The 56247-nt window shown below is 65.0% G+C and carries 54 protein-coding genes, 1 tRNA gene, 1 other RNA gene and 1 pseudogene (1 of these 57 running past the window's edge); 28 read left to right on the top strand and 29 right to left on the bottom strand.

Translation table 11 applies throughout. The features are described 5' to 3' along the window. The 3 genes from I6F24_RS15395 to I6F24_RS15385 form a co-directional block, all read right to left on the bottom strand. Positions 1-902, bottom strand: the 5' portion of a protein-coding gene (locus I6F24_RS15395) for a zinc-binding dehydrogenase (protein WP_036014035.1). Its footprint begins 142 nt before the window's first position; only the first 902 of its 1044 coding nucleotides appear in the window; the start codon lies at positions 900-902; its stop codon lies beyond the left edge, outside the window. Positions 903-917: 15 nt separating this feature from the next. Next, positions 918-1583 carry a class I SAM-dependent methyltransferase gene (locus tag I6F24_RS15390; RefSeq protein ID WP_036014038.1) on the bottom strand — a complete coding sequence of 222 codons (666 nt, stop codon included), beginning with the start codon at positions 1581-1583 and terminating at the stop codon, positions 918-920. A gap of 112 nt (positions 1584-1695) precedes the next feature. Continuing rightward, positions 1696-1860, bottom strand: a complete 165-nt coding sequence (locus I6F24_RS15385) for a hypothetical protein (protein WP_225144979.1) — start codon at positions 1858-1860, stop codon at positions 1696-1698. Here I6F24_RS15385 and I6F24_RS15380 point away from each other — a divergent pair. Continuing rightward, positions 1859-2185 carry a hypothetical protein gene (locus tag I6F24_RS15380; RefSeq protein ID WP_036014049.1) on the top strand — a complete coding sequence of 109 codons (327 nt, stop codon included), beginning with the start codon at positions 1859-1861 and terminating at the stop codon, positions 2183-2185. The two genes, I6F24_RS15385 and I6F24_RS15380, sit on opposite strands and share 2 nt — an antisense overlap. A gap of 184 nt (positions 2186-2369) precedes the next feature. Continuing rightward, entirely contained in the window at positions 2370-3161 is a 792-nt protein-coding gene (locus I6F24_RS15375; RefSeq protein WP_036026521.1) for a phytanoyl-CoA dioxygenase family protein, read from the top strand. Between the two features lie 90 nt (positions 3162-3251). Here the strand turns inward: I6F24_RS15375 and I6F24_RS15370 are convergent, their stop codons facing one another. From I6F24_RS15370 to I6F24_RS15345, 6 genes are all read right to left on the bottom strand, one after another. Next, entirely contained in the window at positions 3252-3893 is a 642-nt protein-coding gene (locus I6F24_RS15370) for a hypothetical protein (protein WP_036041747.1), read from the bottom strand. A 101-nt stretch (positions 3894-3994) separates the two neighbouring features. Continuing rightward, a complete protein-coding gene (locus I6F24_RS15365) occupies positions 3995-4897 on the bottom strand; it encodes a hypothetical protein (protein ID WP_057027534.1) in 903 nt (300 codons plus the stop codon). Positions 4898-4956: 59 nt separating this feature from the next. Then, on the bottom strand, positions 4957-6822 hold the full coding sequence (locus I6F24_RS15360) for an adenylate/guanylate cyclase domain-containing protein (protein WP_225150862.1): 1866 nt from the start codon (positions 6820-6822) through the stop codon (positions 4957-4959). Between the two features lie 237 nt (positions 6823-7059). Then, positions 7060-7416: a 6-carboxytetrahydropterin synthase QueD gene (gene queD, locus I6F24_RS15355; protein ID WP_036014055.1), complete on the bottom strand. Its 357-nt coding sequence runs from the start codon at positions 7414-7416 to the stop codon at positions 7060-7062. 84 nt (positions 7417-7500) lie between these two features. Continuing rightward, a tRNA-Arg gene (locus I6F24_RS15350) sits at positions 7501-7577 on the bottom strand. A gap of 296 nt (positions 7578-7873) precedes the next feature. Then, positions 7874-9373: a HAMP domain-containing sensor histidine kinase gene (locus I6F24_RS15345; RefSeq protein WP_036014057.1), complete on the bottom strand. Its 1500-nt coding sequence runs from the start codon at positions 9371-9373 to the stop codon at positions 7874-7876. Positions 9374-9723: 350 nt separating this feature from the next. Here I6F24_RS15345 and rpmH point away from each other — a divergent pair, with 350 nt between their 5' ends. The 11 genes from rpmH (at position 9724) to dapE (ending at position 19392) form a co-directional block, all read left to right on the top strand. Further along, entirely contained in the window at positions 9724-9858 is a 135-nt protein-coding gene (gene rpmH / locus I6F24_RS15340; RefSeq protein ID WP_008542748.1) for a 50S ribosomal protein L34, read from the top strand. 27 nt (positions 9859-9885) lie between these two features. Then, positions 9886-10272, top strand: coding sequence for a ribonuclease P protein component (gene rnpA / locus I6F24_RS15335; RefSeq protein ID WP_036026514.1), 387 nt, complete (start codon positions 9886-9888; stop codon positions 10270-10272). A 16-nt stretch (positions 10273-10288) separates the two neighbouring features. Next, entirely contained in the window at positions 10289-12151 is a 1863-nt protein-coding gene (gene yidC, locus I6F24_RS15330) for a membrane protein insertase YidC (protein ID WP_225150860.1), read from the top strand. A gap of 138 nt (positions 12152-12289) precedes the next feature. Continuing rightward, positions 12290-12943, top strand: coding sequence for a ribosome biogenesis GTP-binding protein YihA/YsxC (gene yihA, locus I6F24_RS15325; RefSeq protein ID WP_225150858.1), 654 nt, complete (start codon positions 12290-12292; stop codon positions 12941-12943). Then, positions 12943-13308: a DUF423 domain-containing protein gene (locus I6F24_RS15320; RefSeq protein WP_225151140.1), complete on the top strand. Its 366-nt coding sequence runs from the start codon at positions 12943-12945 to the stop codon at positions 13306-13308. The genes yihA and I6F24_RS15320 overlap by 1 nt, the downstream gene beginning before the upstream one ends. 165 nt (positions 13309-13473) lie before the next feature. Next, a complete protein-coding gene (gene argB / locus I6F24_RS15315; protein ID WP_036014067.1) occupies positions 13474-14361 on the top strand; it encodes an acetylglutamate kinase in 888 nt (295 codons plus the stop codon). 161 nt (positions 14362-14522) lie between these two features. Further along, a complete protein-coding gene (locus tag I6F24_RS15310; protein ID WP_036026517.1) occupies positions 14523-15509 on the top strand; it encodes a DUF1036 domain-containing protein in 987 nt (328 codons plus the stop codon). Between the two features lie 194 nt (positions 15510-15703). Further along, the gene (locus I6F24_RS15305; RefSeq protein WP_036014081.1) at positions 15704-16393 is read left to right on the top strand and encodes a pyrimidine 5'-nucleotidase; all 690 of its coding nucleotides are present in this window, start codon (positions 15704-15706) and stop codon (positions 16391-16393) included. Positions 16394-16592: 199 nt separating this feature from the next. Further along, a complete protein-coding gene (gene dapD, locus I6F24_RS15300; RefSeq protein WP_225150856.1) occupies positions 16593-17438 on the top strand; it encodes a 2,3,4,5-tetrahydropyridine-2,6-dicarboxylate N-succinyltransferase in 846 nt (281 codons plus the stop codon). Positions 17439-17584: 146 nt separating this feature from the next. Then, complete coding sequence (locus I6F24_RS15295) at positions 17585-18229, top strand: DUF805 domain-containing protein (RefSeq protein ID WP_225150854.1); 645 nt, start codon at positions 17585-17587, stop codon at positions 18227-18229. Next, positions 18226-19392, top strand: a complete 1167-nt coding sequence (dapE, locus tag I6F24_RS15290; RefSeq protein WP_225150852.1) for a succinyl-diaminopimelate desuccinylase — start codon at positions 18226-18228, stop codon at positions 19390-19392. The genes I6F24_RS15295 and dapE overlap by 4 nt, the downstream gene beginning before the upstream one ends. A 173-nt stretch (positions 19393-19565) precedes the next feature. Here the strand turns inward: dapE and truA are convergent, their stop codons facing one another. The 3 genes from truA to def form a co-directional block, all read right to left on the bottom strand. Continuing rightward, complete coding sequence (gene truA / locus I6F24_RS15285) at positions 19566-20303, bottom strand: tRNA pseudouridine(38-40) synthase TruA (protein ID WP_057027809.1); 738 nt, start codon at positions 20301-20303, stop codon at positions 19566-19568. A 138-nt stretch (positions 20304-20441) separates the two neighbouring features. Next, positions 20442-21365 (bottom strand): methionyl-tRNA formyltransferase, encoded by a 924-nt coding sequence (gene fmt / locus I6F24_RS15280; protein ID WP_225150850.1) that lies wholly within the window; start codon positions 21363-21365, stop codon positions 20442-20444. A gap of 136 nt (positions 21366-21501) precedes the next feature. Then, complete coding sequence (gene def / locus I6F24_RS15275) at positions 21502-22029, bottom strand: peptide deformylase (protein ID WP_036026503.1); 528 nt, start codon at positions 22027-22029, stop codon at positions 21502-21504. Positions 22030-22198: 169 nt separating this feature from the next. On the opposite strand from def, the gene rmuC reads away from it, so the two are divergent. From rmuC to I6F24_RS15260, 3 genes and pseudogenes are all read left to right on the top strand, one after another. Further along, on the top strand, positions 22199-23398 hold the full coding sequence (gene rmuC / locus I6F24_RS15270; RefSeq protein WP_225150847.1) for a DNA recombination protein RmuC: 1200 nt from the start codon (positions 22199-22201) through the stop codon (positions 23396-23398). Between the two features lie 133 nt (positions 23399-23531). Beyond that, a pseudogene (locus I6F24_RS15265) lies at positions 23532-23833 on the top strand (GIY-YIG nuclease family protein). A gap of 195 nt (positions 23834-24028) precedes the next feature. Beyond that, positions 24029-25390 (top strand): MFS transporter, encoded by a 1362-nt coding sequence (locus tag I6F24_RS15260; protein WP_225150845.1) that lies wholly within the window; start codon positions 24029-24031, stop codon positions 25388-25390. 134 nt (positions 25391-25524) lie between these two features. On the opposite strand, the gene I6F24_RS15255 is transcribed toward I6F24_RS15260, so the two are convergent. From I6F24_RS15255 to ffs, 5 genes are all read right to left on the bottom strand, one after another. Then, positions 25525-25959: a hypothetical protein gene (locus I6F24_RS15255; protein ID WP_036041781.1), complete on the bottom strand. Its 435-nt coding sequence runs from the start codon at positions 25957-25959 to the stop codon at positions 25525-25527. An 88-nt stretch (positions 25960-26047) separates the two neighbouring features. Continuing rightward, the gene (gene recR / locus I6F24_RS15250) at positions 26048-26650 is read right to left on the bottom strand and encodes a recombination mediator RecR (RefSeq protein ID WP_225150842.1); all 603 of its coding nucleotides are present in this window, start codon (positions 26648-26650) and stop codon (positions 26048-26050) included. A 1-nt stretch (position 26651) separates the two neighbouring features. After that, complete coding sequence (locus I6F24_RS15245; RefSeq protein WP_225150840.1) at positions 26652-26972, bottom strand: YbaB/EbfC family nucleoid-associated protein; 321 nt, start codon at positions 26970-26972, stop codon at positions 26652-26654. A gap of 26 nt (positions 26973-26998) precedes the next feature. Beyond that, positions 26999-28834 (bottom strand): DNA polymerase III subunit gamma/tau, encoded by a 1836-nt coding sequence (locus I6F24_RS15240; RefSeq protein ID WP_225150838.1) that lies wholly within the window; start codon positions 28832-28834, stop codon positions 26999-27001. 95 nt (positions 28835-28929) lie between these two features. Further along, positions 28930-29026, bottom strand: an RNA gene (gene ffs / locus I6F24_RS15235) — signal recognition particle sRNA small type. A 200-nt stretch (positions 29027-29226) separates the two neighbouring features. On the opposite strand from ffs, the gene I6F24_RS15230 reads away from it, so the two are divergent. From I6F24_RS15230 to I6F24_RS15215, 4 genes are all read left to right on the top strand, one after another. Continuing rightward, positions 29227-29646: an HIT family protein gene (locus I6F24_RS15230; protein ID WP_036041788.1), complete on the top strand. Its 420-nt coding sequence runs from the start codon at positions 29227-29229 to the stop codon at positions 29644-29646. A gap of 10 nt (positions 29647-29656) precedes the next feature. Further along, on the top strand, positions 29657-30598 hold the full coding sequence (gene nudC / locus I6F24_RS15225; RefSeq protein ID WP_225150836.1) for an NAD(+) diphosphatase: 942 nt from the start codon (positions 29657-29659) through the stop codon (positions 30596-30598). Positions 30599-30609: 11 nt separating this feature from the next. Next, a complete protein-coding gene (locus tag I6F24_RS15220; protein ID WP_225150834.1) occupies positions 30610-31527 on the top strand; it encodes a sugar kinase in 918 nt (305 codons plus the stop codon). 97 nt (positions 31528-31624) lie between these two features. Next, the gene (locus tag I6F24_RS15215; RefSeq protein WP_025032510.1) at positions 31625-32134 is read left to right on the top strand and encodes an Lrp/AsnC family transcriptional regulator; all 510 of its coding nucleotides are present in this window, start codon (positions 31625-31627) and stop codon (positions 32132-32134) included. Between the two features lie 162 nt (positions 32135-32296). Here I6F24_RS15215 and I6F24_RS15210 read toward each other — a convergent pair whose 3' ends face one another. The 4 genes from I6F24_RS15210 to I6F24_RS15195 all read right to left on the bottom strand — a co-directional run bounded on the left by I6F24_RS15210 (position 32297) and on the right by I6F24_RS15195 (position 38546). Beyond that, the gene (locus I6F24_RS15210; protein ID WP_036026482.1) at positions 32297-33796 is read right to left on the bottom strand and encodes a phosphomannomutase/phosphoglucomutase; all 1500 of its coding nucleotides are present in this window, start codon (positions 33794-33796) and stop codon (positions 32297-32299) included. Positions 33797-33996: 200 nt separating this feature from the next. Further along, positions 33997-34509 carry a TIGR02281 family clan AA aspartic protease gene (locus tag I6F24_RS15205; RefSeq protein WP_036026480.1) on the bottom strand — a complete coding sequence of 171 codons (513 nt, stop codon included), beginning with the start codon at positions 34507-34509 and terminating at the stop codon, positions 33997-33999. Positions 34510-34636: 127 nt separating this feature from the next. After that, the gene (gene hrpB / locus I6F24_RS15200) at positions 34637-37111 is read right to left on the bottom strand and encodes an ATP-dependent helicase HrpB (protein ID WP_225150832.1); all 2475 of its coding nucleotides are present in this window, start codon (positions 37109-37111) and stop codon (positions 34637-34639) included. A 118-nt stretch (positions 37112-37229) separates the two neighbouring features. Then, complete coding sequence (locus I6F24_RS15195; RefSeq protein ID WP_036026478.1) at positions 37230-38546, bottom strand: UDP-glucose/GDP-mannose dehydrogenase family protein; 1317 nt, start codon at positions 38544-38546, stop codon at positions 37230-37232. Positions 38547-38749: 203 nt separating this feature from the next. Here I6F24_RS15195 and I6F24_RS15190 point away from each other — a divergent pair, with 203 nt between their 5' ends. The 3 genes from I6F24_RS15190 to I6F24_RS15180 all read left to right on the top strand — a co-directional run bounded on the left by I6F24_RS15190 (position 38750) and on the right by I6F24_RS15180 (position 44070). Further along, on the top strand, positions 38750-39817 hold the full coding sequence (locus I6F24_RS15190; protein ID WP_225150829.1) for an acyltransferase family protein: 1068 nt from the start codon (positions 38750-38752) through the stop codon (positions 39815-39817). A 248-nt stretch (positions 39818-40065) separates the two neighbouring features. Beyond that, positions 40066-43164, top strand: a complete 3099-nt coding sequence (polA, locus tag I6F24_RS15185) for a DNA polymerase I (protein ID WP_036026476.1) — start codon at positions 40066-40068, stop codon at positions 43162-43164. A gap of 270 nt (positions 43165-43434) precedes the next feature. Beyond that, on the top strand, positions 43435-44070 hold the full coding sequence (locus I6F24_RS15180) for a LysE family translocator (protein ID WP_036026474.1): 636 nt from the start codon (positions 43435-43437) through the stop codon (positions 44068-44070). Between the two features lie 159 nt (positions 44071-44229). Here the strand turns inward: I6F24_RS15180 and I6F24_RS15175 are convergent, their stop codons facing one another. Continuing rightward, positions 44230-44856 carry a glutathione S-transferase family protein gene (locus I6F24_RS15175; RefSeq protein ID WP_036026473.1) on the bottom strand — a complete coding sequence of 209 codons (627 nt, stop codon included), beginning with the start codon at positions 44854-44856 and terminating at the stop codon, positions 44230-44232. 184 nt (positions 44857-45040) lie between these two features. Here I6F24_RS15175 and pyrE point away from each other — a divergent pair, with 184 nt between their 5' ends. Then, a complete protein-coding gene (pyrE, locus tag I6F24_RS15170; RefSeq protein ID WP_036014130.1) occupies positions 45041-45604 on the top strand; it encodes an orotate phosphoribosyltransferase in 564 nt (187 codons plus the stop codon). 217 nt (positions 45605-45821) lie between these two features. Then, positions 45822-46625, top strand: coding sequence for a DUF2865 domain-containing protein (locus I6F24_RS15165; protein WP_036026471.1), 804 nt, complete (start codon positions 45822-45824; stop codon positions 46623-46625). Between the two features lie 61 nt (positions 46626-46686). Here I6F24_RS15165 and I6F24_RS15160 read toward each other — a convergent pair whose 3' ends face one another. From I6F24_RS15160 to I6F24_RS15130, 7 genes are all read right to left on the bottom strand, one after another. Then, a complete protein-coding gene (locus tag I6F24_RS15160) occupies positions 46687-47118 on the bottom strand; it encodes a hypothetical protein (protein WP_036026470.1) in 432 nt (143 codons plus the stop codon). A gap of 270 nt (positions 47119-47388) precedes the next feature. After that, entirely contained in the window at positions 47389-48060 is a 672-nt protein-coding gene (gene pdeM / locus I6F24_RS15155) for a ligase-associated DNA damage response endonuclease PdeM (RefSeq protein WP_050995974.1), read from the bottom strand. 42 nt (positions 48061-48102) lie between these two features. Then, entirely contained in the window at positions 48103-50688 is a 2586-nt protein-coding gene (locus tag I6F24_RS15150) for a ligase-associated DNA damage response DEXH box helicase (protein WP_074448057.1), read from the bottom strand. Between the two features lie 250 nt (positions 50689-50938). Continuing rightward, positions 50939-51304, bottom strand: coding sequence for a nuclear transport factor 2 family protein (locus I6F24_RS15145; protein ID WP_036026464.1), 366 nt, complete (start codon positions 51302-51304; stop codon positions 50939-50941). 113 nt (positions 51305-51417) lie between these two features. Beyond that, on the bottom strand, positions 51418-51768 hold the full coding sequence (locus I6F24_RS15140; RefSeq protein WP_025032572.1) for a RidA family protein: 351 nt from the start codon (positions 51766-51768) through the stop codon (positions 51418-51420). Positions 51769-51896: 128 nt separating this feature from the next. After that, on the bottom strand, positions 51897-52814 hold the full coding sequence (locus tag I6F24_RS15135) for a PHB depolymerase family esterase (RefSeq protein WP_036014144.1): 918 nt from the start codon (positions 52812-52814) through the stop codon (positions 51897-51899). A 3-nt stretch (positions 52815-52817) separates the two neighbouring features. Further along, positions 52818-54476: an FAD-binding dehydrogenase gene (locus I6F24_RS15130; RefSeq protein ID WP_036026461.1), complete on the bottom strand. Its 1659-nt coding sequence runs from the start codon at positions 54474-54476 to the stop codon at positions 52818-52820. A 281-nt stretch (positions 54477-54757) separates the two neighbouring features. Here I6F24_RS15130 and I6F24_RS15125 point away from each other — a divergent pair, with 281 nt between their 5' ends. The 3 genes from I6F24_RS15125 (at position 54758) to I6F24_RS15115 (ending at position 56234) form a co-directional block, all read left to right on the top strand. Beyond that, on the top strand, positions 54758-55279 hold the full coding sequence (locus I6F24_RS15125; RefSeq protein ID WP_036014153.1) for a hypothetical protein: 522 nt from the start codon (positions 54758-54760) through the stop codon (positions 55277-55279). Positions 55280-55424: 145 nt separating this feature from the next. Next, complete coding sequence (locus I6F24_RS15120) at positions 55425-55619, top strand: hypothetical protein (protein ID WP_036014155.1); 195 nt, start codon at positions 55425-55427, stop codon at positions 55617-55619. 24 nt (positions 55620-55643) lie between these two features. Further along, on the top strand, positions 55644-56234 hold the full coding sequence (locus I6F24_RS15115; protein WP_225134023.1) for an SCO family protein: 591 nt from the start codon (positions 55644-55646) through the stop codon (positions 56232-56234). Positions 56235-56247 lie beyond the last annotated feature (13 nt).

The following is a 56247-nucleotide window of genomic DNA, read 5'->3' as shown; positions in this document are numbered from 1 at the left end:
GGGATATCGCGCGCGGGCTGGCATTGCCCGCCTTCCGAGCCCTTCAGCACCTTCTCGAAGTGCAACGGCAGGGTATAGATCTCGGCCTTCTCGCGGGGCACGCCGACGAGGATGCAGCGGCCTTTCTTGGCGGTGATCTCGTAGGCGAGCTCGATCAGGTTCTTGACGCCGGTGGTCTCGACGACCTTGTCGGGTCCGTCGGACCCCGTGATGCACCGGACCTCGGCGGCCACATCCTTCACCGTCTCGGAATTGATGATGTGGGTGGCGCCGAAATCCTTCGCCATGGCCAGCTTGTTGTCGAGGCGATCGATCGCAATGACCGGCCAGGCGCCGACCATCGCGGCGAATTGCACGATGTTCAATCCGACGCCGCCGACACCGAATACGACGACGGCTTCGCCGATGGCGATCTGCGCATCGTTGTTGACGACGCCGAGCGCGGTCGTCACCGCGCAGCCGAGCAGCGGCGCACTGGTGCGGTCGATCGTATCAGGAACGGGCGTGACGCGATTTTCCGACACCACGGCATATTCGTTGAAGGTGGTGACCCAGCCCGCATTGAGGCGCTTGCCGCGCCAGGAATAGACCGGCGTGTTGGACTGGATGCCCTTGCCCGGCCGCCAATGCATGACGACGGTGTCGCCCTGCTTGCAGGAGACGACGCCGGGTCCGGTTTCGACGATGGTCGCCAGCGCCTCGTGCCCCAACAGGTGCGGCAGGAACTTGTCGACGCCCTTGACGGCGTCGATCTCGTTGATCTGCGCGCCGCAAATGCTCGACGTGTGCACATGGGCGAGCACCTGACCGTGCTCGAGCCTGTCGGGCAGATTGAACTCGTCGACGATCAGCGGCTTGCCGGATTCGACGAGGATCGCGGCCTTTGCAGTCTTGATGTCCATGGGTCGCGCGCCCGGTCACTCGAAATAGATGAATTCGTAATCGCCGGTGTAGCCGAGCTTGCCGTAGAGCCAGATCCATTCCGAGGTGTGCAGGATGGATTCTGCCGTTAGCGCCCAGCATTCGAGGTTGTGCAGCTCGGTGACGTTCCGGTAGCCCTCGACCATGACGTATTTGTTCTTGCCGACCCGCTCGATCTCCTTGAGCGCGGCCTCGAGCTCGTAGAGCCTGAGATTGTGCAGGGTGCCGAGCGAGATGACGAGGTCGAAGCTGTCGTCGCCATAGGGATAGACGTCCTGGGCGCGATAGTTGAACAGATACGGCTTCACCTGCTCGTGCGCATTGGCAAGACCATGCTTGGAGATGTCGAAGCCGGTGACCTTCAGGCCCGGCAGGATCTTCTGCATCTCGTACAACAGAAAACCCTTGCCGCAGCCGACGTCGAGCACGCTCGACCCGTCCTTCAGGCCATAGGTCTCGATCAGCGCCTTGGCGACCGGGGCCCAGCGCCCCTCGATGAAGCGGTAGCCGCCATAACCGAAACGGCGATCGCCGTCCCAGTAATCGGCCTCGTACTCCCGCGCCTTCAGCGAGCAGCCGATCTTGTCGTCGTTCATGCGGCCCATGTAGTCGCGCTTGGTCGCAGTGTGCAGCGGCGTTACGATATTCAGCAGTCGTCCCATTGAGCCCTCGGATTTCATCACGCGCGGAGATTGTCTTGACCGGCCTGGGGAGCCTCGCACGTGACCTGCGACTGGCCCTAGCATTTGTGGCGAAGACCATCATTGTTTCAGATCAATGATGTGGAAATGCTGCCGCGGCGCCGGTCAAGATCCGGCCGATGATTCGCCAGTGCCGACCAAGCGCCAGGTTCCAGCCGCGGCTGCCGGCGGCCGTGACATGGCGACGCTGGAACGAGATGCGCCGCACGGCGTTCGGCAGCGAGGAGAATCCTGCCATGCCGACCAAGCCGACCATCGCCCGCGTCTGGCGCGGCCGTACCCGCCGCGACCTCGCCGACGCCTACCAGGCCTATCTGCAAGCCGAGGGCATCCCGCCGCTGCGAAAGACCGCGCTCGGTGTGCAGCAATTGCGGGAGGACCGCGACGAGGAGACGTGGTTCACCACCATTTCCTATTGGGCGGACATCGCAGCCATGACGGCTTTCACCAAGGGCGAGCCGACCAAGGTCCATCATCTCGCGCGCGACGCGGAGTTCCTGATCGAGCTGCCGGAGCGTATCGAGATCCACCGCATCCTGATCGACGAGCAGGGCCTGCGGTGAAGGCCTCGCCCATCCGCTTGTCCGTGTCTTGATTCCGCGCTCCGCCGCGCTATACGTTCCCGCCATGATGTTCATCTCCACATTCTTCCCGCTGATCTGAACGGCCGAACGTCGTTCCGGCGCTCCTGCGCCACTCAGATCAAACGGCTACGCGCGCTGCGGTAGCCGAACGGAGAGATGTGCAATGCCCAAGACCGAACAGGTTGGCCTGACGCCCCGTCAGGTCCAGACCTTCATCGACGACGGTTTCGTCAAACTCGAGAATGCCTTCAGCACCGACCTTGCCAAGCAATGCAGGGACGAGCTGTGGGCGGATATCGGCCTGTCGCCGGACGAGCCCGAACATTGGACCCAGCCCGTTGTCCGGGTCGGCGCCAAAGCGACGCCCCGCTTCATTGAAGCCGCGAACACGCCGCGTCTGCACAAGGCCTATGATCAGCTCGCCGGCGAAGGACGCTGGCTTGCGCCCAGGGGTCTCGGAACCTTTCCGATCCGCTTCCCGTCATCGCAATCGCCAGGCGACGATGGCTGGCATGTGGACATGAGCTTTGGCACAGCCCATGCCGACTTCATGGAATGGCGTGCCAATGTGAAGAGCAGCGGCCGTGCGCTGCTGATGCTCTTCCTGTTCTCAGACGTCGGAAACGATGATGCGCCCACGCGAATCCGGAAAGGCTCGCATGCGGCCATCGCGCGGGAGCTACTGCCCCATGGCGAGGCGGGCGCAACGCTCCGGCAACTTGCTGCCGGCGACTGGGCGTCGACAAGGGATCGCGAGGTTGAACTTGCGACCGGCAAGCCAGGCACCGTCTATCTGTGCCACCCGTTCCTGGTTCATGCCGCGCAACCCCACCGCGGGAAAGAGCCGCGCTTCATGGCACAGCCTCCGCTGCTGCCGAAGCGCGAATTCGATCCGGCGCTGCCACCTTCGCCGATTCAGATCGCGATCCGGCGGGCTTGCGGGCTGACGGTGTAGGCGGATGGCATCCGGGGCCGCTGGGCGGTCCCGGATGTTGCTGTCGCCTTGTGTCGTTTGCGAAACCGCATCACGCCGGCAGCGGCACGCTCAAAGGCACGGATTTTTCACCGGTGGTCGCTTGACGGACAAGAGCGTGTTCAAAGTTGAAACTCGCAAGTCGTGCGAAGCGGACCGCAATGCAATGCTCATGGGACGAATAGGGTTGGCTTCGCACAGCTTGCGGCGATCGTCGTCGGATTGCCCGCGCACCACGTCCCCGACGTGCTGCTTACGTTGCCGAATGGCATCCTGAAGCTCCGATTTGGTCACGGGAACGATGCTGTTCTCAACGATGAACTCGTTCATGCGAGCTATCGCATCGTCCAGATCGGCTTCAAAGGCTTGATCTTCGCTCGGCTGGCAAACTTCGGTGTAGGCTCGAACCCCGACATAAATCTCCCAACTGCATTGCACGGCTCCGCGTCCGCTATTGTCGAACCCGGTACTCATGATCCGGTCGCCATCGCGCTCCAAAAAGAAGGACACCCCCGAGGAGAGATCTATACGTCGCGTCGCCTTGCCCTTGTCATTGACGCCATCAACCACCTTTGCGTCGGACCGCTTCGTCAAGGCATCCCACAACGGAGACCACTGTGCCTCCTGGGCATCGGCGGTGAGGGCTGATAGCAGCAGCGCGGCAGCGACACAGATCAAGTCACTGGCTGCGGACCATGTGCGACGCTTAGACATCAAGGGCTTTCCAGCAGACCGTGCGGTGTGGGACGATAGCTGCGCCCGCGGCAAACGCAATCCAGAATTGCGCGACGCAAGTGTGACTCCGACCACCGTCGTCACAGTTTCCCATACACCCGCGCGGCAACCGCCTTCAGGCGCTCGACCGAGCCGGACTGCGGATGCGGCTTGACCGGGGCGAACAGGATCGAAGCCTGGCGGCCGTTCTTCCAGACATGGATGTGGACGGCGTTGCCGTTGCCCTTGGTGCAGGAATGCTCGCCGAAGGCTTCGCGGCCGAGCTCGGGGATCGCCACGTGCGTGCATGGCCCTGCACGCTTCATCATGCCGATGGCGGTATCGCGCGAGGTCGTGATCACCGCGACGGTCATGGTGTTGGCCTCACGATCGAACATCATGCAGCTGCCTGCCCCGGTCCGCTGCACCGTCAGCGTGCCGTTGTCGAGAAAGCCGTCGGCATCGGCGGCCGTGAGCCACTCGCAATTGCCGAACCGCTCGCTGCTCCTGCTCACATTGCCGACGGCAACGCGCGCGGCCTCAGTGATCGGCGCGAGCAGCGCATCATCGGCACGCCGGCCGATCGGATAGACGCTGATCTGCAGGATGTAATCGCCGGACAGGGCGACGACCGAGGCCTCCTGGCGTTCCGCGCCCGCCGCGCTCGTTCCACCCTGGCCCTCGTCGCCGATTCCGGACACTGCGCTCAGCGGCATGCGTTCGCCAAGCGTCTTGACGAAGGTCGCGTACAATTCCCTGGCGCGGTCCTTGTCGGGATTGCGGAACACGGAGAGCATCATCGTGTCGCCGCGCCCGGCCTGGTAGATGCAGCCGCGGCCGTCCTGGTTCGAAATCAGCGACCATTTCAGCGCCGGCATCGCCCGGGCGAGCTCCTGGGCGCTGATGAACGGGCAGGTTTCGGCCGCGCGCGCGGGAAGCACCGGGGCGGCTGCGATGGCAAGGAATAAAACGAAGCGGGAGAATAGATGATCGATCGTGCGCATCGGACGAACTTACTATCGAAACGGTGCGCCCGACGAGATGAAACTGAACAAAAATCCTATTACGCAGCCCCCGGTGCCTTCGCCACCGTCAGGTCCTTCAGGAACTGCTCCATGAGCGGCTTGTTGCCAAACCGGCGATAAGAGCGCTCTGCCTCCAACGAAAATGTCGGTTGGGCCCCTACCAAGCTTGCCATCGTCAGCTGCGCCGCTTCTATATCACCGCGCCGCCCTTGCAGCGCAGCCTGGATGAGCAGGCAGTTGGCATCGCGCGGCGCCCTTACAAGGCATTCGGAGATCACGGTAGCCGACTCATCGCGACGATCAGCGGCGTAAAGAGCCTGGCCATGCACATAGGCGTAATATTCCGGTGCCATGGGATGAAGGCGACGTGCCCGTTCGGCATTGGCAACGGCGTCCGCGTAGTCCCCGAAACGGACTTGTGCTTTTGCCAATGCCATCATGCTATCCGGGTCATTGGGATTCAGTTCGACGGCGCGCTTGGCGGCCTGCAAGCCGCCCGCATAATCGCCCTGCACCGCCAGCCCGAAGCTGATCACCTGATAGCCGAGCGAGAGATTGGGATCGAGGCGCACAGCCTGGCGCGCTTCGCTAAGACCTAGTTCCAGCTCATGCGCTGTCGCCCGACCACTCGACCTCTTGGCCACATCCGCGATGTAAGTGAGGGCCAAGCCCGCACGGGCGACGGCATAGGCCGGGTCCATTTCCAGCGCGCGCTGATATAGGCCGCGTGCCTCCATAAGTGCTTCCGCATCCTGGACGCCATGCCGGTATCGATGACGGGCCCGCAGGAGAAGATCGTAAGCCTGAAGGTTGTCGGTCGGACGTTGCGCGGCAGCGATGGCTTCACTTCGGCCGATATACGGCGCGAGCTGGGCGACGATTTCCGTGGTCAGCTCGCTTTGTACGGTGAAGACGTCGGCAACCTGCCTGTCGAAGCTGCGCGACCAAAGGTGCGCGCCCGATTTCACGTCGATCAGCTGCGCCGAGACGCGAAGCCGGTCCCCCTCGCGGCGCGCGCTGCCTTCCACCACGTAGGAAACGCCCAGCTTTGCCCCGAGCTTGCGCATATCGCTTTCCTGCCCGCGCACGGCATAGGTGGAGTCGCGCGCGATGATCTGAAGCTCGGAATTCCTTGCGAGCGCCGTGGTCACATCCTCGGTCAGCCCGTCTGCAAAGTACGACTGGTCCCCGCCCATGGTCGCAAAGGGCATGACCGCAACTGACGGGCGCGGGTCGGCGCGGGTCTGGTCGAAAGATAGCGCGGCCGGGAGCCGGCTGACCATCGCCGCCAGGGAAAGCGGTTGGATTTGGGTGCCGATGAGGACAAGGGCTACGGCGGCGACGCCATACGACCAGCGCGCAGCGGTACCGCGTAGAACGCGCGGGACTTTTCGCCAGCGAGACCACGAGGATTGCGCGCGTCGGACCCGGTAGACGTTAAGACGGTCGGGAATGTTTTTGGCGCGCCTGCGGCCCACACGCGCGAACACATCGCCGCGATTGCGGTCTGCGGCCATGACGACAGCGCCGCTAACAAAGATGCTGCCGGGATCGGCCATCGTCTCGAGCCGTGTGGCGACATTAACGCCGTCGCCGTACATATCGCCATTATCCTCGATGACATCACCGAGGTTGATGCCTATGCGCAGCTCAAACGGGGCGTTGTCGAACCCTTGCTGGATGGCAGAGCCCGCATCAACGGCTTCGTTGACGCTGGGAAACATCGCCAGAAACCCGTCCCCGGTCTTCTTGAAGATGCGTCCACCATGCTGCGCGACTGTGGGCTCGATCAGATTGTCGAAGACCGTGCGCAGCTCTTTATAGGTGGAGGCCTCGTTTTCGGCCATCATCAGGCTGTAGCTGACGATGTCGGCGGCCATGATCGCGGCGAGCTTGCGTTCCATCAACGGTTTCCCTGTACAGGGGCCAAGCACAACTGGCATTGCGGACATTCTACGCCAGCTTGAAATTAAACCTTCCAACCCGCATGCGGTTATCAACACAGCTCATATATGCGTGAGCAATGAGACCCGTCCGGCGGCGCGCAAGCAGCACCACTCCGCTCGTACGGCTGATCCTGAGTTTCCCTGCGGGTTCCCATATGGCGACGGTGAGGCCGGCGCTGGGTCAGCGGGCCGTCGTCACCGCCCCTGATATTCGGCCCAGCAATCCGTCGTTTCATAAACGCGGACCGCCCACAGCTGCGGCAGGCTGGGCTTCAAGCGGTCCCAGATCCAGACCGCGATATTCTCGGCGGTCGGGTTCGCGAGGCCGTCGACCTCGTTCAGGCACTGGTGGTCCAGCGCCGCCATGATGCCGGCGAAGCTTTTCTCGATATCGAAGAAATCAGCGACGAAGCCGGTGTGCGGGTCGACCGGCCCATCCAGCTGGACCTCGACCCGATAGGAATGACCATGCAGCCGGCTGCACCTGTGAGTCTCGGGCACGTTTGGCAGCCGATGCGCCGCCTCAAACTTGAACGCCTGCGATATCCTCATCCAGCTCCCCACACGGCATGGCCATCCGGTCTCGGGCCGGTCTGGCGACCAGATGCTGTCCTGTCCTGACCTTTCGGCAAAGAATGGCGCGCCCGGAACGATTCGAACGTCCGACCCTCAGATTCGTAGTCTGATGCTCTATCCAGCTGAGCTACGGGCGCGTGTTTCGCAAACAGCGCGGGCAGGGCCCGCAAGCAGCCCCCGGCGGAGCCGGAGGGGGTGCGAAAGAGCGCTCTGACTAACCGCTCTTGTCCCGATTGGCAAGGTCCGGCTCGCCGGTATTTTGGGGCATTTCCGCACTTCTCTTCGTCATTCCGGGGCGCGACGAAGTCGCGAGCCCGGAATCCATAACCACCAGCCGGGGTTATGGATTCCGGGCCCGACCCTTCGGGTCGTCCCGGAATGACGGAAGGAATGGCGATGGCCCAGCTCGTTTCAGTCGGCCGCTGGCCTAGCCTTAAGCCCTCTGGCGCTCGTTGCGGATGGAGAGCAGTTCCACGGGACGGTCGGGGATGACGATGCGGAACGTGGCGCCGATGGTGCCCTCGACCAGGTGGATCTCGCCGCCATGGGCGCGGACCAGCTCGGCGGCGATGGCGAGGCCAAGGCCGCTGCCGCCGGGGCGGCCCGAGGTCTGGAAGGCCTCGAACAGGCGCTCCCGGGTCTTCGGGGGAACGCCGGGGCCGGTGTCGGAGACCTCGAGAATGGCGACGGCGCCTTCGCGCTTTCCGGTGATCCGGATCTGCTGCACGCGCCCCTCACCCGCCGCATGGCTTTCGAGCGCCTGGGCGGCGTTGCGGACGAGGTTGAGCAAGACGCGGAACAGCTGGTCGGGGTCGGCGTCGACCGCGAGCCCGCGCTCGATCGCGGCGACCCAGGCGATCGAGGCGTCGTTGGCGAGACCTGCGGTCTCCCGCACCTCCATCACAACAGGCTCGATCAGGATCATGCGGCGGTCGGGCGCGGCCTCCTGGGCGCGGCCGTAGGACAATGTCGACTGGCAGAAGGCGATGGCGCGCTCGAGCGAGCGCACGAGCTTGGGCGCAAAGCGCTGCACGCGCGGATCCGGCACGCTGGCGAGCTGATCCGACAGCAGCTGGGCCGAGGCGAGCAGATTGCGCAGATCGTGGTTGATCTTGGAGACCGCGAGGCCGAGGGCAGCGAGCCGGCTCTTCTGATTCAGCATCGACATCAGGTCGCGCTGCATGTCGGACAATTCGCGCTCGGCGACCCCGATCTCGTCGCTGCGCTGGCTCGGCACGATGATGCCGGCCGAGCTCTCGGGATTCTCGTGGAAGCCGACCAGGCTCGCGGTCAGCCGCCGCATCGGGCGCACGAAGAGATAATGAAGCGCGAGATAGACGAGGCCCGCGGTCAGCACCGCGATGATCAACGCGACCACGACGAGGTTGCGGGAGAAGCGGTACATCTGCTTCCGCAGCGGCAGCTCGTCGGTGACGATCTCGATGAACTGGGCATTGCCGACCCCGGGGCCGACGATGCGGATGGCCTGGTTGCCGGTCTCCAGCATCATCCGGAACGAGCCGGTGATGGCCTCCCAGGCCGTCATGTCGCGCAGGTCGATGTCGTGCTCGATGGCGGCCGGAATGTTGTCGCTGGCGAGCAGCCGGCGCTGCTGGCCCATCTTGATGGCAACAGCACGGGCGTTGATGCTCTTCAGGATCTGCCGCGACAGCGAATCGGGGACCATGCCGAGCGGCGCCGCATCCAGCACCAGCGCCGCGGTGTTGGCCGCCGCGACGCGATCATTCAGCCGGTTGACCCAGAAATTCGCGATGGCTGGCACGTAGAGCAGCACCGCGGCGATCATCACCAAGGGAATGGTGAGCAGCAGCAGCTTGCCGGACAACCCGAGCCCGCGCGAGCCGCGGGGCCGCGTCGCCGGCTGGTCTGGCTGATCCAGATCCTGGATCGGCTGGCGATCTGTGGCTGGCACGAAACTCGCCCCTGTTGGCCTTGGCTGATGGAGGATGCGACCCGACCGATGTCCGGTCAAATTACGGATCGCTAATCTGCCGAGGTGTGATGTAAGCGCTGATAGCGCGAGTCGCCACCTCAAGGGTTAAAAACGCCGCGCAAACAGCGATATTCACCACAATCGCGCGCTTGTGCGGCGTTGACGAAGACAAGGCGCTCCCTTATAAGCCGCGCGAATTGTCCGCGATGATCCGGTGCGACACCGGGAGCGGCTCTCTTGGGGCCGAAAAAGGGCCCGTTTTGGGCCGCATCTTCCGGACTTTACCATCAATTCTACAGGCAAATTGCCCGGTCAGCGGAGAAAAACCCGTGAAGCGGACTTATCAACCCAGCAAACTGGTGCGCAAGCGCCGTCACGGCTTCCGCGCCCGTCTCGCCACTGCCGGCGGCCGCAAGGTTCTCGCCGCCCGCCGCGCCCGCGGCCGCAAGCGTCTGAGCGCCTGAGCCGGACCCCCTTTTTGGGATTTCATCATGGATCGGCTGAGGCAGCGGGCGGATTTCCTCGCCGTTGCCAATGGCGCGCGGGTGAATAGTCCCGCGTTCGTCCTGCAAAGCCGCCGCCGCGATGATTCCGGCCCTGTCAGGATCGGCTTCACCGTCACCAAGAAGAACGGCAACGCCCCCGAGCGCAATCGCATCCGGCGCCGGTTGCGCGAACTGGTGAAGCGGCTCGATCCGACATCGATGCAGCCCCACCATGATTATGTCCTGGTCGGACGAAAGGACGCGCTCTCGCGCGACTTCGCCACCATGCTCGACGATCTGCGCATAGCGTTCACGAAGCCCGCGGGGCATACGGCCAAAGCGCGCGGCCACAGGCCGGGTCACGCCGCAGCGACCAGCCGCAAACCGGAATGATGACGAGACAATCGAGATGACCGACAATCGCAATACTATCCTCGCCGTCATTCTGTCCGGCCTGGTGCTGATCGCCTGGCAGTACTTCTACAATGTGCCGCAGATGGAGAAGCAGCGCGCGCAGCAGCAGGCGCAGTCCGAGCTCCAGAAGGGCAGCACGCCGCAGCCGGGCGCGTCCCCGACGCCGGGCAGCGCGCCGCAGCCCGGCGCGGCCCAGCCGTCGACGCCGGCCGCGAGCCCGCCCCAAGCGGTCGTTTCGCGCGAGACTGCCATTGCAGCGAGCCCGCGCGTCAAGATCGAGACGCCGCGGATCGCCGGCAGCATCTCGCTGAAGGGCGGCCGCATCGACGACATCGCGCTGGTGCAATATCGCGAGACGGTCGATCCGAAATCGCCGCCGATCGTCCTCTATTCGCCGTCGGGCACGGCGGAGCCCTATTACGCCGAGTTCGGCTGGGTTGCAGCGACGGGCGTGACGGCAAAGATGCCGGATGCCCAGACCGTCTGGCAGCAGGAGGGCAGCGGCAGCCTGACGCCGTCGACGCCCGTGGTGCTGAAATGGGACAATGGCGACGGCCTGACTTTCCGCCGCACCATCGCCGTCGACGACCATTATCTCTTCACCATCAAGGACGAGGTGAGCAATGTCGGCAACGCGCCCGTCACGCTCTATCCGTTCGCGCTGATCTCGCGCCACGGCGCGCCGCATGTCTCCGGCTACTATATCCTGCATGAGGGCCTGATCGGCTATCTCGGCGAACACAGGCTGCAGGAATATGCCTACAGCAAGATCGACGAAGCCAAGCAGGTGAACTTCAAGGCCACCAATGGCTGGCTCGGCATCACCGACAAATACTGGGCCTCCGCGCTGCTGCCGGATACCAACGCCCAGCTCCAGGCGCGCTTCTCGTCCAACCCGGTCGGCAAGGTCCATACCTACCAGACCGACTATCTGCTCGACCCCGTCACCGTCGCGATCGGCGGCACCGCGACGGCCAACGCGCGGCTGTTCGCAGGCGCCAAGGAAGCCGGCGTGGTCGGCATCAACTTCCCGCTCGCGGGCCTCGGCGGCTACAACAAGGCGCTCGGCCTCAACCAGTTCGACCTGCTGATCGACTGGGGCTGGTTCTATTTCCTCACCAAGCCGATGTTCCTCGGCCTCGACTTCTTCTTCCGCTTCTTCGGCAATTTCGGCGTCTCGATCCTGCTCGTCACCGTGATCGTGAAGCTGTTGTTCTTCCCGCTGGCGAACAAGTCCTACGCCTCGATGGCGAAGATGAAGTCGATCCAGCCGCAGCTGCTGGCACTGAAGGAGCGCTATCCCGACGACAAGGTGAAGCAGCAGCAGGAGATGATGGAGATCTACCGCAAGGAGAAGATCAATCCGGTCGCCGGCTGTCTGCCCGTGCTGATCCAGATTCCGGTGTTCTTCGCGCTCTACAAGGTGCTGTTCGTCACCATCGAGATGCGGCACGCGCCGTTCTTCGGCTGGATCAAGGACCTCTCCGCGCCGGACCCGACCAACCTCTTCAACCTGTTCGGGCTGCTCCCGTTCGATCCGACCACGATTCCGGTGTTCGGCTATTACCTCGCGCTCGGCATCTGGCCGATCATCATGGGCATCACGATGTGGATCCAGATGAAGCTGAATCCGACGCCGCCGGATCCGACCCAGCAGATCATCTTCAACTGGATGCCGCTGATCTTCACCTTCATGCTGGCGGGATTCCCGGCGGGCCTCGTGATCTACTGGGCCTGGAACAACCTGCTCTCGGTGGTCCAGCAGGGCTACATCATGCGCCGCAACGGCGTGAAGGTGGAGCTGTTCGACAACATTCGGAACTCGTTCAAAAAAAAAGTGACGACTGAGGCAACGTAGCCGTCGTTGCGGAACCGAGCTGCCTCCACAACATCATGCCCGGGCTTGTCCCGGGCATCCACGTTTTGGAGGGTACCGCGGCGACAGACGTGGACGGCCGGGACGAGCCCGGCCATGACGAGGGGATAGATCCTTCTCATGGACGAGAAAAAAGACGGCAAGCTGATCGAGGCCGGGCGAAAACTGTTCGCCCGCGACTGGCAGTTCATCTGGGCCTCCCCTTCGATCGAAACGCTGCCGCCGATGGCGGGGCTGGAGATCGCCTTTGCCGGGCGCTCCAATGTCGGCAAGTCGAGCCTGATCAACGCGCTCACGGGCCGCAACGCGCTGGCGCGCACCTCGCATACGCCGGGCCGCACCCAGGAGCTGATCTTCTTCGAGGTCCCCGGCAAGAACGACCTGCGCCTCGTCGACATGCCCGGCTACGGCTATGCCAAGGCGCCGAAGAGCCAGGTCGCGTCCTGGACCGAGCTGATCCACAAATTCCTGCTGGGACGCGCCAGTCTCGCGCGCGTCTACGTGCTGATCGATGCGCGGCACGGGATCAAGGATGTCGATCTCGAGGTGCTGAAGACGCTCGACCGCTCCGCCGTCAGCTACCAGATCGTGCTGACCAAGGCCGACCAGGTGAAAGTCGCCGAGCTGCAAGCACGCATCGCCGAGACCGAGGCCGTGCTCGCCAAGCATCCGGCCGCGTTCCCGACCGTGCTCGCGACCTCGTCGCGCAGCGCGACCGGCATGGCCGAGCTTCGCGCCGCGATGGCGAAGCTCCTGGAAGAGCGGGCCTCGTGATGGCAGCGCACCGCCTGCTGATCGGGCTTGCCGGCTTGATGGGCGCCGCCGGCGTCGCGCTGGCCGCCGCGTCCGCCCATGGTGCCGACGCGAGCCGTCTTGCCTCCGCCAGCGCCATGCTGCTGTTTCATGCAAGTGCCATACTTGCGACCATCGCCTTGCTCACGCGCGGCCTTCTGCACGGCGGAATTGGAATCGTGGCGACGTTCGGCTTCGCGATCGGTGCCGCGCTGTTCGCAGGCGACCTCACCTTGCGGCAGTATGCCGGGCACGCGCTGTTTCCGATGGCGGCGCCGACGGGCGGGATGGTGATGATTGCGAGCTGGCTGGCGGTAAGCGTGGCGGCGGTGGCGGCGAAGCGCTGAATCCGTAGCCCGGATGGAGCGAAGCGCAATCCGGGGCCGGTGTCTGCGGCGACGAATCCCGGATTACGCTGCGCTCCATCCGGGCTACATAGCTGCCACACCTTTGCGCTGTCCCCGCCAATCGGATAGAACGCGCACCATTCGACCCGCCAGCGAGACCGCGACATGACCGACATCTCTCCGCTCGACCAGGCCCGCATCCTGTCCGAAGCGCTGCCGCACATGCAGCAATATGACGAGGAAACCATCGTCATCAAATATGGCGGCCATGCCATGGGCGACGAGGAGACCGCGAAGAACTTTGCCCGCGACATCGTGCTCTTGGAGCAGACCGCGATCAATCCGGTGGTGGTGCATGGCGGCGGGCCGCAGATCGCGACCATGCTCAAGCGTCTTGGGATCGTCTCGGAATTCGCCGCGGGCCTGCGCATCACCGATGCCGCGACCATCGAGATCGTCGAGATGGTGCTCGCCGGCTCCGTCAACAAGCAGATCGTCGGCTACATCAACGAGGCCGGCGGCAAGGCGGTGGGCCTGTCGGGCAAGGACGGCAACATGGTGAAGGCGACCAAGACGACGCGCACCATCGTCGATCCCGACTCGAACATCGAGAAGGCGATCGATCTCGGCTTCGTCGGCGACCCCGAGAAGGTCGACCTCACTTTGCTCAACCAGCTGATCGGCTACGAGCTGATCCCGGTGCTGGCGCCGCTCGCAACCTCGAAAGAGGGCCAGACGCTGAACATCAACGCCGACACCTTTGCAGGGGCCGTCGCCGGCGCGCTGAAAGCCAAGCGCCTGCTGCTGCTCACCGACGTGCCCGGCGTGCTCGACAAGTCGAAGAAGCTGATCCCGCAATTGTCGGTGAAGGACGCGCGAAAACTGATCGCCGACGGAACCATCTCCGGCGGCATGATCCCGAAGGTCGAGACCTGCATCTACGCGCTGGAGCAGGGCGTCGAGGGCGTCGTCATCATCGACGGCAAGATGCAGCACGCGGTGCTGCTCGAGCTCTTCACCAACCAGGGCACGGGCACGCTGATCCACAAGTGATGCGGGAACGCGAGCAGCGGAAGAAGGTCGTCATGCCCGGGCTTGTCCCGGGCATCCACGACCTTTCTTCTCGCGGCAAAGACGTGGATGGCCGGGTCAAGCCCGGCCATGACGATTTGAGAGAGCGTCATCCACGCCGCTCCCCCCTCACCCGCTTCCTGATGACGCTGCCTGCCGCAACTGTCTCCTTCTTCTTCTCCTCGGCGCCGGCGATCGCCGACCTCAAGATCTGCAACCGCATGTCCTATGTGGTCGAGGCCGCGATCGGCATCGACGACAAGGCGGCCACCGCGACGCGCGGCTGGTTCAGGATCGATCCCGCCGCCTGCCGCGTGGTGGTGCAGGGCACGCTGACCGCCGACCGCATCCTGCTCAACGCGCGCGCGCTCGGCGTCTACGGCGCGTCCCCGATCCCGCAAAGCGGCAACGACATGCTGTGCGTCGCGCAGGACAATTTCGTCATCGCGGCGGCGCGGCAGTGCCGCAGCGGCCAGACGCAGGTTCCCTTCACGCAGGTGACGCCGACGCAAAGCCCGGACGGCAACCTCGTCGCTTATCTCGCTGAGGATTCCGAATATGACGACGAGCAGGCGCGCCTCGCCGGCATCCAGCGGCTCCTGGTGATCGCAGGCTACGACGCCGCGCCGATCGATGGCGTCGACGGGCCAAAGACGCAGAGCGCGCTGGCCGCATTCCTGAAGAGCCGGGGCTTGTCGTCCGACATCGTGGGCTCGCAGAACTTCTTCAAGACCATGGTCGATGCCGTGCAGACGCCGTCCGCGACCGGCCTCACCTGGTGCAACGACACGCCGCACAAGGTGATGGCGGCGATCGCGACCGACGACGGCAAGGCCGTGACCAGCCGCGGCTGGTATCGCATCGATCCCAAGACCTGCCTGCACCCCGATGTATCAGGCCAGCCGAAGCAGATCTTCAGCTTCGCGGAAGCGGTCGACGCCGACAACCGAATCGTCAAGCTGAAGGACAAGCCGCTGAATTGGGGCGGCGACAGGCAGCTCTGCACACGCGAGACCAAGTTCGAGACCAGCGAGCAGACCGATTGCGGCGCGCGCGGCTTTGCGCCAACGGGCTTCGGCGCGGTAGACATGTCGAGCGGCGGCAAGACGCTGCGCTTTGCCGTGCCGTGAGATTGGCGCAATGATCAGCACGCAAGCATCCACAAGCTCCGCCGTCGTCCCCGCGAAGGCGGGGACCCATAACCCCAGGGAGTGGTTGCGGAGGGAAGCTGGTCACCCCGAGTCTTCGCAAAAGTCCTCCCTGGGGTTATGGGTCCCGGGCTCGCGCTTCGCGCGCCCCGGGACGACAAGTTGAGAATGCCGATATGACCTTCCCCCGCAGCTTCAACCATGTCGACACCTGGGTGTTCGACCTCGACAACACGCTCTATCCGCATCACGTCAATCTGTGGCAGCAGGTCGATGCGCGGATCGGGGAGTTCGTCTGCAACTGGCTGAATGTCGGCCCGGAGGAAGCGCGGGCGATCCAGAAAGACTATTATCGCCGCTTCGGCACCACGATGCGCGGCATGATGACCCTGCACGGCGTCTCCGCCGACGACTACCTCGCCTATGTCCACAAGATCGACCACTCTCCGCTGGAGCCGAATCCGGCGCTTGGCGCGGCCATCGCAAAGCTGCCGGGCCGCAAGCTGATCCTCACCAACGGCTCGGTCGACCATGTCGATGCCGTGCTGGCGCGGCTCGGCTTCGCCGACCATTTCGACGGCGTGTTCGACATCATCGCCGCCGAGTTCGAACCGAAGCCGGCGGAGCAGACCTACCGCAAGTTCCTCGGCCAGCATGCGGTCGATCCGACCCGCGCCGCCATGTTCGAGGACCTCGCCCGCAACCTCACCGTCCCCTACCGGCTCGGCATGACCACCGTGTTGGTGGTGCCCGACGGCACCAAGGAGGTGGTGCGCGAGGACTGGGAGCTGGAAGGCCGCGACGCCGCCCATGTCGACCACGTCACGGATGATCTGGCGGGGTTTTTGGCAAAGTTGTCGGGGTGATTTCGTAGCCTGGATGGAGCGCAGCGTAATCCGGGGCTGGCGTAGCTGCGGAGAGACTGTCCCGGATTGCGCTTCGCTCCATCCGGGCTACGGGTCTTCCCGGGTGGTGATCCAGAACGCAGCCTTGACTCCGCTCCGCCAAATCCCGAAAAAGCGCTCCAATTCTCGCGAAACCACGCGCTTCCCAGAGGAAATCACGATGTCCCTTGCAGCCCTCGAATCCACCATCAACAGCGCCTTCGAGGCGCGTGAAGGCATCTCGACCACGACCAAGGGCGAGGTGCGCGAGGCCGTCGACCAGTCGCTGGAGATCCTTGACAAGGGCGAGGCGCGCGTTGCCGAGCGCGGCAGCGACGGCAAGTGGAAGGTCAATCAATGGCTGAAGAAGGCCGTGCTGCTGTCGTTCCGCCTCAACGACATGGACGTCATTGGCGGCGGCCCCGGCAAGGCAAGCTGGTGGGACAAGGTGCCCTCGAAATTCGAGGGCTGGGGCCCAAACCGCTTTCGCGATGCCGGTTTTCGCGCGGTGCCGGGTGCGGTGGTGCGCCGCTCGGCCTTCATCGCCAAGAACGTCGTCTTGATGCCGTCCTTCGTCAATCTCGGCGCCTATGTCGATGAGAGCACGATGGTCGACACCTGGGCCACCGTCGGCTCCTGCGCGCAGATCGGCAAGCGCGTGCACATTTCCGGCGGCGCCGGCATCGGCGGCGTGCTCGAGCCGCTGCAGGCCGAGCCTGTCATCATCGAGGACGATTGCTTCATCGGCGCGCGCTCGGAAGTCGCCGAAGGCGTGATCGTGCGCAAGGGCGCGGTGCTGGCGATGGGCGTGTTCCTGGGAGCCTCGACCAAAATTGTCGACCGTGAGACCGGCGAGGTCTTCATGGGCGAAGTGCCCGAATATTCCGTCGTGGTGCCCGGCGCGCTGCCCGGCAAGCCGATGAAGAACGGCCAGATCGGCCCGAGCACCGCTTGCGCCGTGATCGTCAAGCGCGTCGACGAGCGCACGCGGTCGAAGACCAGCATCAATGAGCTGCTGCGGGATTGATGCAAGGCGAGTAGCGAATAGCCAGTGGCGAATAGGGCGCCAATCCTACTTGCCATTCACCATTCACCATTCGCTGCTAGGATCGAACCCACCCTCCCTCCATCGCGACCAATTTCCGGGCGGCCATTCCGCCCGGAGCCACTCGCATGGACTGGATCTGGTACCTATTCCGCTTCGACGGCCGCATCAATCGCGCCCTGCTGTGGCAGGCGCTGCTGATCGTTGCGCTGCTGGCAGGCTTGCTGGAGGTGATCGGTCAGATCATTCATCTGCCCAATGCCGACGGATCGTTGAAGCTCTCGCTCAAGCTCGATTTCGGCCTTGGCGATCTGTTCAAGCTGGCCGATCCCCGGGAACACCCTTCACTCGCGTCTACCGACCGCGCGCCCCTGATCCTGAGGGCATTCGGCATGTCGCTGTTCCTGTGGGTCTATCTGGCAACGGCGATCAAGCGGCTGCACGACCGTGACAGGAGCGGCTGGTGGCTCGTTCCGTTTTTCCTCGTGCCCGGCCTGTTCAACCAGTTCTCGGACCTGCTCCCCGACACCAGCGTGATGCTTTTTTTCAACCTCGCCGCTTCGATGCTGTGGCTGTGGGGTCTCGTCGAGATGCTCTGCGTGCCCGGCACTGTCGGCGATAACCGGTTCGGGCCTGATCCGCTGGCCGGGATCGCGTATGAGTCCACGCCCGCCTCGCCGCCTGCGAAGAGCTGGGACCAGGGCCGCGAGATCGAAATTGTTCCGCCCAGCGCTAGCCCACCCGGCGGCATGCATGTTAAGCGGGGCGCATGACCGATGCCCTCTCGATCGCCCGCGACCTCATCCGTTGCCCCTCAGTCACTCCGGCCGATGCCGGCGCGCTCGGGGTGCTCGAAAAAATCATGGGCGCTGCCGGTTTCACCTGTCACCGCGTGACCTTCAGCGAGGAAGGCACCGCCGACGTCGACAATCTCTACGCTCGGATCGGCACCGACGGTCCGCACATCACCTTCGCAGGCCACACCGATGTGGTGCCGCCCGGCGACGAGAGCGCCTGGAGCGTCGGCGCGTTCTCCGGAGAGGTGAAGGACGGCGTGCTGCATGGCCGCGGCGCGGTCGACATGAAAGGCGGCATCGCCTGCTCGGTCGCCGCGGTGCTGGAGCATCTCGCCGCCAACGGCGGCAAGCCGCGCAGCGACGGAAAGGGCTCGATCTCGTTCCTGATCACCGGCGACGAGGAAGACGTCTCGATCAACGGCACCATCAAGCTGCTGAAATGGGTCGCCGAGCGCGGCGAGAAATTCGACCATTGCGTGCTCGGCGAGCCCTCCAACGTCGAGGCGCTCGGCGACACCATCAAGATCGGCCGGCGCGGCTCGCAATCCGGCACGCTCGTCGTCGACGGCGTGCAGGGCCACGTCGCCTATCCGCACCGCGCCTCCAATCCGGTGCCTGATATCTCGCGGCTGATCGTCGCGATCTCCGACGAGCCACTCGACCATGGCAGCGCGCAATTCCAGGCGTCCAATCTCGAATTCGTCTCGGTCGACGTCGGCAACAAGGCCTTCAACGTCATCCCCGGCGAGGCCCGCGCAAGATTCAACATCCGCTACAACGACAACCACACCCAGGCGAGCTTGCGTGAATTGGTGGAGACGCGTCTCGCCAAAGCCTGCGGCAACCGCATCAAGGCCCGCATCGTCTGGGAGCCCTCGAACTCGAACGTGTTCGTGACCAAGCCGGGTCCGTTCACCGATCTCGCGGTCTCCGCGATCGAGGAGGTGACGGGGCGCAAGCCCGAGCTCTCGACCTCAGGCGGCACGTCGGATGCGCGATTCATCTCCTTCTATTGCCCCGTGATCGAGTTCGGCCTGGTCGGGCAGACCATGCACCAGATCGACGAGCGCGTGCCGGTGGCGGATCTGGAGAGGCTGACGAAGGTGTATCGCGGGATTTTGGCGCGGTATTTTGCTTGAGGCAGTGTTGCCTCCACAAACACGACCGTCATCGCCCGGCTTGACCGGGCGATCCAGTATTCCAGAGACGGCAGTGATTGAGCCGAGAGGCCGCGGCGTACTGGATGCCCCGGTCAAGCCGGGGCATGACACCGAGGTTTGGCGAGAGCGTGCCCGCTCTCTGCGCCGCTCGCCTAATAATCCACCTTCATCAAATACAGCCCCTCGGGCGGGGCGACGATGCCGCAGGCGGCGCGGTTGCGGGCTTTGAGTGCGGCGGAGAGATCGTCGGCGGTCCAGCGGCCCTCGCCGACCCAGACCAGGGATCCCACCATCGAGCGCACCTGGCTGTGCAGGAACGAGCGCGCCGAGGTGATGACGTTGATCTCGCGGCCATCGCGGATCACGTCGAGCTGGTCGAGCGTCTTCTCCGGCGATTTGGCCTGGCACTCGGTGTCGCGAAAGGTGGTGAAATCGTGCTTGCCGAGCAGGCGCTGCGCCGCCGCGTGCATTGCGTCGGCATCGAGCTTGCGCGGCACGCGCCAGGCGTGGCCGACATCGAGCGCGAGATTGGCGCGAGTGTTGACGATGCGATAGCGGTAGTGGCGCTTGACCGCCGAGAAGCGCGCCTCGAAATCGTCGGGCACGATCTCGGCCTCGAGCACCGCGATCGGATGCGGGCGCAGATGCGCGTTGAGCCCGTCGCGAAAACGGCCCGGCGGAAACTGCTTGTCGACGTCGACATGGGCGACCTGGCCGCGCGCATGCACGCCGGCATCGGTGCGGCCGGCACCGTGCACGCGCAGATCCGAACCAGTCATCGCCTTCACCGCGGCTTGCAGCGCGCCCTGCACCGATGGCAGCGTGTCCTGCACCTGCCAGCCGAAGAACGGCGCGCCGTCATATTCGATGGTGAGCTTGTAGCGGGGCATCGTGTCCAGTTTCGTCGTCATTGCCCGCCTTGTGCGCTGTTGCGCACTGGGGCGGACAATCCAGTAATCCGCAGCTTATCCGATTGACCGAGAAGCCTCGGCGTACTGGATACCCCGCCTTCGCGGGGTATGACAGTGTCAGGTGAATTTGGATCCCGCCTTTAACGGCACGCCGCGCAGGAAGTCCGCGGCCTGCATGCGGGCCTTGCCCTCGCGCTGCAGCTCGATGATGCGGATGGCGCCGTCGCCGCAGGCGACGATAAGCTGATCGTCGAGCACCTCGCCAGGCGCGCCGGCGCCTTGCGCCAACTCGCAACGCAGGATTTTGACGCGGGCATCGTCAAGCTCGCTCCAGGCGCCGGGGAAGGGCGAGAGGCCATGGACGTGGCGCAGCACCGCGCGCGCGGGCCTGGTCCAGTCGATCCGCGCCTCGGCCTTCTCGATCTTGGCGGCGTAGGTGACGCCGTCCGCGCTCTGCGCCTTGAGCTGGAGCCCGCCGCGTTCGAGCGCGGCCATCGCGCGCACCATCAGGTCGGCCCCCAACCGGGACAGGCGATCGTGCAGGTCGAGCGCGGTCATGCCGTCGGTGATCGCGATGCGCTCGGCCATGGCGACGTCGCCGGTATCGAGGCCGACATCCATCTTCATCACCATCACGCCGCTCTCGGCGTCACCTGCCATGATGGCGCGGTTGATCGGCGCAGCGCCGCGCCAGCGCGGCAACAGCGAGGCATGCAGATTGTAGCAGCCGAGTTTTGGCGCATCGAGGATCGCCTGTGGCAGGATCATGCCATAGGCGACGACGACGGCCGCGTCCGCATCGAAGGCGCGGAACTCCGCCAGCGCCTGCTCGGTCTTCAGCGTCTTCGGCGTCAGCACGGGAATGCCCAGCTTTCGCGCGGCCTCCTCGACCGGGGTCGGCTGCAATTGCAGGCCGCGCCGGCCGCCCGGCTTCGGCGCGCGGGTGTAGGCGGCCGCGATCTCGTGGCCATGCGCGACCAGCTCGAGCAGCGTCGGCACGGAGAAATCGGGCGTGCCCATGAAGATGAGGCGGAGGGGCATGTGACGAGACAATCCTTGAAACGAGCAAGGTACTCGTCATGGCCGGGCTTGTCCCGGCCATCCACGTTCGTCCTGCTCGCGGCGGCAAAGAACGTGGATGCCCGGGACAAGCCCGGGCATGACGGCGGAGGAATTATCACTCCGCCGCGCGCTTGGCGGCTTTCTCGAACTTCTTCATGACGCGGTCGCGCTTGAGCTTGGACAGATAGTCGACGAACAGCACGCCGTTGAGATGGTCGATCTCGTGCTGGATGCAGGTGGCGTAGAGGCCTTCGGCATCCTCCTCGTGCACCTTGCCGTCGAGATCGGTGAAGCGCACGCGCACCTTCGCGGGACGCTCGACCTCCTCGTAATATTCCGGGATCGACAGGCAGCCTTCCTCGTAGACCGACAGTTCCTCGGACGAGGCGATGATTTCAGGATTGATGAAGACGCGCGGCACGTGCTTGGTCTCGCCGCTCTCGTCACGCTTGGCGAGATCCATGGTGATGAGACGCAAGGGTTGCGCGACCTGGATCGCCGCCAGCCCGATGCCGGGCGCGTCGTACATGGTCTCGAACATGTCGTCGGCAAGCTTGCGGATCTCCGCCGTGACCTTCTCGATCGGCTTGGAGACCAGGCGCAGCTGCTTGTCGGGCAGGATGATGATTTCTCTGAGGGCCATGGCCGCGATTTAAGCCGCGCGCCGGATGCGGTCAATGCGGCCAGGAACCCGTTAACCCCTCGCTAACCATAAAACTTCACCTTTCATTAACCATGAAAATTAGGGGGCGGTTAACCCAGAATGTTCCCTCTTCGTTCGCGAGAGCGCAGCGAATCGGCTACAAGGCGGCATGAACGAGATCATTGTCATGCTGGGCGACTGGCCGGTGCGCATCGTCGATGCGCTGATCGGCTTCGGTGCGCTCGTCCTCATCCTGCTGGTTGTGATTGCGGTTGTGATCGCGCGCTCGGGGCGGCGTGGCGCGGAACTCGCCATGGCGAACGCAATCCGTGCCGACGAGCTCGAGGAGCGGCTCGCCCAGGTGCTGCACGCCCAGAGCGAGGCCTCGGGGCGGGTCGACGCCATGACCCAGGCGCTCGCCGGCCGCCAGGCCGAGATGGCGCGCGCGGTCAACGAGCGGCTTGATTCGGTGACGCATCGGGTCGGCCAGTCCATGGAACATTCGACCCGCAACACCATGGAGAGCCTGCGCGCGCTGCATGAACGGCTCGGCATCATCGACAACGCGCACAAGAACCTCACCGACCTCACCACGCAGGTGACCACTCTGCGCGACGTGCTCGCCAACAAGCAGTCGCGCGGCGCCTTCGGCCAGGCGCGGATGGAGGCGATCGTCCAGGACGGTCTGCCCAAAGGTTCCTACGAGTTCCAGTTCACGCTCTCGACCGGCAAGCGACCGGACTGCGTCGTGTTCCTGCCCGACCAGCGCCCGCTCTGCATCGACGCGAAGTTTCCGCTGGAGGCGATGACGGCGCTGCACGACGCCCGCACCGACGAGGAGCGGCGCGTTGCCACGCAGCGGCTGCGCGGCGACGTGATGAAGCATGTCAGCGACATCGCGGAAAAATACCTCGTCACCGGCGAGACCCAGGAGATGGCGCTGATGTTCGTGCCGTCGGAATCGGTCTATGCCGAGATCCATGACGGCTTCGACGACGTGATCCAGAAGGCCTATCGCGCCCGCGTCGTGCTGGTATCGCCGTCGCTGCTGATGCTCGCGATCCAGGTGATGCAGCAGATCATGAAAGATGCGCGCATGCGCGACGCCGCCGACCAGATCCGCACCGAAGTGATCAAGCTCGGCGACGATCTGGGGCGCCTGCGCGACCGCGTGCTCAAGCTGCAAAAGCATTTTGCCGACGTGAACGAGGACGTCCGCCAGGTGCTGATCTCCGCCGACAAGATCGAAAAGCGCGCAGGGCGAATCGAGGAGCTCGATTTCAGCAAGAGCGATGGGCCGGAGGCGCCGCGCCTGGTGGCGACGGGAGCGGCAGAGCTGTTTCCGCGCAAGCTCCAGGCGGGGGAGTGAGACTAGGGCACACTGTCGTGCCCCGCGAAGGCGGGGCATCCAGTACGCCGTGACGATCGTTGTTAAGCCGACGTGCCGGTGTTTACTGGATCGCCCGCCTTCGCTGACGATGACGGCGGAATGGAAGGCGAAGATGGATCCACGCCAGTACTACGTGTACATTCTCGCCAGCCGAATTGGCGGCACGCTCTATATCGGCGTGGCGAACGATCTCATCCGCCGGTGGCGCAGCACAGGTTGAAGGTCATCGAAAGCTTCACGGAAAAGTACGACGTCGCCCGACTTGTCTACTTCGAGCAGTTCGACGATCCCGAGAATGCGATCAAGCGGGAGAAGCGGTTGAAGAAGTGGAATAGGGCCTGGAAGGTCCGCTTGATCGAGCAGCATAACCCAAACTGGGATGACCTCTATCCTGGGATAGCCGGACCGTCATGATGGCGTCATGCTCAATGTCATGCCCCGCGAAGGCGGGGCATCCAGTATTCCGCGGCCCGTGTGGTTGAACCGAGACGCCGCGGAGTACTGGATCGTCCGCCTTCGCGGACGATGACACCGAGCGTGTTGGAAGCTCTCCCGTCTCACCAGCTACCGCGAGAGTCTTTTCTCCCAGAATCTGCTAACACGCCCCCCATGACCGCACCCGACGCGACCTCCCCCGCCGCGACTTCCACCGCCTCGCCCTCCTGGCGCGACAGCCTTGCTGTTTACCTGCAGCCGCGGGTGCTGATCGTGCTGTTTCTCGGCTTCTCCTCGGGGCTGCCGCTGGCACTGTCGGGATCGACGCTGCTGGTGTGGATGGCCGAAGCCGGGGTCGATCTTGGAACGATCGGGCTGTTTGCGCTGGTTGGAACGCCATACACGCTCAAGTTCCTGTGGGCGCCGCTGGTCGATGCGCTGCATGTGCCGTTGTTCACGCAGGCCTTCGGACGTCGCCGCGGGTGGCTGGTGTTTGCGCAGCTGCTGCTGATCGGCGCGATTCTGCTGTTGGCGCTGACCGATCCGGCACGTTCGCCGCTGCTGGTCGCGCTTGGCGCGCTGCTGGTCGCGACGATGTCCTCGACGCAGGACATCGTGGTCGATGCTTTCCGCGTCGAGAGCCTGCCCGAAAGCGAGCAGGCCGCCGGCATGGCCGCCTATGTCGCCGCCTATCGCATCGGCATGTTGGTATCGACCGCAGGCGCCCTGTTCATCGTCACCGGCTTCGAGGCGATCGTCCCGCGTGGCGCCGCCTGGATGTGGGGCTATGTGGTGATGGCGGCTCTGGTGCTGATCGGCACGGTGACTGCGCTGGCCGCCACCGAGCCCGCACAATCCGCGCGCGCCGAGGCCGCCACGCAGGACGATGGCGCGCTCACGCGGGTGTTCCATGCCGCGCTGGGCGCGTTCTCGGAATTCCTGCGACGCAAGGAAGCATGGGTCGTGCTCGCCTTCGTCGTGCTGTTCAAGTTCACCGACGCGTTCTCCGGCAACATGACCGTGCCGTTCGTCATCGATATCGGCTTCACGCGGAACGACTATGCCGTGATCGTCAAGGGTGTCGGCATCATCGCGACCCTGGCCGGCGGCTTTGCCGGCGGCTTCGTGGCCCGACGCTATTCGCTCGCGACCAGCCTGTGGATCGGCGGCATCGTGCAGGCGATGTCCAATTTGTCGTTCTCGTGGCTTGCGATTGTCGGCGTCAACGAATGGGCGCTGACCCTCGCGATCACCTCCGACAATTTCTGCAACGCCATCGGCACCGTGATCTTCGTCGCCTATCTCTCGGCGCTGTGCCAGAACCCGCTGCACACGGCGACCCAATATGCGCTGCTGACGGCGCTCGCCGCGGTGGGACGGACCTATTTGTCGTCGGGCGCAGGCTATCTGGCGAAGGCGACGGGCTGGCCGATGTTCTTCGCGATCTCCGTCCTCGTCGCCATCCCGAGCCTGATGCTGCTTGCGTATTTGCAGAAGCGCGGGCATTTCGAGGCGCTGGGGCCGGTGCGGGTGTAGGCACCCCTGTCATGCCCCGCGAAGGCGGGGCATCCAGTACTCGGAGACAGTCGTGATCGACCAAGAAGCTGCGGCGTACTGGATCGCCCGCCTTCGCGGGCGATGACACCGGAATCGGGGAGACGACTCCACCCCTACTGCTTCTTGATCAGGCTCCACTTCGTGATCACGGCCTCGCTCATCTGGCCGGGATCGCTGGCGCAGGCGACTTCGTCCACCTTCACGGAGATCTCCTTGCCGACGAAGGATTTCAGCTGGGCGGCCTGCGCCTCGCTGGAGGTGACGAGCTGGAACGTCTCGGGGCCGGTTTCGAGATTGCAGAGCCCGTTCGGCGGCGGCAGGCGGCGCGGTTCCGACGTGATCTGGTAGGTCGCGACGCGCTTGCCGTTCTTGACGTCGCGCACCTTCATCGCGTTGAGCTCGCCGGAGAGCACATCGCCAGTGTTGATCGGCTTGCCGGGCTTGGACGGCGGCAGCGCCGCGTCGCCCTGCTGCGCGGAGATGGCCGGGGTCACCAGCATCAGCATCGTCGCGACCAAAGCCCATCGCGTGGCGAAAAGTTTCGTCATGTCGTCCGTTCCGTAAAGTCTGGATGGAGATTCCTGTTTTGACGCGTTTTCTTCACGCGAACCGGTATCCACTTCGCTCGAAAACGCTCTAGAACAGGGTGCGCTGCCGCATCGCAGCCGATAGCGTACCTTCATCGAGATAATCAAGCTCGCCGCCGACGGGAACCCCGTGGGCGAGCCGCGTCACCTTCACATTGGCGTCCTGAAGCAGGTCGGTGATGTAATGCGCCGTGGTCTGGCCGTCTACCGTCGCATTCAGCGCTAGGATGATTTCATGCACTTGCGAATCATGCGCGCGCGCCACCAGCGCGTCGATGGTCAGGTCCTGCGGGCCGACGCCGTCGAGCGGCGACAATGTCGCGCCCAGCACGTGATAGCGCCCCTGGGTGGCATTGGCCCGCTCCAGCGCCCAGAGGTCGGCGACATCGGCGACGACGACGATGATCGCAGGATCGCGCTTCGGATCGGTGCAGACGGTGCAGGGATTTTGCGTGTCGATGTTGCCGCAGGTGTTGCAGACCTGGACCTTGTCCAGCGCCACCTGCAAGGCGCTCGACAACGGCATCATCAGTGCTTCGCGCTTCTTGATCAGATGCAGCGCCGCGCGCCGCGCCGAGCGCGGACCGAGGCCCGGCAGCCGCGCGAGCAGCTGGACCAGCCGCTCGATCTCGGGACCTGCAACAGCGCCCATTTTATTGGCCGAACAGCCCCGGCGGCAGGCCGAGCCCGCCGGTGAGGGCCTGCATCTTCTCCTGCATGGCGGTCTCGGCCTTGCGGCGCGCATCAGCGAGGGCGGTGACGAGCAGGTCTTCCAGCACCTCGCACTCCTCGGCCTTCATCAGCGAAGGATCGATCTTGATGCTCTTGACGTCCATCTTCGCGGTCATGCGCACGGCGACGAGACCGCCGCCGGAGATGCCTTCGACCTCGACGTTGGCGAGCTGGTCCTGCATCTCCTGCATCTTGGATTGCAGCTGCGCCGCCTGTTTCATCATGCCGAGAAAATCAGCCATGGGTGCGTGTCCTTGGAAAGAATGGTTCAGAGATCGTCGCCGTCGGAACCGTCGGGCGGATCGTCGCTGCCATAGTCGGCGTTAATATCGGTTTCCGGCGTCTCGGGAGCAAGCCTGCGGACCTCGACGACCTTGGCGCCGGGGAAACGCGACAGCACCTCCTGCACGCGCGGATCGGCTTCCGCGGTACGGGCATGCTCCTGCTTGGCCGCCTGGTTCACCGAGCGCAAAGTCGGCTGGCCCTGCTCGTTGGAGACGATCACGGTCCAGCGGCGGCCGGTCCACAGCTCGAACTTCTTCGCAAGTTCCGAGATCATGGTCTTGGAAGCGTTGGGCTCGAGCGCGATTTCCAGCCGCCCCTCCTCGAAACGGACGAGGCGCATGTCGCCTTCGAGCGCGCTCTTGGTCATGATGTCGCGCTTCTGCCCTGCGAGCGCAACCAGCTGGGTGAAGCTCGCGATGCGCAGCTGGGGCGCCGCCCCTTGCGTATCCGGCGCGGGGGCCGCCATCTGCGGCCGGGCGCCACCGCCAAACGCTGGAGCCGAGGCTGTCGGCATGCGCACGGGCGCAGCTGACATCGGCGCTGCGGAGGCAACCGGCGCGGCCGGCGCGCCGTTGCGCGCGCTACTTCCGCCGTTCACGACCGGCGAGCCGCCGCCGTTCTGCTCGAGCATTCTGATCGCTTCGTCGGGCGTCGGCAGGTCGGCGACATAGGCGATGCGCACCAGAACCATTTCGGCCGCGGCTGCGGGACGCGTTGCGGCCTGCACCTCGGCGATGCCCTTAAGCAGCATCTGCCACATCCGCGACAGCACGCGCATCGAGATCTTGGAGGCGAACTCCTTGGCGCGCACCCGCTCGGTCTCTCCATAGGCGACGTTGTCGGCGGTCGCCGGGATGACCTTCACACGGGTGACGAAATTGACGAACTCGGCGAGGTCCGAGAGCACGACGATGGGATCGGCGCCGACATCGTATTGGTCGCGGAACTCCTTGAAGGCGGACGCGATGTCGCCGCGCGCCAGCGACTCGAACAGGTCGATGACCCGGGTGCGGTCGGCAAGGCCCAGCATCTGCCTGACGGCATCGGCCTTCACCTGCCCCGCCGCATGCGCGATCGCCTGGTCGAGCAGCGACAGCGAATCGCGCACCGAGCCCTCCGCGGCGCGCGCGATGATGCCGAGCGCTTCCGGCTCGATCTCGACGTTTTCCTTCGCCGCAATGCTGGCGAGGTGCTTCATCAGCACGTCGGCCTCGACGCGGCGCAGGTCGAAGCGCTGGCAGCGCGACAGCACGGTGACCGGAACCTTGCGGATCTCGGTGGTCGCGAACACGAACTTGGCGTGCTCCGGCGGCTCCTCCAGCGTCTTCAGGAAGGCGTTGAACGCCGCCGTCGACAGCATGTGGACTTCGTCGATGATGTAGACCTTGTAGCGGGCGCTGGCCGGGGCATAGCGCACGCTGTCATTGATCTGGCGGACGTCGTCGACGCCGGTATGCGAGGCCGCGTCCATCTCCAGCACGTCCATGTGCCGGCTTTCCATGATCGCCTGGCAATGAACTCCCAACGTCGGCATGTGGATGGTCGGCCCCTTCACCGATCCATCCGGCATCTCGTAGTTGAGTGCGCGGGCGAGAATGCGCGCGGTGGTGGTCTTACCGACCCCGCGGACGCCGGTGAGAATCCAGGCCTGCGGAATGCGGCCGGTCTCGAACGCATTGGAGACGGTACGGACCACGGCCTCCTGGCCGATCAGGTCGTCGAACGAGGATGGGCGGTATTTGCGCGCCAGCACCCGGTAGGGCGCATTGCCGGCCTGGCCGGCGCTGTCGGGATCGGGAGGGGCGCCAGCGTCGGTCATCGGTCGATCCGCAATGAAATGTCTCTTGGCCGGCTTTTGCGGAAAGGAGCGCGCTGGCGGCTGGTGCCGCCGGCGCTGGTTCGCTCGAAAAACAGGTAGGAGACTGACGAGCGACCCGATCCGGACCTCGTTAGGGCTGCTTCCTTCCGGACCTGACCCGGTTGGCGAGTGGCTCGTCCACCGCCAATCTCCCGGTCCCTATTTGGGGCCAAAGGGAGCGGAAAGCAAGCGGGGTCTCGGGCTGATCCGACGGCGCTTGAGGACTTCCGGCGCCGAATTCGCCCTCATTCGGCCTGTCCCACCGGGTCCGGCGCATAAGGACCACGGCGCATACGCATGTTGTCTGGGGGCGTGGTCTCTGCGACGGTAAGAATCAATCCAGAGAAGCCTTCATGCCCGAACCCGCCTGGTCGCTGCACTCCCGCCTGAAAGAGGACACCATCGATATCGGCGACCTGCCGCTGTCGAAGGTGCTGGTCATCAAGGACGCGCATTATCCCTGGCTGCTGCTGGTGCCGCGGCGCGCCGACACGGTCGAGATCATCGATCTCGACGAGGTGCAGCAGGCGCAGCTGATGACGGAGATCTCCCGCGTCTCGCGCGCGCTGAAGGAGATCACCAAATGCGACAAGCTCAACATCGCCGCGCTCGGCAACCTCGTGCCGCAGCTGCATGTCCACATCATCGCGCGCCGCACCAGTGACGCCGCCTGGCCGCGGCCGGTGTGGGGCGTGATGCCGCCGCTGGCACACGACGCCGCGGAGGTTCAGAATTTCATCAGCGCGCTTCGCCGCAAGATCTGGTTGGGTTGAAAGAACAATAATGTCAGCATTCAACGCGTTTCCGCTGGGGCAGCCGGCCTTCGTCACCAACGTCCTCGACCGCGCCGCGCATCTGCGCCGCGACGACGAAAAGCTGTTCGCGCTGGAGCAGAAGCCGTCCTCGCGCGCCTACGTGGTCTATCGCGACTCGCTGCTGGTGAAGCGCGAGGGCGACAAGGTGCGGGCGCTGCTCGGAATCGACGAGGCGCTGAAATGCGGCGCCAATCCCGGCACGGTGTTCCTCGGGCTTCGCGACGGTGCTGCCGTGTTCGGCATGGGCCTGTCGCAGGCCGCCGCCGAGAAGCTGGTCGGCCGCGAGGATTATACCGTGACCGAGCTGCGCGGCATGGCGATGCAGGGCGCGATCCCGCCCGAGGAGCTCTCGGCCGTCGCGATGGCAAAGTCGATGGTGGGATGGCATCAGCGCCACGGCTATTGCGCCAATTGCGGCGTACGCACCAGCATGAAGGAAGGCGGCTGGAAGCGCGACTGCCCGAGTTGCAAGGCCGAGCATTTTCCGCGCACCGATCCGGTCGTGATCATGCTGGTGGCGTCTGGCGACAAGTGCCTGCTCGGACGCCAGAAGCAGTTTCCGGCAGGGATGTATTCCTGCCTCGCCGGCTTCGTCGAGGCTGCCGAGACCATCGAGGACGCGGTGCGCCGAGAAATCTTTGAAGAGTCCGGGATCCGCTGCACCGACGTGCAATATTACATGACCCAGCCCTGGCCCTATCCGTCGTCGCTGATGATCGGCTGCAGCGCGCGGGCGTTGAACGAGGACATCGTCGTCGATCGGATGGAGCTGGAAGACGCGCGCTGGTTCACGCGCGAGGAGGCGGCGAAGATGCTGACGCGGACGCATCCTGACGGGCTCGCCGGCCCGCATCCGTTCGCGATCGCCCATCATCTGCTCGGCCGCTGGGTACACGACAAGAGCAGCTGAGCCGAACGACGATGGCCGGGACCGCGCCGCGCATCCTCTGCATCGGCATGCCGGTGCGCGACCTCATCCTGCGCGTCGAGGCCTTGCCCGAACGCGGCAGCAAGGCGAACGCCAGCCATCTCGCCGAAGTGTGCGGGGGCAACGCGCTCAACGCTGCGATCGCGATGGCGCGGCTCGGCGGCCGCGTCGCGTTCGGGGGGCCGATGGGCGATGCGCGGGAGACGTCGAGCGCTTTCATTCTCGCGCAGATGGCGCAGGAGGGCGTCGATAGCACGCACATCGTGCGCATGCCGGGCCTGAGCACGCCGGTCTCGGCGATCATGATCGAGCCCTCCGGCGAGCGGACGCTCACCATCTATCGCGATCCCGCGCTGTGGACCGTGAGGCTGCCCGAGGCCGATGCGCTGCTTGCCGATTGTCAGGCGGTGCTCGTCGAAAGCCGCTGCGCGGCGTTCGCGACCTCGTTTTGCGCCGAGGCACGCCGGCGCGGCATTCCCGTCATCGTCGGCGTCGACCGCGCGATGGCGCTGCAGGACGGCCTGCTCACGGCCGCCTCGCATCTGCTGTTCGCCAGCGCCCAGCTGCAGGAGACGGCCGGCATCGCTGACGACGGTGCGGCCTTGAAGCGCCTGGCGGAGCTGACGCCCGCCTTCCTCGCGGCCACCCGCGGCCCGCACGGCGCGATCTGGCTGAACCAGGCGGGCACGCTGGAGGAAACACCAGCCTTCCCGGTCCGGGCGGTCGATACGCTCGGCGCCGGCGACGTCTTCCATGGCGCGTTCGCGCTCGGCCTCGCCGAGGGTAAGGGGTTGCGGGAAGCGATGCGATTCGCCGCGGCCGCCGCAGCGCTGAAATGCATCCGCCATGGCGGCGGCCTGGCTGCCCCGCAACGCGCTGAAGTTGAAGAGCTTTTACAAGGCAAGCTCTAGAGCGATTCCACTGACGCGCCGAGATTATGGGCTTGCCGTGGAAAGATTTTCTCTATATCAGGGAAATCTGCCCCTGAAATGAAACAAAGTTCTTCAAATGACTGATGTCGCCGTCCAAATTCCCGAGACCAGCCGCCGCCTCGACGCCATCGACCGCAAGATCCTGATGGTCCTCCAGGAAGACGCCTCCCTTTCCGTCGCCGAGATCGGCGACCGTGTCGGCCTGTCCTCGACCCCCTGCTGGAAGCGCATCCAGCGCCTGGAGGCCGACGGCGTGATCATCAAGCGCGTCGCCCTCGTCGACCAGAACAAGATCGGGCTCGGGATCTCCGTGTTCGTGTCGGTCGAGAGCTCCGACCATTCGGATGCCTGGCTGAAACGGTTCGCCGAGGCCGTCAGCGCCATGCCGGAGGTGATGGAGTTCTATCGCATGGCTGGCGACGTCGATTACATGCTGCGCGTCGTGGTCGCCGACATGCAGGCCTATGACGTGTTCTACAAGAAGCTGATCAGCGCCGTGCCGCTGAAGAACGTCACCTCGCGCTTCGCGATGGAAAAGATCAAGTCGGTGACGGCGCTGCCGATCCCGGCGGTGGTGGCGGCTTAATTTACGCCACGCGGAAAGTGTCATCGCCCGATTTAATCGGGCGATCCAGTATTCCAGACGCCGGTGATAGAATCGAGAAGCCGCGGGGTACTGGATGCCCCGGTCAAGCCGGGGCATGACAGCGGAGCGAGAGGGACGGATCGCGCCTCTCTCAGGTGCTCCTCAAATCTTCTGATTGTACTCGCCGACTTCGGGATGCGTGCGCAGCACGCTGTTCACCATCTCGAACATGTCGTGCATGCGCTGCTCCGAGACCGGGCTTTCGACCACGACGACGAGCTCGGGCTTGTTGGACGAGGCGCGCACCAGGCCCCAGCTGCCGTCCTCGACCGTGACGCGCACGCCGTTGACGGTGACGAGATCGCGGATCGCCTGCCCCCCGATCTTCGCACCCTTTGCTTGCAGGCCTTCGAAGTGCTTCACCACCTTGTCGATGACGCCGTATTTGGTCTCGTCGGCGCAATGCGGCGACATGGTCGGCGACGACCAGGTCTTCGGCAGCGCGTTCTTCAGATCGGCCATCGACTTGCCGGGCGCGCGGTCGAGCATGTCGCAGATCGCGAGCGCCGAGACCAGGCCGTCGTCATAGCCGCGGCCATAGGGCTTGTTGAAGAAGAAGTGGCCGGACTTCTCGAAGCCCGCGAGCGCGCCGGTCTCGTTGGTGCGGCGCTTCATGTAGGAATGACCGGTCTTCCAATAGGCGGTCTTTGCGCCCTGCTTCTGCAGCACGGGATCGGTGATGAACAGGCCGGTGGACTTCACGTCGACGATGAACTGCGCGTCCTTGTGGATCGCCGACATGTCTCGCGCCAGCATCACGCCGACCTTGTCGGCAAAGATCTCCTCACCGGTGTTGTCGACCACGCCGCAGCGGTCGCCGTCACCGTCGAAACCAAGGCCGACATCGGCCTTGTGCTGCAACACCGCGTCGCGGATCGCGTGCAGCATCTCCATGTCTTCCGGATTCGGATTGTATTTCGGGAAGGTGTGGTCGAGCTCGGTGTCGAGCGGGATCACCTCGCAGCCGATCGCTTCCAGCACCTGCGGCGCGAACGCACCGGCGGTGCCGTTGCCGCAGGCCGCGACCACCTTGAGCTTGCGCTTGAGCTTCGGACGAGAGGTGAGGTCGGCGATGTAGCGCGCCGGATAGTTCTCGTGGAACTGGTAGGAGCCCCCGGCCTTGTTCTTGAATTCCGCGTTCAGGACGATCTCCTTCAGCCGCGTCATCTCGTCAGGGCCGAAGGTCAGCGGGCGGTTGGCGCCCATCTTCACGCCGGTCCAGCCATTGTCGTTGTGGGAGGCCGTAACCATCGCAACGGCGGGCACGTCGAGATCGAACTGCGCGAAATAGGCCATCGGCGTCACCGCAAGACCGATATCGTGCACCTTGCAGCCCGCCGCCATCAGGCCGGAGATCAGCGCGTATTTGATCGAGGCCGAGTAGCCGCGGAAATCGTGGCCGGTGATGATCTCCTGTTTGACGCCGAGCTCGGCGATCAGCGCGCCGAGCCCCATGCCGAGCGCCTGCACACCCATCAGGTTGATTTCCTTCTGGAACAACCAGCGCGCGTCGTATTCGCGAAAGCCCGTCGGCTTCACCATCGGCTCGGATTCGAAGGCGTAGGTGTTGGGCAACAATACGGATTTCGGCTTCGGGAACATTGAGTCGGTCTCGTGAAAGGGGGGGCGGGAGTTGCTGCAGGCTTAGCGAATGCCAAACCGCAGCGAAAGGCGGGAATGAAGGCTTATGGCCGATAATTGCGGCAGTTTGGTAACGAAGAAACGTTACCGGGAGGGCGGCCGGAGCAAGGATATCATCTTCTTGAAATTGGCGACCGCGCGATCGCGCGGGAGGCGCGCCTCTACTGCTCCAGCACCATCTGCCCGTTGGCGTACTCAAAACGCTTCAGGCGGGACAGAAAGGAGAGGCCAAGCAGGTTCTCCGACAGCGCCTCGTCTGGCAGGACCATGGCATCGACGTCGCGCACGATGAGACCGCCGACGTCGAGCATGGCGATGCGGGTGCGCGCGGCCTTGATGGTGCCGTTGGCGGTGGAGACGGTGGCGTTGTACTCGCCGCGCGAGGGACGGAGACCAAACCGGGCGGCCGAGGTCTCGTTCAGCGCAACGACGGAGGCGCCGGTATCGATCATGAAGCCGATGCGCTGGCCGTCAATCCGGCCCTCGGTCTGGAAATGACCGCGGGCGTCACGGGCAATGGCCAGGCTGCGGCCGCCGGCCGGCGCTGTGGCCGCGACTGCGACCGTCGTGCGCGGCACTGACGTGGCGGAAGCCGAGCTCATCTTGTCCGCCATCTGCGCCATGAAGGTGCCGAGGCCGATCATGACGGCCGCGATGATCATAATGTTACGCATCACACCACTTCCGAGCCGAAAGCTCGATTTCATCACGCGACGAGGCCGGCGGCGAGCGAAGGCACGCCGGGGCTCCTGTCATTTTGACGAAAAGGATGAGCGGAGGGTTAATGCCGGTTGCGAGTTCTCACGTCCCGCGCGGCTTCGCCCGCCTTGTCGGCACGGCGCTCGCGGGATCGTCGGGCCAGGGGTGACGCGGGTAGCGGCCGCGCAGGTCGGAGCGGACGGCGGCGTAGCTGCCGCGCCAGAAGCCGGGCAGATCGCGCGTCACCTGCACCGGACGCTGGGCCGGCGACAGCAATTCCAGCACCAGCGGCACCTTGCCGGCGGCGATCGAGGGATGGGTGTTGAGGCCGAACAATTCCTGCAGCCGCACCGCGATGGTCGGTCCCTGCTCGGCCTCGTAGTCGATCGCGAGCATAGTGCCGGTCGGCGCCTCGAAATGCGTCGGCGCCTCGCGGTCGAGCCGCGTGCGCATCTCCCAGGGCAAGAGCGCCATCAGGGCGTCGGAGAGATCGCCCGCGGAGATGTCCTTGAGCGCGATCTTGTCGGAGAGCGCCGGCACCAGCCAGTCGTCGCGCCGCGCGATCAGACCGTCGTCGGACAAATCGGGCCAGCTGTCGCCCTCGGCCTTGCGCAGGAACATCACGCGATCACGCCATTGCTTGGCGGCTTTCGACCAGGGCAGCCGGTCGAGGCCGGCCGCAATCAGTCCGTCGGCAAAGATGCGCGCGGTCTCCTCCGAGGGCGATACTGAAAGCGTTGCCTCAGACAGAGTGATCGCGTGCAGCACGCGCTTGCGCCGCGCCCGCAGCGCCATCGCGCCGCGATCAAAGGAGATCTCGTCGGCGGTCTCGATATGCTCGGCGAAATGTTGCTCGATCTCGTCCTCGGTGATTTGTGCAGCGAGCAGGATGCGTCCGCTCGCCGCCGTCCCGGTCATCTCACCGATCGCGATGTAGGGCGCACGGGCGAGCGAGGAGGTCTGCTCGACAGAGGCGCCGCGACCGTTGGCCAGCACGAAGCTGCCATTGCCGCGAGTGCGCGCGACGCGGTCCGGGAACGCATAGGCGAGCATCAGGCCGGTCGACAGATCCTCCTGCTGCGCCACCTTCTCCGACGCCGCGACCTGCGAAGCCCAGCGGTGCGCGAGATCGCGCGCGCTTGCCGCGCGTGGTGAGCGGTCGCGGTGGAACTGGTCGCGGCGGTGCTCGAGATCGACGCTGTCGCCGCCAAGGCCGCGCTCGGTGATGATGGCCGCGATCTCGGCGGCGGCCTGGCCCTCGCCGGCGCGATGCGAATCCACGATCATGCGCGCCAGCCGAGGCGGCAGCGCCAGCGCACGCAAACTCTTGCCTTCGGCGGTGATGCGGCCGTCGCCGTCGAGCGCGTTGAGCTCGCTCAGCAGGCTCTTGGCTTCCTTCCAGGCCGGCTGCGGCGGCGGATCGAGGAACGATAGAGCCGCGGGATCGCTGACGCCCCATTGCGCCAGATCGAGCACCAGCGAGGACAGGTCGGCGCTGAGGATTTCCGGCTGGGTGTACGGCGCGAGCGATGCGGTCTGCGGCTCGTCCCAGAGCCGGTAGCAGACGCCGGGCTCGGTGCGGCCGGCACGGCCGCGGCGCTGGTCCACCGCCGCGCGCGAGGCGCGCACGGTCTCGAGCCGGGTCAGGCCGATATCGGGCTCATAGCGCGGCACGCGGGCAAGACCGCTATCGACGACGATACGCACGCCCTCGATGGTGAGCGAGGTCTCCGCGATCGAGGTTGCCAGCACCACCTTGCGCGTGCCCTTGGGTGCCGGCGCGATGGCGCGATCCTGCACGGCGGCATCGAGCGCGCCGAACAGCGGCACGATCTCGACGGAGGCGTCCTGCACGCGCTCGGAGAGGAAATTCTGCGTGCGGCGGATCTCGGCGGCGCCTGGCAGGAAGGCCAGCACCGAGCCGCTATCGGCGCGCAGCGCAGATGCGATCGCATCCGCCATCTGCCGCTCGATCGGCGCGTCCGCCTTGCGGCCGAGATAGCGTGTCTCGACCGGAAACGCACGGCCCTCGCTCTCGACGACGGGGGCATCGCCGAGCAGCCTTGCCACCCGCGCACCGTCGAGCGTCGCCGACATCACCAGGATGCGCAAATCCTCGCGCAAGCCGGTTTGCGCATCACGCGCCAGCGCGAGGCCCATGTCGGCGTCGAGCGAGCGTTCATGGAATTCGTCGAACAGGATCGCGGCAACGCCTGTTAGTTCGGGATCGTCGAGGATCTGGCGGGTGAAGATGCCCTCGGTCACCACCTCGATGCGCGTCGCGCGCGAGATCTTCGAGCCGAAGCGGACCCGATAGCCGACGGTTTCGCCGGCGCGCTCGCCGAGCGATTTGGCCATGCGGTCGGCACTGGCGCGCGCGGCGATGCGGCGCGGCTCCAGCACGATGACCTTCTTGTCCTTGGCCCAGGGCGCATCGAGCAAGGCCAGCGGCACGCGCGTGGTCTTGCCGGCGCCGGGAGGGGCCACCAGCACTGCGGCGTTGCTAGCCTCCAGCGTACGCGACAAATCGTCGAGCACGGCATCGATCGGGAGGGGCGTGTCGAAACTGCGGGGCAAGATCTATCCACTCGTCATGCCCGGGCTTGTCCCGGGCATCCACGTCCTCGACCAGAAAACAGACGTGGATGGCCGGGACAAGCCCGGCCATGACGAATTTATGTGGAGCTGGGAACGATCAGCCCTGCACCGCCGGCCGACCGACGCTCTCGTAGACGAAGCCGGCGGCTTCCATGTCTTCGGGGCGGTAGATGTTGCGGAGGTCGACGACGACCGGCTGCGCCATGGTCGCCTTCAACCGGTCGAGATCGAGCGCGCGGAACTGGACCCATTCGGTGACGATGACGAGAGCGTCGGCGCCTTGCGCGCAGGCATAGGCGTCCTCGCAATAGGTGATATCGGGCAATTCGCCCTTGGCCTGCTCCATGCCGACGGGATCGAACGCCTTCACCTTCGCGCCCATGTCGATCAGGCCCGTTACCAGCGGGATCGACGGCGCATCGCGCATGTCGTCGGTGTCGGGCTTGAAGGTGAGGCCGAGCACCGCGACGGTCTTGCCGCGCAGATTGCCGCCGAGCGCCTGGCTCACCTTGCGCGCCATCGCGCGCTTGCGGTTCTCGTTGACCGCCAGTACCGATTCGACGATGCGCAGGGAGACGTCGTAGTCCTGCGCGATCTTGATCAGGGCCTTCGTGTCCTTCGGGAAGCACGAGCCGCCGAAACCGGGACCGGCATGCAGGAATTTGGTGCCGATGCGGTTGTCGAGACCGATGCCGCGCGCGACCTCCTGCACGTTGGCGCCGGCCTTCTCGGACAGGTCGGCGATCTCGTTGATGAAGGTGATCTTGGTCGCGAGGAACGCGTTGGCGGCATATTTGATCATCTCGGCGGTCCGGCGCGCGGTGAACATCAGCGGCGCCTGGTTCAGCGACAGCGGACGGTAGATGTCGCCCATCACCTTGCGGCCGCGCTCGTCGGAGGTGCCGACCACGATGCGATCCGGGAATTTGAAATCGCGGATCGCCGCGCCCTCGCGAAGGAACTCAGGGTTCGAGGCGACAACCACGTCGGCCTTGGGATTGGCCTCGCGGATGATGCGCTCGACCTCATCGCCGGTGCCGACCGGCACGGTCGATTTCGTCACCACCACGGTGAAGCCCTGCAGCGACTGCGCGATCTCTTTCGCGGCGGCATAGACGTAAGACAGGTCGGCGTGTCCGTCGCCGCGGCGCGAGGGCGTGCCGACCGCGATGAACACGGCATCAGCATCGGCGACCGGCTGCTTCAGGTCGGTGGTGAAGTCGAGCCGCTTGGCTTTCACGTTGTTCGCGACCAGCTCGTCGAGCCCGGGCTCGTAGATCGGGATCTCGCCGCGATGGAGTGCCGCGATCTTCCTCTCGTCCTTGTCGACGCAGGTGACGTCGTGGCCGAAATCCGCAAAGCAGGCGCCGGACACCAATCCCACATAGCCCGTGCCGATCATCGCAATTCGCATGAAAAATCCTGTTCCAGCTTGGTTAACGGACGTCCAACTCGGCCCAATCCGGGGCGGTTTAGCATTTTCCCGAGGCCATGGAACAGTCCGCATGCAAAAACCGGCCCGCGATTTGAACCGGTAAAGAAGTCGGAAACTACTGGGCTCCAAACTGCCCCAGGCCCGCACAGGCACGGGCGGAACGCGCCTCGAAAAGGGACACCATGGCACGATCAGGCACAATCGCGGCGGCCAGCCCCTCCACGGCCGCTTCGGGCGCGCGTATCGACTGGGTCGACTACGCCAAGGGTATCTGCATCGTCATGGTGGTGATGATGCATTCGGTGCTGGGGGTGGAGCTTGCCGCCGGGCAGACCGGGTTCATGCACGTGCTCGTAGCCTTCGCAAAGCCGTTCCGGATGCCGGATTTCTTCCTGATTTCGGGCTTGTTCCTGTCTCTGGTGATCGATCGGGACTGGCGAACCTATCTCGACCGCAAGGTGGTGCATTTCGCCTATTTTTATGTCGTCTGGGTGACAATCCAATTCGGCTTCAAGGCCCCGGCCTTTGCGGCCGAGACCAGCTGGCAGCATGTTGGCCTGCTGTATCTCGAATCCTTCATCGAGCCGTTCGGCACGCTGTGGTTCATCTATCTGTTGCCGGTCTTCTTCGTCGTCACGAAACTGACACGCAAGGTCCCATCGCTCGCGGTCTGGCTCGTCGCCACCGCGCTGGAGACCGCGCACATCACGACCGGCTGGACCGCCATCGACGAGTTCTGCGCACGCTTCGTCTATTTCTATTCGGGCTATTTGTTCGCGCCCTACGTGTTCGCCCTGTCGGATCAGGCGCGGAAGCATCCGGCGCTGGCGCTTGCAGCGCTCGCTGCCTGGGCGCTGATCAATGCCGGCCTCGTCGCAGCGGGCGCCAGCGAGTGGGCGATCGTCTCGCTCGCGCTCGGCTTCGCCGGCGCCTGCGCCATCATCGCGGCGGGCACGCTGCTCGCGCGGGCGCACTGGCTCAACTTCCTCCGCTTCTGCGGCGAGCATTCGATCGTGATCTATCTCGCCTTCTTCCTGCCGATGGCGGCGACGCGAACGCTGCTGCTGCGCACGGGCATCATTCCTGATATCGGCACGGTGTCGCTGCTCGTCACTATCGCCGGCGTGCTTGGATCGCTTGTGATCTGGCAGGCCGCGTTGCGACTTAATGCGCGCTTCCTGTTCGAGCGGCCGGAGGCATTCTGGATCGCGCCGAAGAAGCCTGGCGTGCGATTGCAGGCGGCCGAGTAGCGCTCCCTCCCCGAGGCCATCCCCATAGTGTGCAATTGCGCACGGGGCGGGGATCCATAACCCCAGGAAGCGGTTATGGCGGGAGATGGCAACCCCGAGTCTTCGCAAAACTACATCCTGTGGCTATGGGTCCCGGATCTGCGCGCGCTTAGGGCGCGCTTGTCCGGGACGACGATGGTGTGGGAATCGCGCCAAAAATCCGCTGCCCAAGGCTGTCAAAGCCCGCAAAAATTCATACATTGCGGCCCATGCCCAAAACCTCGCCGAAGACATCTCCGAAGACCAGCGCCAAAGCCGACACCACAGCCGCGCCCAAGGCGGCCACTGACACCAAGCCTGTTGCCAAAGCTGCGACAGCTGCTGCCAAACCGGTCGCGGCAAAGGCGGCCGGAAAGGGCGACCACGTCTTCCTGGTCGATGGTTCCTCCTACATCTTCCGCGCCTATCACGCGCTGCCGCCGCTGAACCGCAAATCCGACGGGCTCCAGGTCAACGCCGTGCTCGGCTTCTGCAACATGCTGTGGAAGCTGCTCCGCGAGATGCCCGAGGACAATCGGCCGACGCATCTGGCCATCATCTTCGATAAGTCGGAGATCACCTTCCGCAACAAGATCTATCCGGACTACAAGGCGCACCGGCCGCCGGCCCCCGACGATCTCATTCCGCAATTCGCGCTGATCCGCGAAGCCGTGCGCGCCTTCGACCTGCCCTGCCTGGAACAGATCGGCTTCGAGGCCGACGATCTCATCGCGACCTATGTGCGCCAAGCCTGCGAGCGCGGCGCCAGCGCCACCATCGTGTCGTCAGATAAGGACCTGATGCAGCTCGTCACCGATTGCGTCACGATGTACGACACCATGAAGGACCGCCGCATCGGCATATCAGAGGTGATCGAGAAGTTCGGCGTGCCGCCGAACAAGGTGGTCGAGGTGCAGGCGCTCGCGGGCGATTCCACCGACAACGTGCCGGGCGTACCCGGCATCGGCATCAAGACCGCGGCGCAACTGATCACCGAATATGGCGATCTCGACCAATTGCTGTTCCGCGCCGGCGAGATCAAGCAGCCCAAGCGGCGCGAGGCGCTGCTCGAGAACGCGGAGAAGGCGCGCATCTCGCGGCAGCTCGTGCTGCTCGACGACAAGGTCGAGCTGGAGGTGCCGCTGGACGACCTCGCCGTCCACGAGCCCGACGCGCGCAAGCTGATCGCCTTCCTCAAGGCGATGGAGTTCACGACGCTGACGCGGCGCGTCGCCGAATATGCGCAGATCGATCCCGCCAATATCGATGCCGATCCCGGCTATGCCAGCGGCGCCAGCGTATTCACGACGTTGCCGCCCTCGGACGTGGTGCCCACACCGGGCACGGGAACTCCGGCGCCGGCCCGGCCGAACCAGCCCAACAAGTCGGCAGGCAAGGAGGACAAGGCTGCGAGCCCGAAGGGGGCACCGATCTCCCTCGCCGCCGCGCGCGAAGAGGCGCTGCGCAAGCTTCCGGTCGATCGAGGCAAATACCAGACCATCAAGACGCTGAAGGAGCTCGACGCCTTCATTGCGCGCATCCATGACGCCGGCCATGTCGCGATCGAGACAAGAGCGAGCTCGATCGATCCGATGCAGGCCGATCTCTGCGGCATCGCGCTGGCACTGGCGCCGAACGAGGCCTGCTACGTGCCGCTGGCGCACAAGCAATCCGGCGGCGGCGCCGGCCTGTTCGATGCCGGCCTCGCGCCGGACCAGGTCAAGCATGACGACGCGCTGCAAGCGCTGCGGCCGGTGCTGGAATCGGCGGGCATCCTCAAGATCGGCTTCGACGTCAAGTTCACGGCCGTGATGCTGGCGCAGCACGGCATCACCCTGCGCAACATCGACGATGCGCTGCTGATCTCCTACGTGCTCGATGCCGGCCGCGGCTCGCATGCGCTGGAATCGTTGTCGGAGCGCTGGTTCGGCCATGCCATGCTGAAGGACAGCGAGCTGCTCGGCAGCGGCAAGGGCAAGATCACCTTCGACCAGGTGCCGATCGACAAGGCCGCACCGCTGTCAGCCGAAAGCGTCGACATCGCGTTGCGGGTGTGGCGCGTGCTGAAGCCGCGCCTGGTTTCCGAGCACATGAGTGCGGTCTACGAGACGCTGGAGCGGCCGCTGGTCTCCGTGCTTGCGCGTATGGAGCGGCGCGGCATCTCGATCGATCGCCAGGTGCTGTCGCGTCTGTCCGGCGACTTCGCCCAGACCGCAGCGCGCGTCGAGGCCGAGATCCAGGAGATCGCGGGCGAGCCGGTCAATGTCGGCAGCCCCAAGCAGATCGGCGACATCCTGTTCGGTAAGATGGGATTGCCTGGCGGCACCAAGACCAAGACCGGCGCGTGGTCGACCACCGCACAGGTGCTCGACGAGCTCGCCGAGCAGGGCCACGACTTCCCGAAGAAGATTCTGGAGTGGCGCCAGGTCTCCAAGCTGAAATCGACCTACACCGACGCGCTGCCGACCTACGTCAACCCGCAGACCCACCGCGTGCACACCACCTACGCGCTGGCTGCGACCACGACGGGGCGCTTGTCGTCGAACGAGCCGAACCTGCAGAACATTCCGGTGCGTACCGAGGACGGCCGCAAGATCCGCCGCGCCTTCATCGCCACGCCCGGGCACAAGCTGGTCTCGGCCGATTATTCACAGATCGAGCTGCGGCTGCTGGCCGAGATCGCCGACATTCCGGTGCTGAAGCAGGCGTTCCGCGATGGGCTCGACATTCACGCCATGACCGCGTCGGAAATGTTCGGTGTGCCGATCAAGGGCATGCCGAGCGAGATCCGCCGCCGCGCGAAAGCGATCAATTTTGGCATCATCTACGGCATCTCCGCCTTCGGCCTCGCCAACCAGCTCGGCATCGCGCGCGAGGAAGCCTCCGCCTACATCAAGAAGTATTTCGAGCGGTTCCCCGGCATCCGCGCCTATATGGACGAGACGCGCGATTTCTGCCGCAACCACGGCTACGTCACCACGCTGTTCGGCCGCAAGTGCCACTACCCCGACATCAAGGCTTCGAATGCCTCGGTGCGCGCCTTCAACGAGCGCGCCGCGATCAACGCGCGGCTTCAGGGCACCGCCGCCGACATCATCCGCCGCGCCATGACGCGCGTGGAGGATGCGCTCACCGAGAAGAAGCTCTCGGCGCAAATGCTGCTCCAGGTGCACGACGAATTGATCTTCGAGGTGCCGGACGACGAGGTCGAGGCAACGCTCCCCGTCGTGCAGAAGGTGATGCAGGATGCGCCGTTCCCGGCCGTGCTGCTCTCGGTGCCGCTGCATGTCGACGCCCGCGCCGCGAACAATTGGGACGAGGCGCATTAGCGCACTTCCTTACCTCTCCCCGCTTGCGGGGAGAGGTCGGATCGCCCTTCCGATCCGGGTGAGGGGGTGCAGGTCTATCGACGACCGCCCGTGTGGAGAAAGCCCCTCACCCCAACCCTCTCAGGGCGAGCGAAGCTCGTCCCGGCCCCGTAAGAACCGGGGCGAGGGAGCACACCGGCGCAAGACCTCGATTGTCCTCCGAGCAATTGCGCGATGGCAGCGCGATCCCGCGCGTATTAGAACCTTTGCATCTCCCGCACCGGTTCAACCATGCCCCACACCTACGCCTTGCTCGGCTTCGCCCTCGTCAGCCTCGGCCTCGTGCTCACGCCGGGACCGAACATGATCTACCTGATCTCGCGCTCGATCACGCAAGGCGGCGCGGCCGGCATCGTCTCGCTCGGCGGCGTGGCGCTCGGCTTCGTGTTCTACATGCTGTGCGCGGCGTTCGGTATCACGGCGCTGTTGCTCGCCATTCCTTTCGCCTATGACGCGCTGCGCTTTGCCGGTGCCGGCTATTTGCTGTGGCTCGCCTGGCAGGCGGTGAAGCCGGGCGGACGCTCGCCGTTCCAGGTGAGGAAGCTCGCGGTCGACAGCCCGCGCAAATTGTTCGTGATGGGCTTCATCACCAACCTGCTCAACCCGAAGATCGCGATGCTGTATCTGGCGCTGCTGCCGCAGTTCATCGATCCCACAGCGGGCAGCGTGCTCACGCAGTCGGTGGTGCTGGGCGCGATCCAGATCGCGATCAGCGTCAGCGTCAACGCGATGATCGCGCTCGCGGCCGGATCGATCGCGCTGTTCCTGGCGAACCGGCCGAGCTGGATGCTGGTGCAACGCTGGCTGATGGGCACCGTGCTGGCCGGGCTCGCGGTGCGGATGGCGGTCGAAGCGAAGAGGGTGTGAGGATGGTCTTCACCTCTCCCCGCCTGCGGGGAGAGGTCGAATTCGATCGCAGATCGAATTCGGGTGAGGGGGTACAGGTCTCTCGACCATCTCGCATGGGGAGAGAGGCCCCTCACCCCAACCCTCTCCCCGTAAGAACGGGGAGAGGGAGAAGAGAGCTCAATCCAGCTTCGCCTCCATCCCCCGCTTCACGGCCGGGCGCGCCATCAGGGCCTCGTACCAGCGCTTGACGTTGGGGAAGTCGGCCAGATCAACCTTGTGGCGAGGATGGCGCCAGGCCCAGCCCAGGATGGCAAAATCGGCAACCGAGAGCTCGCCGGCGACGAAGTCGCGCCCCTCCAGGCGGCGGTCGAGCACGCCGTAGAGCCGGCGGGTCTCGGCCATGAAGCGCTTCAGGCCGTAGGCCCGGTCCTGCTCGTTCTCGAGTGCGATGAAATGGTGTACCTGGCCGGGCATCGGGCCGAAGCCGCCCATCTGCCACATCAGCCATTCGTAGACCGGAATGCGCTGGATAAGCGATTTCGGCAGGAATTTGCCGGTCTTTTCGCCGAGATAGAGCAGGATCGCGCCGGATTCGAAGATGCTGACGGGCTTGCCCTCAGGCCCCTCGGGGTCGACGATCGCGGGGATCTTGTTGTTGGGCGAGAGGTTGAGGAACTCGGGCGCCATCTGCTCGCCCTTGGTGATGTTCACCGGGATCACCTTATAGGGCAGCCCCATCTCCTCCAGCGCGACCGAGATCTTGCGGCCGTTCGGCGTGTTCCAGGTATAGAGCTCGATGGTCATTCCGTGTCCTTCCCCAAGAGGCTTGCCCGAAGGCTTGCCCCCTCACCTACTCCAGAAGGTTGCGCCCTCACAACCTTTGGGCCGGGATGGCCGATCCCTGTTGACGGGAGACGCCCCCTCTGGAATGTCGCGTCGGTCGCGGATAAATTCCGCCCCCACCAAAAACGCTGTTTGAGGGACCGCCGTGTCGAAATCCGCCTCCCGCGCCCGCCTGTTCGAGATCATCCGCCGGCGCTCATTCGGCCGCGGCGAGGTGACGCTCGCGTCGGGCCGCAAGAGCGATTTCTACTTCAACCTCAAGCCGACCATGCTCGACCCCGAGGGCGCAACGCTGCTCGCCGAGCTGACTTACGAGGCGCTCAAGGACGACCAGCTCGATTTCATCGGCGGTCTCGAGATGGGCGCGGTGCCGCTCGCCGGCGCGCTGGCGCAGATCTCCTGGATCAAGGGTCATCCGATCGCGGCCTTCTTCGTGCGCAAGAAGCCGAAGGAGCACGGCGCGAAGCTCGCGATCGAGGGCCTGCCCAAGGGCGAGACGCTGGCGGGCAAGCGCGTCGTGATCGTCGAGGACGTCACCACCACGGGCGGCTCGGCGATGAAGGCGGTGGAATCGGTGCGCGAGGCCGGGGCCAATGTCGTGCTGGTGCTGACCATGGTCGATCGCGAGGAAGGCGCCACCGACACGTTCGGTGCGGCTGGCCTGCCGTTCCGCTCGCTGTACAAGGCGTCGGAATTCTTGAAGGGGTGAAGTGGCGGAAATTTCTCCGCCGTCATGCCTCAATGTGTCCCGGTAGCAACCACCCGTCCAAAGCTGCGCCCAGCCTTAAAGAGGCCACCGCCTCGTCTTGAAACCGCCTACGCTCAACTGCTCATTTACCATCCCGCTTTATGGTGAATCGTGTGCTGAGATCGCTCGGTCCCAGCCGATTCAGTAGCGTCGGGTGGAGTAAGCATTGCGTACAGTCATGTCCCATGCGCGCCGGCGGCGTCGCGCTTCGCTTGTGGCCGCCATGCTGGCAGCGCCGCTGCTGGCGGCGCCGACCTCGGTTGCAGCCGAAGGCCTGTTCGATTTCCTCTTCGGCGGAATGCAGCAGCGGCCGCAGCGCGAGGTGCCGCCGGCGAACTCCCACGTCGATCCCTTCAGCAGCCAGCAGAATGGCGCCACGCCGCAATATGTGCCGCCGACCCGCTCGGCCGCGGCCGGTGGCTCGGGACCGGCCTTCTGCGTACGCAGTTGCGACGGGAAATACTTTCCGCTGATGCGCGGTCTCGTCTCACCCGCGCAGATGTGTCAGGCGTTCTGTCCTGCCAGCGCGACCAAGGTCTATTTCGGCTCGTCGATCGACGGTGCCTATTCACAGACCGGCGAGCGCTACGCCGACAGCGAGAACGCGTTCGCCTACCGCAAGGCGCTGCGCGCCGACTGCACCTGCAACGGCCGTGAACCCGTCGGTCTTGCCCCGGTCGACCTTGCGCTGGATTCCTCCCTGAAGGCCGGCGACGTGATCGCCACCAGCGACGGCCTCGTCGCCTATACCGGCGTCCGCGTCGGCAACGACCAGGCTGCGGATTTCACCCCGGTTGCCTCCTATCCCGGCCTCACCGCGCAGGTTCGAGCGCGGCTCGGCGAGATGAAGGTGGCGCCGGTGCGCGCCGAGACGGTGTCGGCAGATGCGCCAGCGTCAAACGAGATCGTGCGCGAGCCGCTGCCGGACGTGACAGTGCCGAAGACCGCCGCGAAGCCGGCGAAGCGGGCGGGGTTGGATTAAGCCTCACCTGTAACCACACCGTCATTGCGAGCGTAGCGAAGCAATGACGGAATTTGCGGCACTACCTCCCGATGATCACGCCGATCACATTCGGCGCCGCCAGATATTTCTCCTCGATCGCGGCGCGCGCGGAGGCGCGGTTCTCCGGCGTCAGGAGGCCGCGCTTCTCGGCCAGGATCATCCAGCAGAAGCCCCACCAATCGGTCAGCATGCCCTGATCGCCGACGAGGTCATAGCCCTGCTCCGCCGCGAAGATGCGCGCATGCGCTTCGTCCAGCGTGTCGAGAAACAGATGATCCTCGGACGAGAACAGATCGTCGCTGACATCGTCGATGGTGTAGCCCCAGATCGACTGGCACACCGCGTTGAACTCGCGGTCGAACTGGTCGTCATCGACCCTCTGGCGCCGCGCGGCCTGATGCAGCCGTGACAGCGAGCGCGCGAAATCGGCGATCCGGGTGAGGGCAAACTGGTCGAAGGCAATGGTGGACATGTAGTCCTCGCAAAGTCGGACAGACGCTAGATATTGTATCGGCGAGACGCCGAATCACAATGATATATCAAAGACTTGCTAAAGTGTTCTTAATTTGTTCTGGGCGCGCGTGGAATCGAAAGGGGCCGCCCGAGGCGACCCCTTTGCCGGTTGCAATCTTGTTCGGGATGAAATCCAGCCCCGGCAAGCGCGGACGTTAATACCGACAGCGGGCTTTGCGCGATTCCGGAAAAATACCGGTCGTAGTGCTGTCCTAATGCAGCCGGCGCCTCAATGGCAGCGCGAGGCCGCAATGGCGTGGACGCGGCGGTCGCCGAGGAGATGGGCGACAAAGCCATTCGCCGGAAAGATCTTTGCGAAGGCTGGATCGCGGACGCTGAGGCCCCCCGCGTAAGCACCGAATGCCGGCATCACCGCCCGCATCCCGTCGCTGGCGAAGCAGCGGCGCTCCATCGAGCGGCCACGCGCCGAGACACGCGCCTTCGGATGCAGATGGCCGGCGATCTCGCCGTGGGCGCCGGTCGGCTCGTGGCGGAAGGTGATCGGGCCGATTGCGACTTCGTCCGCGATGGTGCCGCCGAGATCGCGCGGCAGCATGGGGTCGTGATTGCCGGAAATCCAGATCCAGTCGCGGCCGGTCTGGAGTGCGGCCAAGGCGTCGCGGTCCTCGGCGGACAGGCGCTCATGCGCGCTGCGGTCGTGAAAACTGTCGCCGAGCGCGATGACCACTCGCGGATCATGGCGGGAGATGACAGCAGCGAGCCGGCCGAGCGTCGCAATGGTATCGTAAGGCGGCAGCAATACGCCGCGCGTAGCGAAGCTCGAGCCTTTCTCGAGATGCAGGTCGGAGACGACGAGCAGGCGCTGCTCGTCCCAGAACAGCGCGCCGGAGAGATCGGCCGCAAAGGTCACATCGCTGATCGTGACTCTGGAAACGCGCATGTCCTCGACATCTCCCGAAATCAGCGCGCCTGCCGTCACGTCTTACCCGCTTCGATCCATCGCCTCTTTGACGAGCTCGTCGGCGGCTTCCGCCAAAAGCTCGTCTGCAGCTTCGCCATAAACTGACTCGCGGCCGATTTCCAGCATCACGGGCACGGCGAGCGGGGAGACGCGGTCGAGTTCCCGGTGCGTGATGCGGCCGTGGATGCGCATCAGCATGTCGCCGAGCCGGCGCAAATCGAGCAGGCCGGTGGCGGCATCGGCGCGCGCAGCGCGGAGCAGGACGTGATCGGCCTGGTGCTTGCGCAACACGTCGTAGACGAGATCTGTCGAGAACAGCACCTGACGGCGGCTCTTCTCTTCGCCGGTGTGACGGCGCGCGATCAGGCCGGAGATGATGGCGCAGTTGCGGAAGGTTCGCTTCATCAGCGCGGATTCGGCGAGCCAGGCTTCGAGATCATCGCCGAGCATGTCAGGATCGAACAGCGCGTTGAGGTCGACCCGCCCATCGCGGATCATGAAGGAGAGATCACCGAGCCCCCAGATCGCCACGGCATATTCATTGGCGACGAAGCCGAGCGGACGCGCGCGAGCGCGCTCCAGCCGGCGCGTCAGCAGCATGCCCAAGGTCTGATGCGCGAGACGGCCCTCGAAGGGGTAGCAAACGAGATAATGCTTGTTGGCCCGCGGAAAGCTCTCGACCAGCAGCTCGCGGACCGCCGGCACTCTGCTGACATCCTTCTGCAGCGACAGCCAGTCGCGCACCTGCTCCGGCAAGCCGCCCCAGGCGCGGCCATCATCGAGCAGGCGGCGCACGCGCTCGGCGAGATAGGTCGAAAGCGGAAACTTGCCGCCCATGTAGGACGGCACCTTCGGGTCCTTGTCATGCGCGCGCGAGACATAGACCTGGTCCTCGACCAGGGTCTCGTAGCGCACCACTTCGCCCGAGAACACGAATGTGTCGCCGGGGGAGAGGCCCTCGATGAAGGCTTCCTCGATCTCGCCGAGCAGTCGGCCGCCGCGTGCGATCACGCCTGTGGATCCTGCACCGCTGCCGCGCGAACGCACCAGCCGCACCTTCAGCATGTCGTCCTCGACGATGGTGCCGACATTCATGCGGTAGCTCTGCCGCACCTTGGGATTGGCGACGCGCCAGCGTCCCTCCTTGTCCTGCTTGATGCGAGCAAAGCGCTCATAGGTCTTCAGCGCATAGCCGCCGGAGGCGACGAAATCGACGACGTCGTCGAAATCCTGCCGCGACAGGCTTGCGTAGGGCGCGGCGGTGCGAACCTCGCCATAGAGCTCGTCGCTGAAGAACGGCTCGCCACAGGCACAGCCCAGAACATGCTGAGCCAGCACGTCGAGCGCGCCAGTGCGCAAGGGCGGCGTATCCTGCGCATTCTCGGCGATGGCGTCGATGGCGACGCGGCACTCCAGCACTTCAAAACGGTTGGCGGGCACCAGCACCGCGCGGGAAGCCTCGTCGAGGCGGTGATTGGCGCGGCCGATGCGCTGCATCAGACGCGAGGAGCCTTTTGGCGCGCCGATATTGACGACGAGATCGACGTCACCCCAGTCGACGCCGAGGTCGAGCGAGGAGGTGCAGACCACGCCGCGCAGCCGGCCCGCCGACATGGCGTCTTCGACCTTGCGGCGCTGGGCGACGTCGAGCGAGCCGTGATGCAGCGCGATGGCAAGGCCATCGTCGTTCATGCTCCAGAGATTCTGGAACAGCATCTCGGCCTGGCTGCGGGTGTTGACGAAGACCAGCGTGGTCTTGTTGGCCTTGATCAGCTCGTAGATTTCAGGGAGCGCGTGACGCGCGCTGTGACCGGCCCAGGGCAGCCGCTCGCGCGTATCGAGCATCTCGACCACGGGCGGCGCGGCGCCGCCGGCGACGACGATGTCGGCTGCCCGCTCCTTGCCGTCGGGCTGCGGCACCAGGAAGCGCGCGAGCTGCTCTGGCTCGGCTACGGTCGCGGACAAGCCGATCGCGCGCATCTGCGGCGCGAGGCGCCACAATCGCGCCAGCCCGAGGGAGAGCAGATCGCCCCGCTTGGACGTGACCAGCGCGTGCAGCTCGTCGAGCACGATGCGCTTGAGAGAGGAAAACAGGAACGGTGCGTCGTCGGAGGAGAGCAGCAGCGCGAGCTGCTCGGGCGTCGTCAGCAACACGTCGGGCGGATAGCGCCGCTGCCGCTGACGGCGCGACACCGGCGTATCGCCGGTGCGGGTCTCGACCTTGATGGGCAAGTCCATCTCGGCGATCGGACGCTCGAGATTGCGCGCGATGTCGATGGCGAGCGCCTTGAGCGGCGAGATGTAGAGGGTGTGCAGGCCGCCGCTGCGTTGCACGCTGCGGCCGGTGGAGACGAGGTTCTTCTTCGCGCCCGCGTCGCGCGTCAGCGGCTGCGTCGACAGCTCGACCAGCGTCGGCAGAAATCCGGCCAGCGTCTTGCCGGCGCCGGTCGGCGCAATCAGCAGCGCCGACCGGTCCTCGCGCGCCTTCTCCAGCAGCGCCAATTGATGCGCGCGCGGCGACCAGCCGCGGGCTGCGAACCAGGCCTGGAAGCGATCCGGCAGCAGCGCGGCCGGCTCGGTCGATGTTTGGAGGATACGGGGCGGCACGGCATGACAGGTAAGCCGTAGGGATGGCTTCGTCGAGGGGGGCTATGGCCTGCGACAGGGCGATCGCACACGCGCTGTCCATTTGAGGCACGATAGACTCGACATCGTCATGGCCGGGCTTGTCCCGGCCATCCACGTCTTACCCGCGGCACGAAGAACGTGGATGCCCGGGACAAGCCCGGGCATGACGACCGCTTGTGAGGTCCAAATTTCGGTCCTCTCCTCGCCTGCGCGACGAGGGCCAGCGCTCTCACGCCCCGGCCGGGACCTGATCGAGAAATCCGGTCACGCTTCTGATCCGGCCGTCCTTCAGCACGGCGAAATCGGTGCCCTTGATCGGGCTGTCGGCGCCGTCAGGGCCAAGTCCCCACGAGAAGCGGATGTGATCGCCGTAGCCGTTGGGCTCGCCGATCAGCTTGAATGTGAAATCGGGAAAGCGCTGCTGCACACCTGCGATCAGCGCCTCGATGCCGTCCTGGCCGTCGCCCTTCATCACGGGGTCGACGTAGCTCGCATCCGTCGTCCAGCTTTCGCTCAGCAGCTCGCGGCGGCGGCCGGCGGTGCGCTCGTTCCAGAGCTCGATGTAGCGACGGGCGATGGTGACGGGGTCGGTCATGGTTCTCTCCTTCGATGGCGCCGTGTTGTCCGGCTGACCGTGACTATCGAAGGTTCACGCGCGTTGATCGATTACCTCGGAGGTCATCAACGCGCGTGAGGTTTTCGCAAAAATTACTTCGCCGCCGTCACCATGATCTCGACGGTGTATTGCGGGGCGGCCAGCTTGGCTTCGACGGTGGCGCGCGCAGGCGTATTGCCGGGCGAGACCCAGGCGTCCCACACAGCGTTCATCTCTGCGAAGGTCTTCATGTCGGTGATGTAGATCGTGGCCGAGAGCAGCTTCGACTTGTCGGTGCCGGCCTTGGCGAGGTGACCGTCGATGGTCGCCAGGATGTCCTGGGTCTGCTTCGTCACGCTTTCGCCGGCCGCCTTGTTGGCGACGACACCGGCGAGATAGACGGTGTTGCCGTGCACGACGACCTGGCTCATGCGCGGGCCGGTTTCAAAACGCTGAATGCTCATCTGGATCTCCTGGCTGGAATGGCGGCCCTGTCTAGCCCAGCGGTTTGCACTGTGCCACCCCTTGGCACGCGTGCGTTGCCTGCCACGCATGCGTTGCCCGGCACGCATGCGTGGGGCAGCAACGCCGTTCACGGAAACCGGCTGAAGAACGTCCAGATCGTTTCGGCGCCGTCGATGTCGCCGTTCTGCGGTCCCAGCAGGTTCCTGGCGACCTTCGGGAATCGGGCATCCGGAGCAAAGCCTGGCATGCGGTGGCCGCCGTGGTTGATGCGATAGAGCACGACGTCGTGCCCAGCCGGACAGCGCGAGCTGATACGCGTGACCGTGGACTGGTCCGCGGGCGCCGCGTCGGGCATGTCGGTGATCCCGGCGTCGTCGGTCTCGCAGCCATTGAGCCTGCGCCAGAACGCCAGCGTCTCGTCCGTCGACCAGAATCCCTCTGCGGCAAAATAGCTCGATCCGCGCCCGCCCTCATAAGGGACCAGCGGATCTTCCGTCCCGTTCATGAGCAGCATCGGCAGCGGCCGCGACGGATGACAGGTGACGGCGGCTTCATCGTTGAGGTTCATGATCACACTCGCAGCCGCCGCAAACAGATCGGCCCGCGCGCAGGCCATGGTCATCGCCATGGCACCGCCATTGGAGACGCCGGCGACGTAGACGCGCTTCGCATCGGCCGTGCCGTCGGCCACCAGCTTCTCGACCAGCCTTGCGATGAAGGCGACGTCATCGGTGCCGACCGGTGGTCCGCGCAGGGCCGGCCCCGCCTTGGTGCGCGCGTCCGCCCATGCGTTGTTGAGCCCGTCCGGAAACACCACGGCGAGGCCCTCGCGCTTGGCGACCTGCGGCCAGGCCGTCCGTGTGACCATGTCGGCGCCGCGCTGGGTCTTGCCATGCAGCACGATGACGAGCGGTGCGGGCCGCTTGGCCGGCAGTTGCGCGGTGTAGGAGCGCTTCACCCCGTTGACATCGACCGTATCGGCGGACGCAGCCGAAGCTGCCGTCAAAGCAGCGATCAGCGTGGCGATGCGCATCCGCCGCCGCATGGTCTAGCCCACTGCCTTGGCGGCGGCACGGCCCGCATTGCGGCCCGAGAACAGGCAGCCGCCCAGAAAGGTGCCTTCCAGCGAGCGATAGCCATGCACGCCGCCGCCACCGAAGCCGGCGGCCTCGCCGACGGCGTAAAGGCCGGGAATGACGCGGCCCTCCTCCCCGAACACGCGGGAGTCGAGATCGGTCTCGAAGCCGCCCAGCGTCTTGCGGGTGAGGATGTTGAGCTTCACCGCGATCAGCGGTCCATGCGCGGGATCGAGGATGCGGTGCGGGGAAGCGGTGCGGATCAACTTGTCGCCGATATAGCGGCGCGCATTGTGGATGTTCATGACCTGCGCATCCTTGACGTAGGGATTGGCGATCTCGCGGTCACGCGCCTCGATCTGCATCCTGATGTGCTCGAGCTTGAGGAGATCGCTGCCGGCGAGCTTGTTCATGGCCGCAACGAGCTCATCGAGCTTGTCGCGGACAATGAAGTCGACACCATGGCTCTTGAACGCCTCCACCGGCGCCGGCGCGCCCTTGTTGGTGGCGCGGCGAAGCGTCATGCGCCAGCTCTTGCCGGTCAGGTCCGGGTTCTGCTCCGAGCCCGACAGCGCAAACTCTTTCTTGATGATGCTCTGGGTCAGGATGAACCAGGAATAGTCGTAGCCGGTCGACATGATGTATTTGAGCTGGCCGAGCGTGTCCGAGCCCGGGAATAGCGGCGCCGGCAGCCGCGTGCCTGTGGCGTCGAACCACATCGAGGAAGGACCCGGCAGGATGCGGATGCCGTGGCGCGGCCAGATCGGGTTCCAGTTCTGGATGCCCTCGACGTAGTGCCACATGCGGTCGCGATTGATCAGCCGTGCGCCGGTCTTTTCCGTGATGCCTATCATGCGCCCGTCGACATGCTCGGGCACGCCGGAGATCATGAACTTCGGGGGCTCACCGAGCCGCTCCGGCCAGTTCTGCCGCACCAGCTCGTGGTTGCCGCCGATGCCGCCGGAGGCGACGATCACGGCCTGCGCCTTCAACGCGAAGTCACCAACCACGTTGCGCGAGGAGCTCTTACCGCGCTCTGCATCATCAGGCGCAAGAACGACGCCGCTGACGCCATCCACCGTGCCATTGGTGACCGAGAGCGCATCGACGCGATGGCGGAATCGGAAGATCAATCGGCCGGTCTTCATCGCCTCGCGCGCGCGGCGCTCGAACGGCTCGACGATGCCCGGGCCGGTGCCCCAGGTGACGTGGAAGCGCGGCACCGAATTGCCGTGGCCCATCGCATCATATCCGCCGCGCTCGGCCCAGCCGACCACGGGAAAGAAGCGATGGCCCATCGCGCGCAGCCAGCCGCGCTTCTCGCCGGCCGCGAAGGCCACATAGGCTTCGGCCCATTGGCGCGGCCAGAAATCCTCGTCGCGGTCGAAGCCGGCGGTGCCGAGCCAGTCCTGCATGGCAAGCTCGTAGGAGTCCTTGATGCCGAGCCGGCGCTGCTCCGGCGAATCGACCAGGAACAATCCGCCGAACGACCAGAACGCCTGGCCCCCCAGCGACTGCTCGCCTTCCTGGTCGATAACGATCACGCGCTTGCCCGCATCAGCGATCTCAGTGGCGGCAACGAGGCCCGACAGTCCCGCACCGACGACGATGACATCCGTTTCTTCAACCATGCGCTTCCCCCTCCAAGTTCTTCTCCTCCTCAAGGGTTCCCCCCTGTAGTTGCCCGGATTGAAGCCAGCGGTTGCAACTGAGATCAAGGGTATGGCGCGCAAGACCTCGTTAACTCGTTCCACTTTGGGATGGAGACCGGCCGGGTGCAGCGCGGACGCAACACTGGATTTAATTTGTTTTGAGCCAGCAGGCCTGCCTAGACAAAGCCTCGGTTACGACCGACGCTAGCCGTGCATCATCACCTGACACACAGATTCGAATTCGACTGGGGCGGGGGAAAATGAATTTTCTGACGGGGTTGCTTGCGGCGGTTCTCTTGATCGCAGGCATGGGGGCTTCTCACGCGGTGGTTCGGATCGCGGATGACCGCGGCGGCCGGATCGGAACCTACGTCGACAAGTACCAGGACCTCAGGCAATCGGGCGAGACGGTCATCATCGATGGCCTCTGCGCCTCGGCCTGTACCATCGTTCTCGGTGCTATCCCGCACGACCGGATCTGCGTGACCTCGCATGCGACGCTGGGCTTCCATGCCGCCTGGGATTTCGGCGCCAACGGCCGCGCCATCACCAATCCCGAAGCGACCCAGATGCTCTATGCGATGTATCCCTCGCAGATTAGGCGCTGGATCGGCCAGCGGGGCGGCCTCACCCCGCGGATGCTCTTCCTGAGGGGCAAGCAGCTCCAGGCCATGTACAAGCCGTGCTACCTGGACGCGCAGGCCTCGACGACCAGGCCGTCGCGCCGGTCGCTCCCGCAAGCGGAGCCGCTCGAATCCGCCCGGGGCCAGCTCCTCCACTGACATCCACAGGCTGGCGGCGTCCTTTGGCGCCGCCGCGGCGTCTTGCCAGCTGGCGGAGCCTTGCCTGCTGGCGGCGCCTTGCCCGCAGCCGGCGCAAAGCCTATCTGAAAGCCAGGGAACCGGGGCCTTCGTCCCGATCGTTGTCATGGCTCAACCGCTGCACCCGGCACATCGGCTATCGGACAATTCGCCCACTGCCGGGCGGATGCCATCCGTGCTGCTGTGGGCGGGCGCTGCAATCGGCGGTCTCGCCGTGATCGGCGCGCTGGCGCTCTGGTTCCACTATGGCAGCCAGGTGTTCTTCGAAATGATCAGGACCGGCTTTGCCGCCTGCTTCTGACCTGCGACAGGAAGTTTTCCGCCCATGAGCTCCGCCACCCGTCCGCTGGTGATCGCGACCGCCTTCGCTACAAGCCTCGTCGTCGGGCTCCTGATCATGTTCTGGGCCATGGGCGGGGTCGGCAAGGTGGCACAGCCGGCCGCGATCGGCGGCCCGTTCCAGCTGACCGACCAGAACGGCAAGGCCGTCACCGACAAGAGCCTGAAGGGCAAGCCGACCCTGATCTTCTTCGGCTACACCCATTGCCCCGACGTCTGCCCGACCTCGCTGTTCGAGATCTCGGAAGTGCTGCGCGCGCTGGGCAAGGACGCCGACAAGGTCAATGCCATCTTCATCTCGGTCGATCCCGAGCGCGACACGCAGGCCGCGATGAAGGATTACCTGTCGAGCTTCGATCCGCACCTCCAGGGCCTGTCCGGCGACCCCGCCGAGACCGCCAAGGTGATCTCCTCCTACCGGGTCTATGCCAAAAAGGTCCCGACCAAGGACGGCGATTACACGATGGACCACACCGCGCTGATCTACCTGATGGACCGCGAGGGCAGGTTCGTCTCGCCGTTCAATTTGAAGCGGACGCCGGAAGAGGCAGCGGTTGATTTGAAGCGGTATCTCTGAGCTTCACGCTGGC

Source organism: Bradyrhizobium sp. BRP23 (assembly GCF_020194135.1).
Taxonomy (GTDB): Bacteria; Pseudomonadota; Alphaproteobacteria; order Rhizobiales; family Xanthobacteraceae; genus Bradyrhizobium; species Bradyrhizobium yuanmingense.
Note: the sequence above shows the minus strand (reverse complement) of the source record. Positions and strands in the feature narration are given on the sequence as shown.

Excerpts from the sequence above, each read along its gene's own strand:
- I6F24_RS15230 (WP_036041788.1), top strand. The coding sequence starts at position 29,227 with ATGCCCGAACCCGCCTGGTCGCTGCACTCCCGCCTGAAAGAGGACACC.
- dapD (WP_225150856.1), top strand. The coding sequence starts at position 16,593 with ATGTCCCTTGCAGCCCTCGAATCCACCATCAACAGCGCCTTCGAGGCG.
- I6F24_RS15180 (WP_036026474.1), top strand. The coding sequence starts at position 43,435 with ATGCCCCACACCTACGCCTTGCTCGGCTTCGCCCTCGTCAGCCTCGGC.
- yidC (WP_225150860.1), top strand. The coding sequence starts at position 10,289 with ATGACCGACAATCGCAATACTATCCTCGCCGTCATTCTGTCCGGCCTG.
- fmt (WP_225150850.1), bottom strand. The coding sequence starts at position 21,365 with ATGCCCCTCCGCCTCATCTTCATGGGCACGCCCGATTTCTCCGTGCCG.
- I6F24_RS15175 (WP_036026473.1), bottom strand. The coding sequence starts at position 44,856 with ATGACCATCGAGCTCTATACCTGGAACACGCCGAACGGCCGCAAGATC.
- I6F24_RS15360 (WP_225150862.1), bottom strand. The coding sequence starts at position 6,822 with ATGGAACGCAAGCTCGCCGCGATCATGGCCGCCGACATCGTCAGCTAC.
- def (WP_036026503.1), bottom strand. The coding sequence starts at position 22,029 with ATGGCCCTCAGAGAAATCATCATCCTGCCCGACAAGCAGCTGCGCCTG.
- I6F24_RS15245 (WP_225150840.1), bottom strand. The coding sequence starts at position 26,972 with ATGGCTGATTTTCTCGGCATGATGAAACAGGCGGCGCAGCTGCAATCC.
- rnpA (WP_036026514.1), top strand. The coding sequence starts at position 9,886 with ATGGATCGGCTGAGGCAGCGGGCGGATTTCCTCGCCGTTGCCAATGGC.
- I6F24_RS15390 (WP_036014038.1), bottom strand. The coding sequence starts at position 1,583 with ATGGGACGACTGCTGAATATCGTAACGCCGCTGCACACTGCGACCAAG.
- I6F24_RS15375 (WP_036026521.1), top strand. The coding sequence starts at position 2,370 with ATGCCCAAGACCGAACAGGTTGGCCTGACGCCCCGTCAGGTCCAGACC.
- I6F24_RS15385 (WP_225144979.1), bottom strand. The coding sequence starts at position 1,860 with ATGGCAGGATTCTCCTCGCTGCCGAACGCCGTGCGGCGCATCTCGTTC.
- I6F24_RS15295 (WP_225150854.1), top strand. The coding sequence starts at position 17,585 with ATGGACTGGATCTGGTACCTATTCCGCTTCGACGGCCGCATCAATCGC.
- I6F24_RS15310 (WP_036026517.1), top strand. The coding sequence starts at position 14,523 with ATGACGCTGCCTGCCGCAACTGTCTCCTTCTTCTTCTCCTCGGCGCCG.
- I6F24_RS15260 (WP_225150845.1), top strand. The coding sequence starts at position 24,029 with ATGACCGCACCCGACGCGACCTCCCCCGCCGCGACTTCCACCGCCTCG.
- rmuC (WP_225150847.1), top strand. The coding sequence starts at position 22,199 with ATGAACGAGATCATTGTCATGCTGGGCGACTGGCCGGTGCGCATCGTC.
- I6F24_RS15195 (WP_036026478.1), bottom strand. The coding sequence starts at position 38,546 with ATGCGAATTGCGATGATCGGCACGGGCTATGTGGGATTGGTGTCCGGC.
- I6F24_RS15370 (WP_036041747.1), bottom strand. The coding sequence starts at position 3,893 with ATGTCTAAGCGTCGCACATGGTCCGCAGCCAGTGACTTGATCTGTGTC.
- pdeM (WP_050995974.1), bottom strand. The coding sequence starts at position 48,060 with ATGCGCGTTTCCAGAGTCACGATCAGCGATGTGACCTTTGCGGCCGAT.
- I6F24_RS15145 (WP_036026464.1), bottom strand. The coding sequence starts at position 51,304 with ATGACCGACCCCGTCACCATCGCCCGTCGCTACATCGAGCTCTGGAAC.
- I6F24_RS15365 (WP_057027534.1), bottom strand. The coding sequence starts at position 4,897 with ATGCGCACGATCGATCATCTATTCTCCCGCTTCGTTTTATTCCTTGCC.
- argB (WP_036014067.1), top strand. The coding sequence starts at position 13,474 with ATGACCGACATCTCTCCGCTCGACCAGGCCCGCATCCTGTCCGAAGCG.
- I6F24_RS15215 (WP_025032510.1), top strand. The coding sequence starts at position 31,625 with ATGACTGATGTCGCCGTCCAAATTCCCGAGACCAGCCGCCGCCTCGAC.
- yihA (WP_225150858.1), top strand. The coding sequence starts at position 12,290 with ATGGACGAGAAAAAAGACGGCAAGCTGATCGAGGCCGGGCGAAAACTG.
- I6F24_RS15210 (WP_036026482.1), bottom strand. The coding sequence starts at position 33,796 with ATGTTCCCGAAGCCGAAATCCGTATTGTTGCCCAACACCTACGCCTTC.
- I6F24_RS15165 (WP_036026471.1), top strand. The coding sequence starts at position 45,822 with ATGTCCCATGCGCGCCGGCGGCGTCGCGCTTCGCTTGTGGCCGCCATG.
- polA (WP_036026476.1), top strand. The coding sequence starts at position 40,066 with ATGCCCAAAACCTCGCCGAAGACATCTCCGAAGACCAGCGCCAAAGCC.
- I6F24_RS15135 (WP_036014144.1), bottom strand. The coding sequence starts at position 52,814 with ATGCGGCGGCGGATGCGCATCGCCACGCTGATCGCTGCTTTGACGGCA.
- I6F24_RS15255 (WP_036041781.1), bottom strand. The coding sequence starts at position 25,959 with ATGACGAAACTTTTCGCCACGCGATGGGCTTTGGTCGCGACGATGCTG.
- I6F24_RS15305 (WP_036014081.1), top strand. The coding sequence starts at position 15,704 with ATGACCTTCCCCCGCAGCTTCAACCATGTCGACACCTGGGTGTTCGAC.
- I6F24_RS15120 (WP_036014155.1), top strand. The coding sequence starts at position 55,425 with ATGGCTCAACCGCTGCACCCGGCACATCGGCTATCGGACAATTCGCCC.
- queD (WP_036014055.1), bottom strand. The coding sequence starts at position 7,416 with ATGAGGATATCGCAGGCGTTCAAGTTTGAGGCGGCGCATCGGCTGCCA.
- nudC (WP_225150836.1), top strand. The coding sequence starts at position 29,657 with ATGTCAGCATTCAACGCGTTTCCGCTGGGGCAGCCGGCCTTCGTCACC.
- I6F24_RS15220 (WP_225150834.1), top strand. The coding sequence starts at position 30,610 with ATGGCCGGGACCGCGCCGCGCATCCTCTGCATCGGCATGCCGGTGCGC.
- I6F24_RS15240 (WP_225150838.1), bottom strand. The coding sequence starts at position 28,834 with ATGACCGACGCTGGCGCCCCTCCCGATCCCGACAGCGCCGGCCAGGCC.
- I6F24_RS15115 (WP_225134023.1), top strand. The coding sequence starts at position 55,644 with ATGAGCTCCGCCACCCGTCCGCTGGTGATCGCGACCGCCTTCGCTACA.
- I6F24_RS15130 (WP_036026461.1), bottom strand. The coding sequence starts at position 54,476 with ATGGTTGAAGAAACGGATGTCATCGTCGTCGGTGCGGGACTGTCGGGC.
- I6F24_RS15140 (WP_025032572.1), bottom strand. The coding sequence starts at position 51,768 with ATGAGCATTCAGCGTTTTGAAACCGGCCCGCGCATGAGCCAGGTCGTC.
- recR (WP_225150842.1), bottom strand. The coding sequence starts at position 26,650 with ATGGGCGCTGTTGCAGGTCCCGAGATCGAGCGGCTGGTCCAGCTGCTC.
- I6F24_RS15190 (WP_225150829.1), top strand. The coding sequence starts at position 38,750 with ATGGCACGATCAGGCACAATCGCGGCGGCCAGCCCCTCCACGGCCGCT.
- I6F24_RS15320 (WP_225151140.1), top strand. The coding sequence starts at position 12,943 with ATGGCAGCGCACCGCCTGCTGATCGGGCTTGCCGGCTTGATGGGCGCC.
- I6F24_RS15125 (WP_036014153.1), top strand. The coding sequence starts at position 54,758 with ATGAATTTTCTGACGGGGTTGCTTGCGGCGGTTCTCTTGATCGCAGGC.
- I6F24_RS15380 (WP_036014049.1), top strand. The coding sequence starts at position 1,859 with ATGCCGACCAAGCCGACCATCGCCCGCGTCTGGCGCGGCCGTACCCGC.
- truA (WP_057027809.1), bottom strand. The coding sequence starts at position 20,303 with ATGCCCCGCTACAAGCTCACCATCGAATATGACGGCGCGCCGTTCTTC.
- I6F24_RS15160 (WP_036026470.1), bottom strand. The coding sequence starts at position 47,118 with ATGTCCACCATTGCCTTCGACCAGTTTGCCCTCACCCGGATCGCCGAT.
- dapE (WP_225150852.1), top strand. The coding sequence starts at position 18,226 with ATGACCGATGCCCTCTCGATCGCCCGCGACCTCATCCGTTGCCCCTCA.
- I6F24_RS15205 (WP_036026480.1), bottom strand. The coding sequence starts at position 34,509 with ATGCGTAACATTATGATCATCGCGGCCGTCATGATCGGCCTCGGCACC.